The organism is Streptomyces parvulus, assembly GCF_014648855.1.
Lineage (GTDB): Bacteria > Actinomycetota > Actinomycetes > Streptomycetales > Streptomycetaceae > Streptomyces > Streptomyces parvulus.
In genome coordinates this window covers 173,015-229,870 of the sequence record NZ_BMRX01000006.1, presented here as the reverse complement: position 1 = coordinate 229,870, position 56,856 = coordinate 173,015, and the positions used below count along the sequence as shown (strand labels likewise).

At 73.3% G+C, this 56,856-nt stretch carries 53 protein-coding genes (2 of these 53 only partly in view); 28 read left to right on the top strand and 25 right to left on the bottom strand.

Translation table 11 applies throughout. From position 1 onward, the window contains the following. A protein-coding gene (locus IE108_RS13120) for a beta-ketoacyl-[acyl-carrier-protein] synthase family protein (protein WP_064727699.1) crosses the window boundary here: on the top strand, positions 1-353 show its 3' end. 940 nt of this gene lie to the left of the window's left edge; only the last 353 of its 1,293 coding nucleotides appear in the window; the start codon falls outside the window, past its left edge; the stop codon is at positions 351-353. Positions 354-490: 137 nt separating this feature from the next. Here IE108_RS13120 and IE108_RS13115 read toward each other — a convergent pair whose 3' ends face one another. Beyond that, positions 491-985: a DUF3145 domain-containing protein gene (locus IE108_RS13115; RefSeq protein WP_064727700.1), complete on the bottom strand. Its 495-nt coding sequence runs from the start codon at positions 983-985 to the stop codon at positions 491-493. Positions 986-1,242: 257 nt separating this feature from the next. Between IE108_RS13115 and IE108_RS13110 the strand changes: the two genes are divergently transcribed. Together IE108_RS13110 and IE108_RS13105 are read left to right on the top strand one after the other, a co-directional pair. Then, the gene (locus tag IE108_RS13110) at positions 1,243-2,166 is read left to right on the top strand and encodes an SGNH/GDSL hydrolase family protein (protein ID WP_064727701.1); all 924 of its coding nucleotides are present in this window, start codon (positions 1,243-1,245) and stop codon (positions 2,164-2,166) included. A 25-nt stretch (positions 2,167-2,191) separates the two neighbouring features. Then, a complete protein-coding gene (locus tag IE108_RS13105) occupies positions 2,192-3,172 on the top strand; it encodes an aldose epimerase family protein (RefSeq protein WP_064727702.1) in 981 nt (326 codons plus the stop codon). Between the two features lie 90 nt (positions 3,173-3,262). On the opposite strand, the gene IE108_RS13100 is transcribed toward IE108_RS13105, so the two are convergent. Further along, positions 3,263-5,713, bottom strand: coding sequence for a beta-glucosidase (locus tag IE108_RS13100; RefSeq protein ID WP_064727703.1), 2,451 nt, complete (start codon positions 5,711-5,713; stop codon positions 3,263-3,265). Positions 5,714-5,873: 160 nt separating this feature from the next. Here IE108_RS13100 and IE108_RS13095 point away from each other — a divergent pair, with 160 nt between their 5' ends. Beyond that, complete coding sequence (locus tag IE108_RS13095; protein WP_064727704.1) at positions 5,874-7,163, top strand: pyroglutamyl-peptidase I; 1,290 nt, start codon at positions 5,874-5,876, stop codon at positions 7,161-7,163. On the opposite strand, the gene IE108_RS13090 is transcribed toward IE108_RS13095, so the two are convergent. The 3 genes from IE108_RS13090 to IE108_RS13080 form a co-directional block, all read right to left on the bottom strand. Beyond that, positions 7,135-7,959 carry an EI24 domain-containing protein gene (locus tag IE108_RS13090; RefSeq protein WP_064727705.1) on the bottom strand — a complete coding sequence of 275 codons (825 nt, stop codon included), beginning with the start codon at positions 7,957-7,959 and terminating at the stop codon, positions 7,135-7,137. The two genes, IE108_RS13095 and IE108_RS13090, sit on opposite strands and share 29 nt — an antisense overlap. Before the next feature lie 94 nt (positions 7,960-8,053). Beyond that, a complete protein-coding gene (locus IE108_RS13085) occupies positions 8,054-8,473 on the bottom strand; it encodes an organic hydroperoxide resistance protein (protein ID WP_064727706.1) in 420 nt (139 codons plus the stop codon). Between the two features lie 91 nt (positions 8,474-8,564). Continuing rightward, a complete protein-coding gene (locus IE108_RS13080; protein ID WP_064727707.1) occupies positions 8,565-9,587 on the bottom strand; it encodes an NADP-dependent oxidoreductase in 1,023 nt (340 codons plus the stop codon). A gap of 105 nt (positions 9,588-9,692) precedes the next feature. On the opposite strand from IE108_RS13080, the gene IE108_RS13075 reads away from it, so the two are divergent. After that, entirely contained in the window at positions 9,693-10,133 is a 441-nt protein-coding gene (locus IE108_RS13075; protein WP_064731734.1) for a MarR family winged helix-turn-helix transcriptional regulator, read from the top strand. A gap of 21 nt (positions 10,134-10,154) precedes the next feature. Here the strand turns inward: IE108_RS13075 and IE108_RS13070 are convergent, their stop codons facing one another. Continuing rightward, positions 10,155-10,928, bottom strand: coding sequence for an SCO2400 family protein (locus IE108_RS13070; protein ID WP_064727708.1), 774 nt, complete (start codon positions 10,926-10,928; stop codon positions 10,155-10,157). 213 nt (positions 10,929-11,141) lie between these two features. Between IE108_RS13070 and IE108_RS13065 the strand changes: the two genes are divergently transcribed. The 8 genes from IE108_RS13065 (at position 11,142) to IE108_RS13030 (ending at position 21,433) form a co-directional block, all read left to right on the top strand. Next, on the top strand, positions 11,142-12,308 hold the full coding sequence (locus IE108_RS13065; RefSeq protein WP_064727709.1) for a mandelate racemase/muconate lactonizing enzyme family protein: 1,167 nt from the start codon (positions 11,142-11,144) through the stop codon (positions 12,306-12,308). Continuing rightward, positions 12,305-13,309: a zinc-dependent alcohol dehydrogenase gene (locus IE108_RS13060; RefSeq protein ID WP_064727710.1), complete on the top strand. Its 1,005-nt coding sequence runs from the start codon at positions 12,305-12,307 to the stop codon at positions 13,307-13,309. Before IE108_RS13065 ends, IE108_RS13060 begins: the two co-directional genes overlap by 4 nt. Before the next feature lie 134 nt (positions 13,310-13,443). Next, a complete protein-coding gene (locus tag IE108_RS13055) occupies positions 13,444-14,415 on the top strand; it encodes a glycosyltransferase family protein (RefSeq protein ID WP_064727711.1) in 972 nt (323 codons plus the stop codon). Positions 14,416-14,554: 139 nt separating this feature from the next. Next, positions 14,555-15,664, top strand: coding sequence for a multiple monosaccharide ABC transporter substrate-binding protein (gene chvE / locus IE108_RS13050; RefSeq protein WP_064727712.1), 1,110 nt, complete (start codon positions 14,555-14,557; stop codon positions 15,662-15,664). Between the two features lie 32 nt (positions 15,665-15,696). Next, a complete protein-coding gene (gene mmsA / locus IE108_RS13045) occupies positions 15,697-17,256 on the top strand; it encodes a multiple monosaccharide ABC transporter ATP-binding protein (protein WP_064727713.1) in 1,560 nt (519 codons plus the stop codon). Then, positions 17,253-18,497 (top strand): multiple monosaccharide ABC transporter permease, encoded by a 1,245-nt coding sequence (gene mmsB, locus IE108_RS13040; protein ID WP_064727714.1) that lies wholly within the window; start codon positions 17,253-17,255, stop codon positions 18,495-18,497. The genes mmsA and mmsB overlap by 4 nt, the downstream gene beginning before the upstream one ends. A 63-nt stretch (positions 18,498-18,560) precedes the next feature. Beyond that, a complete protein-coding gene (locus tag IE108_RS13035; protein ID WP_064727715.1) occupies positions 18,561-19,709 on the top strand; it encodes an aldose epimerase family protein in 1,149 nt (382 codons plus the stop codon). A gap of 101 nt (positions 19,710-19,810) precedes the next feature. After that, positions 19,811-21,433, top strand: coding sequence for a pyridoxal phosphate-dependent aminotransferase (locus IE108_RS13030; RefSeq protein WP_064727716.1), 1,623 nt, complete (start codon positions 19,811-19,813; stop codon positions 21,431-21,433). Positions 21,434-21,515: 82 nt separating this feature from the next. Here IE108_RS13030 and IE108_RS13025 read toward each other — a convergent pair whose 3' ends face one another. The 14 genes from IE108_RS13025 to IE108_RS12960 form a co-directional block, all read right to left on the bottom strand. Continuing rightward, on the bottom strand, positions 21,516-22,769 hold the full coding sequence (locus tag IE108_RS13025) for a lytic transglycosylase domain-containing protein (protein WP_064727717.1): 1,254 nt from the start codon (positions 22,767-22,769) through the stop codon (positions 21,516-21,518). A gap of 80 nt (positions 22,770-22,849) precedes the next feature. Next, on the bottom strand, positions 22,850-23,629 hold the full coding sequence (locus IE108_RS13020; RefSeq protein ID WP_064727718.1) for a hypothetical protein: 780 nt from the start codon (positions 23,627-23,629) through the stop codon (positions 22,850-22,852). A gap of 47 nt (positions 23,630-23,676) precedes the next feature. Further along, positions 23,677-24,225 (bottom strand): Rv1363c family protein, encoded by a 549-nt coding sequence (locus IE108_RS13015; RefSeq protein WP_064727719.1) that lies wholly within the window; start codon positions 24,223-24,225, stop codon positions 23,677-23,679. 23 nt (positions 24,226-24,248) lie between these two features. Next, on the bottom strand, positions 24,249-25,001 hold the full coding sequence (locus IE108_RS13010; protein ID WP_079163817.1) for a nuclear transport factor 2 family protein: 753 nt from the start codon (positions 24,999-25,001) through the stop codon (positions 24,249-24,251). Positions 25,002-25,114: 113 nt separating this feature from the next. Next, a complete protein-coding gene (locus IE108_RS13005; RefSeq protein WP_064727720.1) occupies positions 25,115-25,630 on the bottom strand; it encodes a hypothetical protein in 516 nt (171 codons plus the stop codon). Next, the gene (locus IE108_RS13000) at positions 25,627-26,907 is read right to left on the bottom strand and encodes an MCE family protein (protein WP_064727721.1); all 1,281 of its coding nucleotides are present in this window, start codon (positions 26,905-26,907) and stop codon (positions 25,627-25,629) included. The genes IE108_RS13005 and IE108_RS13000 overlap by 4 nt, the downstream gene beginning before the upstream one ends. After that, entirely contained in the window at positions 26,904-28,043 is a 1,140-nt protein-coding gene (locus IE108_RS12995; RefSeq protein WP_064727722.1) for an MCE family protein, read from the bottom strand. Before IE108_RS12995 ends, IE108_RS13000 begins: the two co-directional genes overlap by 4 nt. Beyond that, a complete protein-coding gene (locus IE108_RS12990; RefSeq protein ID WP_064727723.1) occupies positions 28,040-29,089 on the bottom strand; it encodes an MCE family protein in 1,050 nt (349 codons plus the stop codon). Before IE108_RS12990 ends, IE108_RS12995 begins: the two co-directional genes overlap by 4 nt. Then, complete coding sequence (locus tag IE108_RS12985; protein ID WP_064727724.1) at positions 29,089-30,129, bottom strand: MCE family protein; 1,041 nt, start codon at positions 30,127-30,129, stop codon at positions 29,089-29,091. The genes IE108_RS12990 and IE108_RS12985 overlap by 1 nt, the downstream gene beginning before the upstream one ends. Beyond that, the gene (locus IE108_RS12980; RefSeq protein WP_064727725.1) at positions 30,126-31,190 is read right to left on the bottom strand and encodes an MCE family protein; all 1,065 of its coding nucleotides are present in this window, start codon (positions 31,188-31,190) and stop codon (positions 30,126-30,128) included. Before IE108_RS12980 ends, IE108_RS12985 begins: the two co-directional genes overlap by 4 nt. Then, positions 31,187-32,443, bottom strand: coding sequence for an MCE family protein (locus tag IE108_RS12975; protein WP_064727726.1), 1,257 nt, complete (start codon positions 32,441-32,443; stop codon positions 31,187-31,189). The genes IE108_RS12980 and IE108_RS12975 overlap by 4 nt, the downstream gene beginning before the upstream one ends. A gap of 1 nt (position 32,444) precedes the next feature. Beyond that, entirely contained in the window at positions 32,445-33,251 is an 807-nt protein-coding gene (locus IE108_RS12970; protein ID WP_064727727.1) for an MlaE family ABC transporter permease, read from the bottom strand. Positions 33,252-33,256: 5 nt separating this feature from the next. Beyond that, complete coding sequence (locus tag IE108_RS12965) at positions 33,257-34,021, bottom strand: MlaE family ABC transporter permease (protein WP_064727728.1); 765 nt, start codon at positions 34,019-34,021, stop codon at positions 33,257-33,259. Continuing rightward, positions 34,018-35,028 (bottom strand): ABC transporter ATP-binding protein, encoded by a 1,011-nt coding sequence (locus tag IE108_RS12960; protein ID WP_064727729.1) that lies wholly within the window; start codon positions 35,026-35,028, stop codon positions 34,018-34,020. Before IE108_RS12960 ends, IE108_RS12965 begins: the two co-directional genes overlap by 4 nt. A gap of 652 nt (positions 35,029-35,680) precedes the next feature. On the opposite strand from IE108_RS12960, the gene IE108_RS12955 reads away from it, so the two are divergent. The 6 genes from IE108_RS12955 to IE108_RS12930 all read left to right on the top strand — a co-directional run bounded on the left by IE108_RS12955 (position 35,681) and on the right by IE108_RS12930 (position 42,951). Then, entirely contained in the window at positions 35,681-36,322 is a 642-nt protein-coding gene (locus IE108_RS12955; protein WP_064727730.1) for a zinc-binding metallopeptidase family protein, read from the top strand. A gap of 145 nt (positions 36,323-36,467) precedes the next feature. Then, positions 36,468-38,129, top strand: a complete 1,662-nt coding sequence (locus IE108_RS12950; RefSeq protein WP_064727731.1) for a DUF6801 domain-containing protein — start codon at positions 36,468-36,470, stop codon at positions 38,127-38,129. 61 nt (positions 38,130-38,190) lie between these two features. Beyond that, positions 38,191-39,132, top strand: a complete 942-nt coding sequence (locus IE108_RS12945; RefSeq protein ID WP_064727732.1) for a hypothetical protein — start codon at positions 38,191-38,193, stop codon at positions 39,130-39,132. 183 nt (positions 39,133-39,315) lie between these two features. Continuing rightward, positions 39,316-40,524, top strand: a complete 1,209-nt coding sequence (locus IE108_RS12940) for a helix-turn-helix domain-containing protein (RefSeq protein WP_064727733.1) — start codon at positions 39,316-39,318, stop codon at positions 40,522-40,524. A gap of 145 nt (positions 40,525-40,669) precedes the next feature. Further along, a complete protein-coding gene (locus tag IE108_RS12935) occupies positions 40,670-42,226 on the top strand; it encodes a substrate-binding domain-containing protein (protein ID WP_064727734.1) in 1,557 nt (518 codons plus the stop codon). 56 nt (positions 42,227-42,282) lie between these two features. Further along, positions 42,283-42,951, top strand: coding sequence for a histidine phosphatase family protein (locus IE108_RS12930; protein ID WP_064727735.1), 669 nt, complete (start codon positions 42,283-42,285; stop codon positions 42,949-42,951). Positions 42,952-42,978: 27 nt separating this feature from the next. Here IE108_RS12930 and IE108_RS12925 read toward each other — a convergent pair whose 3' ends face one another. Then, positions 42,979-43,632: a DUF4360 domain-containing protein gene (locus tag IE108_RS12925; protein WP_064727736.1), complete on the bottom strand. Its 654-nt coding sequence runs from the start codon at positions 43,630-43,632 to the stop codon at positions 42,979-42,981. A 140-nt stretch (positions 43,633-43,772) separates the two neighbouring features. Further along, the gene (locus IE108_RS12920) at positions 43,773-44,267 is read right to left on the bottom strand and encodes an RrF2 family transcriptional regulator (RefSeq protein WP_064731735.1); all 495 of its coding nucleotides are present in this window, start codon (positions 44,265-44,267) and stop codon (positions 43,773-43,775) included. Positions 44,268-44,364: 97 nt separating this feature from the next. Between IE108_RS12920 and IE108_RS12915 the strand changes: the two genes are divergently transcribed. The 6 genes from IE108_RS12915 (at position 44,365) to IE108_RS12890 (ending at position 52,997) form a co-directional block, all read left to right on the top strand. Continuing rightward, positions 44,365-47,124: a beta-galactosidase gene (locus IE108_RS12915; protein WP_064727737.1), complete on the top strand. Its 2,760-nt coding sequence runs from the start codon at positions 44,365-44,367 to the stop codon at positions 47,122-47,124. A gap of 180 nt (positions 47,125-47,304) precedes the next feature. Continuing rightward, positions 47,305-48,558, top strand: coding sequence for an MAB_1171c family putative transporter (locus IE108_RS12910; protein WP_064727738.1), 1,254 nt, complete (start codon positions 47,305-47,307; stop codon positions 48,556-48,558). Positions 48,559-48,667: 109 nt separating this feature from the next. Beyond that, the gene (locus IE108_RS12905) at positions 48,668-49,177 is read left to right on the top strand and encodes a toxin (protein WP_229851796.1); all 510 of its coding nucleotides are present in this window, start codon (positions 48,668-48,670) and stop codon (positions 49,175-49,177) included. Then, on the top strand, positions 49,174-50,361 hold the full coding sequence (locus IE108_RS12900) for an MAB_1171c family putative transporter (protein WP_064727740.1): 1,188 nt from the start codon (positions 49,174-49,176) through the stop codon (positions 50,359-50,361). Before IE108_RS12905 ends, IE108_RS12900 begins: the two co-directional genes overlap by 4 nt. A gap of 31 nt (positions 50,362-50,392) precedes the next feature. Then, entirely contained in the window at positions 50,393-51,604 is a 1,212-nt protein-coding gene (locus IE108_RS12895) for an MAB_1171c family putative transporter (protein ID WP_064727741.1), read from the top strand. Beyond that, positions 51,594-52,997 (top strand): NAD(P)/FAD-dependent oxidoreductase, encoded by a 1,404-nt coding sequence (locus IE108_RS12890; RefSeq protein WP_107420136.1) that lies wholly within the window; start codon positions 51,594-51,596, stop codon positions 52,995-52,997. Before IE108_RS12895 ends, IE108_RS12890 begins: the two co-directional genes overlap by 11 nt. Before the next feature lie 39 nt (positions 52,998-53,036). Here the strand turns inward: IE108_RS12890 and IE108_RS12885 are convergent, their stop codons facing one another. After that, positions 53,037-53,897, bottom strand: coding sequence for an SMP-30/gluconolactonase/LRE family protein (locus IE108_RS12885; protein WP_064727742.1), 861 nt, complete (start codon positions 53,895-53,897; stop codon positions 53,037-53,039). Beyond that, positions 53,894-54,667: an IclR family transcriptional regulator gene (locus tag IE108_RS12880; protein WP_064727743.1), complete on the bottom strand. Its 774-nt coding sequence runs from the start codon at positions 54,665-54,667 to the stop codon at positions 53,894-53,896. The genes IE108_RS12885 and IE108_RS12880 overlap by 4 nt, the downstream gene beginning before the upstream one ends. A 112-nt stretch (positions 54,668-54,779) precedes the next feature. On the opposite strand from IE108_RS12880, the gene IE108_RS12875 reads away from it, so the two are divergent. The 3 genes from IE108_RS12875 to IE108_RS12865 all read left to right on the top strand — a co-directional run bounded on the left by IE108_RS12875 (position 54,780) and on the right by IE108_RS12865 (position 56,773). Continuing rightward, positions 54,780-55,385 carry a hypothetical protein gene (locus tag IE108_RS12875; protein WP_064727744.1) on the top strand — a complete coding sequence of 202 codons (606 nt, stop codon included), beginning with the start codon at positions 54,780-54,782 and terminating at the stop codon, positions 55,383-55,385. Positions 55,386-55,690: 305 nt separating this feature from the next. After that, positions 55,691-56,011: an STAS domain-containing protein gene (locus IE108_RS12870; RefSeq protein WP_064727745.1), complete on the top strand. Its 321-nt coding sequence runs from the start codon at positions 55,691-55,693 to the stop codon at positions 56,009-56,011. 162 nt (positions 56,012-56,173) lie between these two features. After that, the gene (locus IE108_RS12865) at positions 56,174-56,773 is read left to right on the top strand and encodes a dihydrofolate reductase family protein (RefSeq protein WP_064727746.1); all 600 of its coding nucleotides are present in this window, start codon (positions 56,174-56,176) and stop codon (positions 56,771-56,773) included. Positions 56,774-56,824: 51 nt separating this feature from the next. On the opposite strand, the gene IE108_RS12860 is transcribed toward IE108_RS12865, so the two are convergent. Then, positions 56,825-56,856, bottom strand: the 3' end of a protein-coding gene (locus IE108_RS12860) for a FadR/GntR family transcriptional regulator (protein ID WP_064727747.1). It continues 676 nt past the right edge of the window; the window shows 32 of its 708 coding nt (coding positions 677-708); the start codon falls outside the window, past its right edge; it ends in the stop codon at positions 56,825-56,827.

The window sequence follows — 56,856 nt, the reverse complement described above, 5'->3', positions numbered from 1 at the left end:
TCAACGCGCACGCCACCTCGACGCCGGCCGGTGACATCGCCGAGCTGAAGGCGCTGCGCAAGGTCCTCGGCGACGACGTGGACCACATGGCGGTCTCCGGCACCAAGTCGATGACCGGTCACCTCCTCGGTGGCGCGGGCGGCGTGGAGTCCGTCGCGACGGTGCTCGCCCTGTACCACCGGGTGGCGCCGCCGACCATCAACGTCGAGAACCTCGACCCCGAGGCCGAGGCCAACGCGGACATCGTGCGCGGTGAGGCGCGGAAGCTGCCCGTCGAGGGGCGGATCGCCGCGCTGAACGACTCGTTCGGGTTCGGTGGGCACAACGTGGTTCTGGCGTTCCGTTCGGTCTGACCGGCCTCGCTGAACGTGTCGATGGCCCGAGCCCCTGTTGGGGGTTCGGGCCATCGGTGGTTTGTCCGGTGCGGGGGCGTCGTGGCTGGTCGCGCAGTTCCCCGCGCCCCTAAGGGGCGCGTATACGGGGCGTCTCCTTATACGACCTGGTGCAGCCAGCGGACCGGGGCGCCCTCGCCCGCGTGGCGGAAGGTCTCCAGTTCGTCGTCCCAGGGCTTGCCGAGGAGTCGCGCGATGTCGGACTCCAGGTCGGTCTCGCCGCGCTGGGAGCGGACCAGGGCGGCGCGCAGCCGGTCCTCCGGGATCAGGATGTCGCCGTGGATGCCGGTGACGGCGTGGAAGATGCCCAGGTCGGGGGTGCAGCTGTAGCGCTCGCCCTCGGCGCCCGGGGACGGCTCGGCGGTCACCTCGAAGCGCAGCAGCTGCCAGCCGCGCAGCGCGGAGGCGAGCTTGGAGGCGGTGCCGGCCTGGCCCTGCCAGGAGAACTCGGAGCGCCAGGTGCCGGGCGCGGCGGGCTGCCGGATCCAGTCCAGGCCGACGCGCGTGCCGAGCACCCCGGCGACGGCCCACTCGACGTGCGGGCAGAGCGCGCGCGGCGCGGAGTGCACGTACAGGACTCCACGTGTCGTCACCGGAACCTCCGGGCTGAGCGGGACATCTCGGAACGGGCGGACGGCCGTGACCGGGCGGGTCACGTTGATGGCGAGGCTACCGTGCGACGGGGCAAGGAGTGTGACGTACCGTCGGTCCCGGTGCCGACAAAGCCGCGCCATTCACCCGGCAGGACGCTTGTACGGGTGTGAGGCGTCGCATCACCGCTCCCGGGAACCCTCGGCGGGGTGTCATGGGTTGAGGACACTGGAGGCACGAGGCGAGGGGTGGGACGCGTATGGGCCGGGGGACGGACCTGGTGGAGGGCCGGGCGGCGCGCCGCGGCCGGCGCCGGGGGCGTGCCGCGCTCGCCGTCCTGACCGCCGCCGTCCTGGGCGTGACCGGCTGCGACGCCGTGGGCGGTGACTCCCCCGCCCCGTCCGGCAGCGCGTCGAAGCGGCCGAAGCCCGCCCCGGTCTGGGACCGCAGCCCCGGCTCGGTCGCCGCCGTGGGCGACTCCATCACGCGTGGCTTCGACGCCTGCTCGGTGCTGTCGGACTGCCCCGACGTGTCCTGGGCGACCGGCGGCAGCCCGAAGGTGGAAAGCCTCGCCGTGCGGCTGCTGGGGAGGGCGGGTGCCGCCGAGCGGAGCTGGAACTACGCGGTCACCGGGTCCCGGATGGCCGACCTCACCGGACAGGTCACCCGAGCGGCGGCGCGCAAACCGCAGTTGGTCGCGGTGATGGTGGGGGCCAACGACGCCTGCCGTTCGTCGACCTCGGCGATGACGCCGGTGGCCGACTTCCGGGACCAGTTCGAGCAGGCCATGCGCGCCCTGCGCCGCGAGCTGCCCAGGGCGCAGGTGTACGTGGCGAGCATCCCGGACCTGAAGCGGCTGTGGTCGCAGGGGCGGACCAACCCGCTGGGCAAGCAGGTGTGGAAGCTGGGGATCTGCCCGTCGATGCTGGGTGACGCGGACTCCCTGGACTCGGCGGCGACGCTGCGGCGGAACACCGTGCGGGACCGGGTGACGGACTACAACGAGGTGCTGCGGGAGGTCTGCGCGAAGGACCGGCGCTGCCGCACCGACGACGGCGCGGTGCACGCGTACCGCTTCGGCACCGACCAGCTGAGCCACTGGGACTGGTTCCACCCCAGCGTGAACGGCCAGGCCAGGCTGGCCGAGATCGCCTACCGGGCGGTCACCGCCGAGCGGCCCTGACCTGGGCGTGTCCTAGAGTTCGCACATGAACGAACTCTTCGGCACACTTCCCGACGGCACGCCGGTGCACCGCTGGACCCTGGAGCGGGCCGGAGTGCGGGTACGGGTCCTGTCGTACGGCGGGATCGTCCAGTCGCTGGAGGCCCCGGACCGGGACGGGAACACCGCGGGCGTGGTGCTGGGGTTCGCGGACCTGGACGGCTACCTGCGGCACCCGGAGCCGTACTTCGGCGCGCTCGTCGGGCGGTACGCCAACCGGATCGCGGGCGGCCGGTTCGCGCTGGACGGGCGCACCTACACCCTGGCGCGGAACAACGGGCCGAACTCGCTGCACGGCGGTGAGCGCGGTTTCGACAAGCGGGTGTGGGACGTGGAACCCGTCGGGGACGGCGGGCACGGCGTCCGGCTGAGCCTGATCAGCCCGGACGGCGAGGAGGGCTACCCGGGCCGGGTGGAGATCTCGGTGACGTACACCCTGGAGGAGCGCGGCGCGCTGCGGATCGACTACGAGGCGGTCACCGACGCGCCGACCGTGCTGAACCCGACCAACCACAGCTACTTCAACCTGGGCGGCTCCGGGCACGCGGGCGGCCACGAGCTGCGGGTGGCGGCCTCCCGGATCACACCGGTCGACGCGGGCCTGATCCCGGCGGGCGAGCCCGAGGACGTGACGGGCACGCGGTTCGACTTCCGCCGGGCGCGCAAGGTGGGCTCGGGGTACGACCACAACTTCTGCCTGGACAAGGGCGTGACGACGGCGGCCGAGGAGGTCGCGGAGCTGTACGACCCCGCGTCGGGGCGGGCGCTGACGGTGGCGACGACCGAGCCGGGGCTCCAGGTGTACACCGCCGACCAGCTGGGCGAGCCCTTCGCTCCCGGTGACGGCATCGCGCTGGAGACGCAGCACTTCCCGGACTCCCCCAACCGGCCGGACTTCCCGGGCACGGTGCTGCGTCCGGGCGAGGTGTTCCGCTCGCGGACGGTGTACGGGTTCTCGGCGCGGTAGCCGGGGGGACGGACCCGGCGAGCCCCGGCCCGGCCGTCAGGTTCCGGGCCGGGGCTGTTCGCGGGGGGATGCCCTCGCGGGTGTCCCGGTTCAGACGGTAATCGCCGCGGTGATCCGGCGGTCGGCGATCGAGCGTCCGATGCCGAGTTCGTACGAACCCTTCACAAACGCCCACGAGCCGGTCGACTCGTCCCAGACCTCGAAGGCGCGGCGCGGCAGCTCGACGGTGACCTCGACGTACTCGCCGGGCCCGGCCTCGGCGCCGGCGAATCCGGCGAGTGCGCGGGCGGGGCGGCCGGGGTCGGGTTCGGCGGGGGCGAGGTAGACCTGGACGACCTCGCGGCCGGGGCGGTCACCGGTGTTGCGCAGGCGGACGGTGACGGCGGTGCCGTCGACGCGGGCCGACTCGTAGGTCCAGTCGGTGTAGCCGAGGCCGTGCCCGAAGGCGTACGACGGGGTGCGGCCGGCCCGGTCCCAGGCGCGGTAGCCGATGAACAGGTCCTCCTCGTAGGGCAGCTCGCCGCCGGCCGGGGCGACCCGGGTGACCGGTGCGTCGGCCAGGTCGCCCCAGGTGGTGGGCAGCCGCCCGCCGGGCTCGTGGGTGCCGGTCAGGACGTCGGCGAGGGCCGCGCCGCCCTCCTGGCCGGGGAACCAGCCGAGCAGCACGGCGGCGACCTCCTCGCGCCAGGGCAGTTCGACCGGGGAGCCGGAGTTGACGACCACGACGGTGCGGGGGTTGGCGGCGGCGACCGCGCGGACCAGGTCGTCCTGGCGGCCCGGGAGGCGCAGGTCGGTGCGGTCGAAGCCCTCGGACTCGACGCGTTCGGTGGTGGCGACGACGACCACGGCGGTCTCGGCGGCGGCCGCGGCCCGGGCCGCCTCGGCGATCAGCTCGTCCGGGTCGTGCCGGGGCCCGGCGTGCGCGAGGGCGAAGGTGACGACCTTCATCCGGTCGCCGTCGGGGAGGTCGACGACGTGGGTGAGGGACACGTCGACGGGCTCGCCGGCGGTGAGCCGCACCTCGGCGCGCGGCTCGGGGGCGCCGAAGAAGGACAGGAACGGGTCGTCCTTGGCGGGGCGCTGGACGCCGTCGTAGTACGTGGTGCCGTCGACGGTGAGGGTGAAGGCGCCCAGGCCCTTGATGCCGAAGGTGTGCGGGCCGCTCTCCTCGGGGGTGAAGGTGCCGGTCAGCTCGACGGTGTGCAGCCGGTCGTGGGTGACGCCGTCGGGCAGGTCGGACCCCATCCACTGGATGTGCCCGCTCGGGGCCGAGCCGGTGCCGGTGATCGTGCCGTCCGCGTCGCGGCAGACGGCCCGCAGGACGAAGCCCCGTCCGGCGACGGCGAGTTCGGTGTTCGGGTCGGCGCCGACCCGGTAGCTCAGGGTGCCTTCGGGGAGGGCCGCGGTGAGGCCGTCGAGCGGGGAGACGACGCGGGCCGGGAAGACGGTGGCGGAGCCGCCGCCGAGGACGCGGGCGTCGCGGGCGGCCGCTCCACAGAGGGCGACGGTGCCGGGCCGCAGGGGCAGCGCGGGGCCCTCGCCGCCGACGGGTTCGTTGCGGACGAGGACGAAGGAGCGGCGGGCGATCTCACGGGCGAGGGCCGGGCCGTCGACGTCGGCGGGCGGTGCGGTGACGGCAGGTGGGGCGCCGCCGAGGACGCCGACGCGGGCGGCGAGCCGCAGCACGTTGCGCACGGCCGCGTCGACCTCGGCCTCCGTGACCTCGCCGGCGCGCACCGCCTCGGCGAGCGCCCGCCCGTACACGGTCCTGGGGCCGGGCATGGCGACGTCGAGGCCGCCCCTGAGGGCTCCGGTGGTGGACCGGGCGGCCTGCCAGTCGGAGACGTTGAAGCCGTCGAAGCCCCAGGCGCCGCGCAGCACCTCCTGGACCAGGTGGCGGTGCTCGGTCATGGTCGGCCCGTTGACCGAGTTGTAGGCGGTCATGACGCCCCAGGGCCGGGCGTCCGCCACGATCGCCTCGAAGGGGGCCAGGTACAGCTCGTGCAGCGCGCGTGCGGAGACCAGGTTGTTCACGGTGAAGCGGTCGGTCTCGGCGTCGTTGGCGACGAAGTGCTTGACGGTGGTGCCGACGCCGCCGGACTGGACGCCGCTCACGTAGCCGGTGCCGATCCGCCCGGTCAGGAAGGGGTCCTCGCTGTAGGCCTCGAAGTGGCGGCCGCCGAGCGGGGAGCGGTGCAGGTTGACCGTGGGGGCGAGGAGCACGTGGACGCCCTTGCGGCGGGCCTCCTGGGCGAGGAGCACGCCGGCCCGGTGGGCGAGGCCGGGGTCCCAGGTGGCGGCGAGCGCGGTGGGCGAGGGCAGCGCGACGGACGGGTCGTCGGCGGTCCAGCGGACGCCGCGCACGCCGACCGGGCCGTCGGACATCACCAGGGACCGCAGGCCGATCTCCGGCAGGGCCGGCAGGCTCCACATGTCCTGCCCGGACAGCAGGCGGGTCTTCGCGTCCAGGTCCAGCGCGGCGAGCGCCGTCCCCACCGCCGCCTCCCGGGCCGCGTCCCGGCCATCCCGTACGTCCGCCATCGCGGGGCCTCCTCGTCGAATGCGTGAACGTGTGCATCCTTCCTCGCCCACCCGCGTTCGAACCGGGACCGCCGCCGCGCCGTAGCGCGCGCCGCTTCCGTCACGCCATACTGCGGCCGTCCGCAGCGCACCCCACGGCGACGGAAGGACCTGGACTCCCTTGAGACCCATACGTGTTCGGATCGGCGTACTCGGACTGGCCCTGGCGGCGGGGCTCGCCGCCCCGGGAACGGCCGCGGCGGCGCCTCCGGGGGCCTCGGCCGCCGTGCCCGCCCCGACGGCCGAGGAGCTGCGGCTGGACGGGGACGTGCCCCGCGAGATCCTGCGGGGCTCCGGATTCGCCACCGCGGCACCGGCGTTCGCGCGGGGCCTCGGGCGGGCGGACTCCTACCGGGAGGCCCGGCGCGTGGTCGTACGGGAGGGCTCCGCGCTGTGGCGGCGGGCGGTGGACCGGGCCCAGGGGCGCGGGCCGGCACACGGCACCCTCAGCCGGGACGACGACCGGCCGCTGTACTGGGCGCGGCTCGCGATGACCCGGGAACTGCGCACCTGGGAGCCGCGGTTCGGGCTCGGACAGGCGCAGCGGGCCGCGCTGCTCGACGAGTTGGAGCGCACCTCGCGGGGGCAGACCGACATCCGCGTGCCGCGAGGGGGCGGTGACCGGGGCAAGGGCCTCAAGCGTGTGCTGCTGACCGGCTTCGACCCCTTCACCCTGGACCGCGACATCCGCATCTCCAACCCGTCAGGCGCCGCCGCGCTCGCCCTGGACGGCACGGTGATCGACACCGCGGACGGGCCCGCCCGGGTCGAGACGGCCGTGTTCCCGGTGCGCTGGCGGGACTTCGCGGAGGGGACGGTGGAGCGGGCGCTGCGGCCGTATCTGCCGGGCGTCGACCTGTTCACCACGGTGAGCCAGGGCCGGGTCGGGAGGTTCGACGTGGAGCGGACCAACGGGGCCTGGCGGGGCGGCTTCCCCGACAACGAGAACGTGTCCCGCACGGAGACCGTGCCGGTCGCCGACCCGGCCTCGCAGCCGCAGTGGACGACGACCACGCTGCCGTACGCGGCGATCACGGCGGCGGGGACCGGGCGCTTCCCGGTGTACGACAACACCAGCGTGACCGAGATCCCGGCGGGCTCCGCCCAGGCGGTCGTACGGCCGGACGGTCCCACGCCCGGTTCGACGGCCCGGGAGGGCGGCGGCGGGAACTACCTGTCCAACGAGATCGCCTACCGGGCGACGCTGCTGCGCGACCGCCTCGGACTGCGCGCCACGCTGCCGGGCGGGCACGTGCACACGCCGGTGCTGCAGTTCGGGGCCGGGAACACCGATCCGGCGACGGGGGCCGTCACGGACCCCGAGTTCGTGCGCAACCGGCTGGACATCGTGGCGCAGGTCCGGGCGATCGTGGCCGTGGCGGTCAGTGCGCCGGAGCCGGACCGGGGCTGACCGCCGGGTCGGCGGGGCCGCCGTCGGAGCGGTCGTCGCGGCCGTCGCGGGTCTCCTCGCCCAGCAGTTCGCGGGCGAGGAGCGTGGCGCCGGCGACCGCGCCCGGCATCAGGAACACGGCGACGAAGGGCACCAGGAAGGACACGGCCAGCGGGGTGCCGAAGCCCCACACCAGCGTCTTGCGGGAACGCAGCAGGGCGAGGCGCTCGCGCAGCTCGACGCCCCGGCGCTGGAGGGCGACGGAGGTCAGTTCCTCGGTGAGGAAGAAGCCGGTGACGAAGAAGCCGATCACCGGAACGACGGTCTGTCCGACGAACGGGATGAACCCGAGGGCGAAGAGCAGTACGCCCCACAGGGCGGCGCGCACCAGGATCCGCAGGCTGTCGCGGCCGGAGAGCCACAGCTCGCGCCAGAGCGGCAGGTCGGACTCGGGGGCCGTGCCGTCCGGGGAGACGTCGCGGTCGACGCGTTCGGACAGGGCCTCGTAGAAGGGCTGTCCGACCAGCAGCGTGACGGCGGTGAAGGTGAGGACGGCGAGCAGCAGGGCGAGGGCGAACAGGACCACGGTCAGGAAGCCGCGGAACAGTCCGGACCAGGGGCTCGACCAGTCGTCGGCGAACGGGGTCGCCCAGGAGACGAAGTCCGTGCCCCACATCGCGAGCGCGACCAGCGCGGCCGCGTAGAGGACCAGTGTGATCAGGCCCGGGACGAGTCCCAGGCCGTAGCTCTTGCCGTGCCGGGCCATCCAGCGCTGGCCCTTCAGGAGATGGCCGAATCCCGCCCCAAGATCGCGCATGGGCGGAACTCTACCGGTGGCCCGCCCCGCGCCGCGCTCCCCCGGCCGCCCGGGGGCGACGGGAGCGCGGCGCGGGCCGGCGTCGTGCCCCGGGTCAGACCAGCGTGACGGTGATGTTGCCGCGGGTCGCCTTCGAGTACGGGCACACCTGGTGGGCCTTCTCCACCAGGGACCGCGCGGTGGCGGCGTCCACGGCGGGGATCTCGGCGGAGATCTCGACGATGATGCCGAAGCCGTCGTCGTTCTTGCCGATGCCGACCTTGGCGGTGACGGTGGAGCCGGAGATGTCGGCGCCCTCCTGGCGGGCGACGACGCCGAGCGCGCCCTGGAAGCAGGCGCTGTACCCGGCGGCGAACAGCTGCTCGGGGTTGGTGCCGGCGCCGTTGCCGCCCATCTCCTTGGGCGGGTTCACGACCAGGTCGAGCTTGCCGTCATCGGTGGACACCCGTCCGTCGCGGCCGTTCTCGGCGGTGGCGACGGCGGTGTACAGGACCTCGGACTGCTGGATGGGCATGCGGTGTCTCCTCCTCGGTCCGCCGTGACTCGCGCCCACGACCACGACGGATTTCGGAATGACGCTACCGCATGCCGGAAGAGCCGGGAAGTCAGAGCTTGACGATCATCTTCCCGGTGTTGTCGCCGCGCAGAACGCCGAGGAAGGCCTCCAGGTTGTTCTCGATGCCCTCGACGACCGTCTCGCGGTACTTCAGCGCGCCCGAGGCGACCCAGGGGCCGACCTCCTCGACGAACTTCGGCTGGAGGTCGTAGTGGTCGCCCACGAGGAAGCCCTCGATGCGGCCGCGGGTCTGGATCAGGCGGGCGAGGTTCTTGGGACCGGGGGCGGGCTCGGTGTTGTTGTAGACGGAGATCGCGCCGCAGATGGCGATGCGGCCGTTCAGGTTGAGGGAGCCGATGGCCGCCTCCAGGTGGTCGCCGCCGACGTTGTCGAAGTAGACGTCGATGCCGTCGGGGGCGGCGGCGCGCAGCTGCTCGCTCACCGGGGCGTCCTTGTAGTTGAAGGCCGCGTCGAAGCCGTACTCGTCGACGAGCAGCCGGACCTTCTCGTCCGAGCCGGCCGAGCCGATCACCCGGGCGGCGCCCTTGAGCTTCGCGAGCTGCCCCACCTGGCTGCCGACGGCGCCGGCCGCGCCGGAGACGAAGACCGTGTCGCCCTCCTTGAAGGAGGCGGTGCGCAGCAGGCCGACGTACGCGGTGAGGCCGGTCATGCCGAGCACGCCGAGGTACGTCGACAGCGGCGCGGCGTCCGGGTCGACCTTGACGGCGCTCTTGGCGTTCACGGCGGCGTACTCGCGCCAGCCGAGGAAGTGCAGGACGTGGTCGCCGACGGCGAAGCCCTCGGCGTTGGAGGCGACGACCTCGCCGACCGCTCCGCCCTGCATGGCCTTGCCCAGCTCGTAGGGCTCGGCGTAGGACTTGGCGGCGCTCATGCGGCCGCGCATGTAGGGGTCGACGGAGACGTAGAGGTTGCGCACCAGGACCTGGCCCTCGCGCGGGGTGGGCACCTCGGCCTCGACGAGGGCGAAGTCCTCGGGCTTCGGCCAGCCGACCGGGCGGGTCACCAGGTGCCATTCGCGGTTGACGGCGGGGAGGGAGGGGGAGTCGGTCATGGGGCGCCTTTCGTCGTGGCCGCGATGGGCGAGATGCTTCAGGTTATGAAACAACCATGCGACTGAACATTTCACCTTGTCAAACAAATGGGTACCCTGGATCGCATGGCCACACCACGCGACACCACGCGCCGACCCGACGCACTCACCCTCGAAGTCGTCGAGCTGATCGGAGAGGTCGTGGCCCGCTTCCACGCCGACTACGAGGAGGCGGCGGCGGAGCGCGCCCTGACCGGGGCGCAGGCCAAGCTGCTGAGCCTGCTGTCGCTGGAGCCGCTGCCCATGCGCAAGCTCGCGCAGAAGCTGAAGTGCGAGCCGTCGAACGTCACGGGGATCGTGGACCGGCTGGAGGCGCGGGGCCTGGTCGAGCGGCGCCCCGACCCCGCCGACCGGCGGGTGAAGGTCGCGGCGGCGACGGAGGAGGGCCGGCGGGTGGCCCGGGGGCTGCGCGATTCCCTGCGGTTCGCGCGGGAGCCGCTGGCGGGGCTTTCGGAGGGGGAGCGGGTGGCGTTGCGGGACGCGTTGCGGAGGATGCTCCAGGACTGAGCCGGCGGCGCCGTCAGCGCCTCACGTGCACCACCACAGGAACCGGTCGCACGTCTCGGTCGGCGTCGGTTCCGGCTCGTCCGGTGGGGTGGGGGTGGTCGTCGGGGGCGGGTCGTCGGAGCCGGGGGTCGACGGTGCGGGATCCGGGTCCGGGTCGCGGGTCGGGGTGCCGGGCCGGGCCGGGGGGCGGGACGCGGCGGGGGTGCCGGACTCGGGGGACGAGTCGGAGGCGTCGGGGTCGGGGGACTCCGACGGGGACGCCGATGCCGACGCGGAGGCGTCCGGGGACGGGGTGCCCGAGGCGGTGGTCCTGTCGGAGGCCGCGTCGACCGGGACCGCCGAGCCCTCCCCCACCTCCTCCGTCGCCGCGCCGTCCGCGGTCTCACCCCCGGCGGCCGCCGGTTTGGGCGGCGAGTGCGGGGCGTCCATGCCGAGTTCGGCGAGGCTCAGGCCGCCGGCCGCCAGGACGAAGCCCGCGGCGACGAACAGGGCCCGGCGGCGGCGCCGGCGGTGCGCGGCGGCCTTGCGGTCGCGGCGGCTGGAGGGGGCGCCGGGCGGGGTGTCGTCGTCGGCCTCGTCGAGCGCGGGCTCGTCGAGCGCGGGCTCATTCATGGCGGGTCCGTCGACCGCGGGTCCGTCGGCCGGGGCCGTGTCGGCGGCGGCGTACGGCGGAGTGTCCGTGCGAGTCGCCGTCAGGGGCGGCTCGGCGGCGCGGAGTTGTTCGACGGGCGTACCGCACCCGGGGCAGGCGAGGGCGCCGTTGAGGTGCCGTCGGCACGGGTGGCAGTAGTCCATGACGCGGGAAGATTAAGTTCCGGGGCGGCCGGGTTCCTAGAGGCGGCTGTGAAGGTTGTGTGGGAAAGCGCCCCGACCGCGCCGCCGGACCTGTCGAAACTGCCGAAACCGTTGTGTGTCCGACCCATTGACACTCCGACCGCCCCGTCCTTACTGTCACGCCAGCATTTCGAACGAGTGACGAAATATCGAACACAGCGAGGGGCAGCGGCCGTGCGCATCACCGGAATCAGCACACACGTGGTCGGGACGCCGTGGCGCAATCTGACCTACGTCCAGGTGCACACCGACGAGGGCGTCACCGGAGTCGGCGAGACCCGGATGCTGGGGCACACGGACGCCCTCGTCGGCTATCTGCGGGAGGCGGAGGCCAACCACGTCCTCGGCTCCGACCCCTTCGCCGTCGAGGATCTGGTGCGCCGCATGAAGTACGGCGACTACGGCCGGGCCGGCGAGATCGTGATGTCCGGCATCGCCGTGATCGAGATGGCCTGCTGGGACATCAAGGGCAAGGCCCTCGGGGTCCCCGTGTGGCAGCTGCTCGGCGGCAGGGTCACCGACAGGGTCAAGGCGTACGCCAACGGGTGGTACACGACGGAGCGGACGCCGGAGGCGTACCACAAGGCCGCGCGCGGCGTGATGGAGCGCGGGTACCGGGCGCTGAAGATCGACCCGTTCGGCACCGGGCACTTCGAACTGGACCAGCGGGATACCAACTACGCCGTGTCGCTGATCGAGGCCGTGCGGGACGCCATCGGACCCGACGCCGAGCTGATGCTGGAGATGCACGGGCGCTTCTCCCCCTCCACCGCGGTCCGGCTCGCGCGCGAACTCGCGCCGTTCAAGCCGGCCTGGCTGGAGGAGCCGGTCCCGCCGGAGAACCTGAAGGCGCTGCGGAAGGTCGCCGAGAAGGTCGACATCCCGGTCGCCACCGGTGAGCGCATCCACGACCGGATCGAGTTCCGCGAGCTGTTCGAGGACCAGTCGGTGGACGTCATCCAGCCCGACGTCGGCCACATCGGCGGCATCTGGGAGACCCGGAAGCTGGCCGCGACGGCCGAGACGCACTACACGCTCGTCGCCCCCCACAACGTGGGCGGGCCCGTCCTCACCGCCGCCTCCCTCCAGGTCGGCTTCACCACGCCGAACTTCAAGATCCTGGAGCACTTCAACGACTTCGCGGACGCGGAGATCAAGAAGGTGGTGAAGGGCGCCCCGCAGGTGGACCCGGAGGACGGGTGCTTCCACCTGTCCGACGCGCCCGGACTCGGCGTCGAGCTGGACACCGACGCGGCGGCCGAGTTCCCGCAGCAGCAGGCCCGGTTCGACCTGTGGGCCGAGGGCTGGGAGCAGCGCAGGCCCAAGGGGACGCAGGGATGAGCGGCGCGGTCGTCGTCGAGGCCCCCGGGGCGCACCGGCTCGTGCCGCACGAGCCCGCCGAACCCGGTCCCGGCGAGGTGCTGGTGCGGGTGCACGCGGTCGGGATCTGCGGCAGCGACCGCGAGGTCTACCAGGGCAACCGGCCCGAGGGGTACGTGCGTTACCCGCTCGTCCCCGGCCACGAGTGGTCGGGGACCGTGGAGCGGACCGGCGCGGGGGTGCCCGGGTCGCTGGCCGGCCGGAAGGTCGTGGGCGAGGGCTTCCGCAACTGCCAGATGTGCGACCGCTGCCACGCGGGCGAGACGACGCTGTGCACGGCGGGGTACGAGGAGACGGGGTTCACCCGGCCGGGGGCCATGGCGCCCACGCTGACCCTGCCCGCGCGCCTGCTGCACGTGCTGCCCGACGACGCCGACCTCACCGCCGCCGCGTTGCTGGAGCCCGCGGCCTGCGTCGCCGCGGCCGCGCTGAAGGCGAGGGCGCGGCCGGGCGACCGCGTCGCCGTCGTCGGCACCGGCACGCTCGGCATGTTCGCCGTGCAGTTCTTCCATGCCGCGTCCCCGGCCGAGCTGCTGGTCGTCGGCACGCGCCGGGACCGGGAGGAGCTGTCGAGGCGGTTCGGGGCGAGCGACTTCCGCACCAAGGACGGCCCGCTCCCGGACGACTTCGACCTCGTGATCGAGACCGCCGGGTCCGCCGACGCCGCCCGCACGGCCGCAGGGCTGCTGCGCAGGGGCGGGCGGCTGGTGCTGACCGGCATCCCGGCGCCGGGCGCCGACGGTCTCGACCCGACCGACCTGGTGGTGCGGCAGCTGGAGGTGCGGACCGTCTTCGGAGCGCCGCCGGACGCGTGGGCGCACACGGTGCGGGGCTTCGCGGCCGGCCTGCTCGATCCGCGCCCGCTGGTGACCCACGAGCTGCCGCTCGACCGGTTCGCCGAGGCCCTGGAACTGGTGGGCTCCGGTGACCCGCGGGTGGGCAAGGTGCTGCTGCGCCCGTGACGCCCGCCCCCGCGATCCGTACGCCGGTACGGAGGTGACCCGACGGCCTCCGTACCGGCGTACGCCGCCGGACCGCGCCACCCACGCCCTGTTCCACGAACATCGTCCGACATACCGAACACGAAGGACAGCTTGTGACCGACGCACCCGCCACGGCCGCCGTACGCAGGCCGGGCGAACCGGCGCTCACCGCCCTCGGGCTGGCGCCGCCCGCCCCCGACCCCGCCGACGCCTCCCCGCACTCCTTCCCCGGCGGCGGCCGCTGGCGCACCGAGATCCCCTCCTGCGAGGGGCCGGAGGCGCTCGGGGTGGTGCTGAAGGAGTCCTCGCGGCTGGACGTGCCGATCCACCGGATCAGCCAGGGCAGCGGCGTGTGGATGCTGAGCGACGCCGAGATCACCGAGATGGTCGAGGCCACCGCCGAACGGGACATCGAACTCTGCCTGTTCACCGGCCCGCGCGGCACCTGGGACATCGGCGGCTCCACCCGCACCGACTCCGGCGGGGCCGGTCTCAGGGCCCGCGGCCACGACGCGGTCGCCGGCTGCGTCGAGGACGCCGTGCGCGCCACCGAGCTGGGCGTGAAGTGCCTGCTCGTCGCCGACGAGGGGGTGCTGTGGACGCTGCACCGGGCGCGGGCGGCCGGCCTCCTGCCGGCGGACACGACGCTCAAGGTCTCGGCGCTCGTCGGACCGGTCAACCCGGCCTCGTACGCGGTCTACGAGCGGCTCGGCGCGGACTCCGTGAACGTGCCCAGCGACCTGACGCCGGACCACCTGACCGAAATACGGCGGGTTTCGGCCGCGCCCATGGACCTGTACATCGAGGCCCCGGACGACCTCGGCGGCTACGTGCGCATGTACGAGGTCGCCGAGCTGATCCGGCGCGGCGCCCCGCTGTACCTGAAGTTCGGCCTCGCCAAGGCGCCCGGCATCTACCCGTACGGCCACCACCTGCGCGAACTCACGCTCGCCACCGCGAAGGAGCGGGTGCGGCGCGGGCGGCTCGCACTCGACCTGCTCGCCCGGCACGGGGCGGACGGCGAGATGGCCCCGCTGGGCTCCCGACTGCCCGGCCCGCTCAACCGGTTCGAGATCTCGTCATAACGTTCCGGAAACTCCCTTCTCAAAAGAAGACACAGCCGCGCACAATCCCACACACCTGCTCTCGGTCGATCCACCCGCAGCCTTCCTCCCGTGCTGGCACCACCGGACCGAGCCCTGACCCAGATCAAGGATGATGACCATGCGCAACCGCAGAGCCGCTCTCGCCGCCCTGGCCTCCGCCGCCTCCCTCGCCCTCACGCTGACCGCCTGCGGCCAGAACAGCGAGGGCGGCAGCGACGACGACAAGGGCGGGTCCGACGGCGCCACCATCGGCATCGCGATGCCCACCAAGTCCTCGGAGCGCTGGATCGCGGACGGCGCCAACGTCGTCAAGGAACTGAAGGCCAAGGGGTACAAGACCAAGCTCGTCTACGGCGAGGACGACCCGGACCAGCAGGTCTCCCAGATCGAGAACATGATCACGCAGGGCGTGGACGCGCTGATCGTGGCCGCGATCGACAACAAGTCCCTCAACAACGTGATGCAGCAGGCGAAGGACTCCGACATCCCGGTCATCTCCTACGACCGGCTGATCCTCGGCACCGAGAACGTCGACTACTACGCCTCGTTCGACAACGAGAAGGTCGGCGAGCTGCAGGGCGGCTACATCCTCGACAAGCTCGGTCTGAAGGCGGGCGAGAAGGGCCCCTTCAACATCGAGCTGTTCGCCGGCTCCAACGACGACAACAACACCAAGTACTTCTTCCAGGGCGCGATGAACGTCCTGAAGCCGTACATGGACAAGGGCCAGCTCGTCGTCCGCTCCAAGCAGACCGCCCTCAACCAGGTCACCACCCTGCGCTGGGACGGCGGCACCGCCCAGAAGCGCATGGACGACCTGCTGACGTCCAGCTACCGCAGCGCCAAGGTGGACGCGGTGCTCTCGCCGTACGACGGCATCTCCATCGGCATCCTGTCCTCGCTGAAGTCGGACGGCTACGGCTCCGCGAGCAAGCCCATGCCGGTCGTGACCGGTCAGGACGCCGAGGTCGCCTCGGTGAAGTCGATCATCGCGGGCGAGCAGACGCAGACCGTCTACAAGGACCTGCGCCAGCTGGCCAAGGTCGCCTCCAACATGGTCGACGCGGTCCTGAACGACAAGAAGCCCGAGGTCAACGACACCAAGTCCTACGACAACGGTGCCAAGGTCGTGCCCGCCTACCTGCTGCAGCCGGTGAGCGTCGACAAGGCGAACTACCAGAAGGTCCTCGTCGACGGCGGCTACTACACCGCGGACGACCTCAAGTAACCGGGCTCCCTCAAGGATTGGAAGGCACGACCATGGCGGGACCCGTCCTGGAAATGCGCTCGATCGTCAAGACCTTTCCCGGTGTCAAGGCGCTGTCGGACGTCACGCTGACCGTTCGCCAGGGCGAGGTCCACGCCATCTGCGGGGAGAACGGCGCCGGCAAGTCGACCCTGATGAAGGTGCTCTCCGGCGTCCATCCGCACGGCAGCTACGAGGGGGACGTCCTCTTCGAGGGCGAGGGCTGCCGGTTCAAGGACATCCGGGCGAGCGAGCAGCACGGCATCGTGATCATCCACCAGGAGCTGGCGCTGGTGCCGTACCTGTCCATCGCGGAGAACATCTTCCTCGGCAACGAGCACGCCAAGCGCGGGCTGATCGACTGGAACGAGACCCTCAGGCACGCCGCCGAACTGCTGCGCCGGGTGGGTCTGGACGAGCACCCGGAGACCCGGGTCGCCGACATCGGGGTGGGCAAGCAGCAGCTCGTGGAGATCGCCAAGGCGCTCTCCAAGAAGGTGAAGCTGCTCATTCTCGACGAGCCGACGGCGGCGCTCAACGACGAGGACAGCGGCAAACTCCTCGACCTGATCCTCCAGTTGAAGGACCAGGGCATCACCTCGATCATCATCTCGCACAAGCTGAACGAGATCCGCCGGGTGGCCGACTCGGTCACGATCCTGCGCGACGGGCGCTCCATCGAGACGCTCGACGTGAAGGCGGCGGAGACGACCGAGGACCGGATCATCTCGGGAATGGTCGGCCGCGACCTGGAGAACCGCTTCCCGGACCGGACGCCGCACCACCCCGAGGAGGGGGCGGCGCCCGCGCTTGAGATCCGCAACTGGACCGTGCACCACCCCATCGACCAGCAGCGCAAGGTGGTCGACGACGTCTCCATCGAGGTCAGGCGCGGCGAGATCGTCGGCATCGCCGGGCTGATGGGCGCGGGCCGCACCGAGCTGGCGATGAGCGTCTTCGGCCGCACCTACGGCCGGCACGCGGCCGGCACCGTGCTCAGGGACGGTACCGAGATCCGCACGAAGACCGTCCCCGAGGCGGTCCGGCACGGCATCGCGTACGTCACCGAGGACCGCAAGCATTACGGCCTCAACCTCATCGACACCATCAACCGGAACATCTCGCTGACCGCGCTGGGCAAGGTCGCCCGGCGGGGTGTGGTCGACGAGCACGGTGAGCGGCAGGTGGCCGAGGGCTACCGCAAGTCCATGAACATCAAGGCGCCGACCGTCTTCGAGCCGGTGGGCAAGCTGTCCGGCGGCAACCAGCAGAAGGTCGTCCTCAGCAAGTGGATCTTCGCGGGTCCCGAGGTGCTGATCCTGGACGAGCCCACGCGCGGGATCGACGTGGGCGCCAAGTACGAGATCTACACGGTCATCGACCGGCTGGCCGCCGAGGGCAAGGCGGTCGTCTTCATCTCCTCCGAGCTGCCGGAGCTGCTCGGCATGTGCGACCGCATCTACACGATGGCCGCGGGGCGGCTGACGGGTGAGTTCTCGCGGGCCGAGGCATCGCAGGAAGCGCTGATGCGTCGGATGACGAAGGACAAGACGGACAAAGAGGTAACGCGATGAGCACGGACGTGACCGCCAAGACCCCGGCCCCCGCGCCGCCCGGCAGAGGGGGGTCCGCCGCCGGCGACGGGCTGCTGCGGCTGATGCTCGACGGCATGCGCCGCAACATGCGCCAGTACGGCATGCTGATGGCCCTCGGCCTGATCGTGGTGCTGTTCGCCGTGTGGTCCGACGGCGACCTGCTGCTGCCGCGCAACGTGTCCAACCTGGTGCTGCAGAACAGCTACATCCTGATCCTCGCGATCGGCATGATGCTCGTCATCATCGCGGGCCACATCGACCTGTCGGTCGGCTCGCTGACCGCGTTCATCGGCGCGATCGCCGCCGTGCTCATGGTCGACAACGACCTCGCCTGGCCGCTCGCGGTGGTGCTCTGCCTCGCCATCGGCGCGGCCGCGGGGGCGGTGCAGGGGTTCTTCATCGCGTACCTCGGCATACCGTCGTTCATCGTGACCCTCGCGGGCATGCTGCTGTTCCGCGGTCTGACCGAGATCTTCCTGAAGGGCCAGACGCTCGGCCCGTTCCCCAAGGACCTCCAGAAGGTCGCCAACGGCTTCCTCCCCGAGGTCGGGCCGAACACGAACTACCACAACCTGACGCTGCTGCTGGGCTTCGCCCTGATCGCCTTCGTGGTCTACCAGGAGGTCCGCGACCGCAAGCGGCAGCAGGAGTTCTCCCTCGACGTGCTGCCGGCCAAGCTGTTCTGGCTCAAGGTGGTCGCACTGGTCGCCGCGGTGCTCGTCGTCACCCTGCTGCTCGCCAGCTACAAGGGCGCGCCGGTGGTGCTGCTCATCCTGGGCGTGCTGGTCGTCGGCTTCGGCTACCTGATGCGCAACGCGATCCTCGGCCGCCACATCTACGCCATCGGCGGCAACCTGCCCGCGGCCAAGCTGTCCGGCGTGAAGGACAAGAAGGTCACCTTCCTGGTCTTCCTGAACATGGGCATGCTCGCGGCGCTGGCCGGCCTGGTCTTCGCCGCCCGCTTCAACGCGGCCTCCCCCAAGGCGGGCCTCAACTTCGAACTGGAGGCCATCGCCGCCTCGTTCATCGGCGGCGCCTCGATGAGCGGCGGCGTCGGCACCGTCCTCGGCGCGATCATCGGCGGTCTGGTCCTGGGCGTGCTCAACAACGGCATGAACCTCGTCGGCATCGGCACCGACTGGCAGCAGGTCATCAAGGGCGCGGTGCTGCTGGCGGCGGTCGGGTTCGACGTGTGGAACAAGCGCAGGGTCGGTTCATAGGCCCCCGGGCCCCGCCGACGGACGCGGGGCCCGCTTCTTTCCCGGAAGTACAGGAGCCCGCACATGGAACTGAGCAGACGCACGGTCATCGCATCAGCAGCAGCCGCCGGCCTCGCCGCCTCCGCGGTCGGCGGCACGGCACACGCCACGGGAGGCAGGAAGCCGGTGAAGGAGCTCTTCGGCAGACTCACCGACGGCACGAAGGTGTACCGCTGGTCGCTGGTGAACGGCGGCACGCGGATGAAGGTGCTGTCCTACGGCGGAGTCGTCCAGTCCCTGGAGATCCCCGACCGCCGGGGCCGGTACGCGAACGTCTCCGCGGGCTTCTCCGCCCTCGACGACTACGTGGCGTCCAGCCCGTACTTCGGCGCCCTCATCGGCCGCTACGGAAACCGTATCGGCCGGGGCCGCTTTACCCTGGACGGCAAGGCGTACCAGCTCTCCGTCAACGACGGCGAGCAGAGCCTGCACGGCGGTGCCCAGGGCTTCGACAAGCGGGTCTGGGACGTGGAGCCGTTCACCGCGGGCTCCGACGTCGGCCTGGTCCTGTACTACACCAGCGTCGACGGGGAGATGGGCTACCCGGGCACGCTCCGCGCGAAGGTGACGTACACCCTCACCCGGCGCGGCGAGTGGCGCGTCGACTACGAGGCGACCACCGACAAGGCCACCGTCGTCAACCTCACCAGCCACGTCTACTGGAACCTGGCCGGTGAGGGCAGCGGCACGGTGGAGGACCACGAGCTGTCGATCGCCGCCTCCCGCTACACGCCCACCGACGCGGGCCTGATCCCGACCGGCGAACTGGCGGGGGTGGCGGGGACGCCCTTCGACTTCCGGCGGGTGAAGCCGGTCGGCCGGGACATCCGGGACGACCATCCGCAGCTGGTCACCGCCAAGGGCTTCGACCACAACTGGGTGCTGGACAAGGGCGTCACCGAGCGCCCCGAGCACGTCGCCACCCTGCGCGACCCGGCCTCGGGCCGGACCCTGCGCATCGCCACCGACCAGCCGGGCCTGCAGTTCTACTCGGGCAACTTCCTCGACGGCACCCTGACCGGGACCGGCGGCACGCTCTACCGCCAGGGCGACGCCCTGTGCCTGGAGACGCAGCACTTCCCGGACTCGCCGAACCAGCCGTCGTTCCCGTCGACGGTGCTGCGGCCGGGAGAGACGTACCGGACCTCGACGGTGCACTCGTTCGACGCGTGAGTCCACACTTTCTTCACACGCGTTGAACGGTGCCCCGTCCGCCTCCGTATGTAACGGCGGCCCGCGCCTCCCCAGCGGGCCGCCCACCTACGGAGGTCCGCTTGTCCGGCAACGTCACCTCGCTGTTCCGCAGCACCGCGGCGCACAGCCCGTCGATGGCGGCGCTGACGCGGGAGGGCGGGGACCCGGCGGGCGCCGGTCCGGTGGACTTCTGCATCCCCTGCAACCCGTACTTCCCCACCCCGGCGATGTTCGACGACATGGCGGTACGGCTGCGCGACATCATCACGTACTACCCGAGCAGCGCCGACACCATCACCGCCGAGCTGTGCAGCCTGCTCCAACTGCCGCCGCAGTGCGTGGCGATGGGCAACGGCTCCACCGAGCTGATCACCTGGATCGACCACCTGCTGGTGCGGGAGTCCCTGGCCGTCCCCGTCCCCACCTTCGGCCGCTGGACCGACCAGCCCATGGAAACCGGCAAGCGGGTCGACATGTTCCCGCTCCAGGAGTCCGGCGGCTTCGCCCTCGACCTCGCGCGGTACGCCGAGTTCATCCGGGCCCGCGGCACCCGGGTCGCCGTGCTCTGCAACCCCAACAACCCCGACGGCGGCTATCTGCACAAGCAGGCGCTGGTGCAGTTCATGGACGCGATGGCGGACCTGGACCTGGTCGTCGTCGACGAGTCGTTCCTGGAGTTCGCCGACGCGGAGGCGGAGCCCAGCGTGGTCCAGGAGGCGATGCTGCGCCCCAACGTCGTCGTCCTGCGCAGCCTCGGCAAGAACTTCGGGCTGCACGGCATCCGCTTCGGCTACCTGGTCGCCAACCCGGCGCTGGCGGGCAAGGTGCGCGCCATGCTCCCCAAGTGGAACCTCAACTCCTTCGCGGAGCACGTGGTGTTCATGCTGCGCGACCACGGTCCCGAGTACGCGCAGAGCCTGCACCAGGTCCGCCGCGACCGCCTGGAGATGGCCGGGCAGCTCTCCGCGCTGCCCGGACTGACCGTCTACCCCTCGCAGGGCAACTTCCTCTTCGTGCGCCTCCCGGTGGGCGCCGAGGGCACCGTCGTCCGGGACCGCATGCTGACCGAGCACCGGGTCCTGGTCCGCGAGTGCGGCAACAAGATCGGTTCGTCCAGCCGCTTCCTGCGTCTCGTGGTGCGCCCCCAGACCGACGTACGCCGCCTGGTGTCCGGTCTGGAACAGGTGCTCTACGGGACCGGGAGGGGAGCCGCCGTGCCCGGGCCGGCCACCGGGACCGGCTACAGCTCGGGCACGGCGGCGATCGACCGCCTGATGAGCCAGACCAACGGCGCCGGTATGCGGGCGCTCGCCGCACAGACCGCCGGTGCCGGCGCCCCGGGGTTCGCCGACGCTCCGGCCGCCGGCACCGGCATGCCGCTCCCCGCCGCGGTGCCGCCGCCCGCTCCGCCGCTCCCCCAGGCACCGCAACCGGTGCCGGTCCCCCAGCCGGCGCCGTACCCCGGGCCGGTGCCGGTCCCCCAGCCGGCACCGGTCCCCCAGCCGATGCCGGCACCGGCACCGGCACCCATGCCGATGCCCGCGCCCGCGGCGGCCGCCGGCTACCCGCCCGTGGGTATCACCCCGCCCGGCGTGCCTGCCCACGGTGGCCTCACGGCCGCCCAGGTCAGGGGGACCAACGGGCTGGAGTCGGTCCCGGCGACGGGCTGGCCGAACGCCGCCGGGATGGGCCGGGCGGGCTGACGCCGGTCCGCGTCCTGGGACCGGGCCGGGCCCGACCCCCTCCTTCGCTCCTCCTCCGCCCCCGCTTCGCCCTCCTCCGTCGCTACTCCGTCGCGGTCGGCGAAGGGCTCGGGCAGGCCACGCCGTCCGAGGACGCGGTGGGGTCGGGCGAGGGGGTTCCCGGTTCCGGGGAGCAGTCGTCCGTCGGGCTGGGCGACGGGCCCGGGTCGGTCGGGTCCGGCGACGGCGACCCGGTGGGGCTCTCGGTGGGCGGATCCGTGGGCGGCTGCGTGGGCGGTTCGGAGGGCTCCTGGCTCGTCGGGGGCGCCGTCGGGGTGGACGGGCCCGGGCTCCTCGTCGGTACCGGGCGCGAGGGCGAGGGAGCCGAGCCCGAGGGTGTCGTCGTCGGGTCCGGGCCGATGTCCACGCCGTCCTCCCGGCCCGCGGGGTCCTTGCCTCCGCCGTCGACGGGCTCGGTCGCGGGGGTGTCGCCTCCCGCGCCGGGGCTCTTCGGGACGACGCCCTTGCCGTCCGGCACGGTGTGGACGCCCCGGCGGTAGAACTCCAGCCAGTACCGGACCAGTTCGACGTAGGCGCGGGAGTTGTTGTAGCTCAGGACCGCCCGGTCCAGGTCCGCCGCCCGGCCCAGGTCGCGGTCGCCGGCGCACAGGTAGTGGCCCGCTGCCAGGGCCGCGTCGAAGACGTTGTTCGGGTCGGCGCGGCCGTCCCGGTTGCCGTCCGCGCCCCAGCGGGCCCAGGTCGACGGCAGGAACTGCATGGGGCCCACCGCCCGGTCGTAGACCGTGTCGCCGTCGTGGACGCCCCTGTCCGAGTCCCGGATCAGGGCGAAACCCCGGCCGTTGAGCGGGGGCCCGGTGATGCGGCCCAGCGTCGTGCCGGCCCGGTCGACGGCTCCGCCGCGCGCCTGGCCCGACTCGACCTTGCCGATCGCCGCGAGCAGTTCCCAGGGCAGCCGGCAGCCGGGGTCCGTCCTGCCGACGGCGGCCTCGGCGGCGCGGTAGGCGCGCAGCACCGTGGCGGGGATGCCGGACTGGGCGCGGACCTCCGACCCGAGGACGGGCGAGAGGGCGGGGGTGCCGTTCCGCGCCGCCAGGGGCGGGAGTTCGGTGTGGTAGGAGCCGTCGCCCGGTGGCGCGAGTGCGGCGAACGGGCCGCCCGGGGGCGCCGGGTCCAGGTCGTCGGCGGCCGGTCCGGCGTGGATGTCCTGGTCGTCCCCCGTGAGGCCGGGGGCCTGGGAGGCGGTGAGGGCCGCCATGGCCGCCACGGCGAGGGCGGTGGTGCGCAGCCCTCTGCGGGCCCGGCGGGTGTACGGACGTCGGGCGCGGCGTACGGACATGGTCGTCACTCCTGTCGGATCCGTCGGAGGTGCGGGCGGTGCCCGGTGCTGTTCGGTGCGGTGCGGCGGGATCGGCGGTGTCAGCGGCCGAAGGTGTCGAGGGCGGAGACGAGCCAGCGTCCGTCGCGGTGCACGACCTCGACGGCGAGCATGGCCGCCGCGTAGACGCCCTCGTCCCCGGCGGCGGCCTTGCCCTCGCCCGCCTTGCCGCCGGTGGTGGCGACGCTGCTCTGGTCGGCGTAGACCAGGACCCGGGCCCGGTCGCCGTCGATGCGCTCGACCGCGCTCTCGGTGACGGTCGTGGTGATCACCGCCTTCTGCCGGTCGGCGCGTGCGCGGACGTCGGCGAGGAGGTCCCGGTGCTGCGCCTCGGCCTTGCCCGTCAGGAGGTCCCGGGCCGCCTTGTCGAGGGCGCCGGGATCGGCGTGGTCGTAGGAGAAGAGCCGGTCGACGGCCTTGGCGGCCTGGCCCTTGATCTCGCTGGTGCGGGCGAGGTCGGTCAGCGCGGTGTTGCTCCGCGCGGGCTCGTCCCGCAGCGCCCCGGCCTTCGCGTGCGCCCAGCCCGCGAAGGCGCCGAGGAGCAGCGTCAGCGCGCAGAGCACCGCGAGGGCCGGCGGCCGGCGCCTGCGGGCCCTGGCGGCCTTCGCCTCCTCGGCCTCGGCCGGGGGCGGGGTGGGCTTCGGCCTCGGCCCGCGTGCGGAGGACGGGGGTGCGTCGGCGTCCGCCGGGGACGTCAGGACGGCGGTACCGCCGGTGCGGTCGTCCCGGCCGTCGTCCGGGCGCTCCGCGGGGGCGCCGGGCCGGGTCTCGCGGGCCTGGCGGCGCCGCTGGCGGTTGATGTGGTGCCGGGTCGTCGACATGTGCGGTGTCCTCCTCGCTGCGGCCGGCCGGTGGGTACGGGGCGGGGTCAGCCGGCCGGGTTTCCGCCCACGGGCGCCTGGCCCAGGGCGCTCAGCTTCCAGGTGCCGTCGGTCCTGGTGAGTTCGCCGAGCATGCGGCTGTCCTTGTCGGACGTCGCTCCGTCGGCCGCCTTGACCGTGACGCGCAGGGCGACCAGCACCCGGGCGCGGCCCGCGCGGTCGTCGAGTTCGGTGACGGCGCCCGAGAGCACGCGGGCCGTGCTGACCGTCCTGGCCTCCTTCACCTGGTCGGAGAACTCCTGCCGTCCGGCGGCCAGTTGCTCGTGCAGGTCACCGGTCGTCGACGACTCCCAGAGGTCCAGGCCCGTCTTCAGCTCGCGGTGGTCGAGGGTGTTGAGGTTCTGCACGGCCTGCTCGCCGGCGGTGAGCGCCGCGTCCCGCTGCGCGGCGTAGCCGGCCTCCTCGTCGTGGGCCGCCCCGTACCAGTCCTGCCCCGCCCAGGCCGCGAAGCCGCCCGCGACCAGGGTGACGGCCAGGGCCAGGGCCGGCAGCGGCCGGAGGCGGAGTGCGGTGCGGACGCGGGCCGCGCGTTTCATGGGTACTCCCGTCTGCCGCATGTTCAGCGGGCATTGAGGTCGGTGATCCGCCAGTGGTCGCCCTGGAGCCGTGCGGTGACGGTGAGCTGGGCGGCCGCGGTGGTGGTCCCGCCCTTGCCGTCGCCGCGGCGGGACGTCTGGTCGAGGAAGACCAGCAGGCGTGCCTCGTCGCCGTCGAGTTCGATCACGCCGGTGCGGACCGCGCGGGTGCTGAGGGTGACGCGCTGCTCGGTGAGGTCGTCCCGGACCCGGGCGAAGAGGGTCTCGTACTGGCGGGCGGCGCGGCCGTCGAGGACGGTCCGGGCGGAGCGCTCGGCGGCGGCGGTGCCGTCCGGGGTGTAGGAGAAGATCCGGGCGAGGGCGTTGCCCACGTCGCCGGCGACGCGGGAGGTGGCCTCGGTGTCGGTGAGCGCGTGGTTGCGGGCGGGCGCGGCCGACGTCACCCGGTGGGCGGCGTAGAAGAGGCCGCAGCCGCCGAGGACGAGGGCGGCGACGACCACGACCAGGAGCGCCTGCCGCAGACGCCCACGGTGTGGACGGTGGTCGGGGACGGGGTCCTCCGCGGGGTCCGCGAGCGGCGCGGGGGCGGTCTCGGGGGCCGCGTCCCGCGGGGGCGTCTTCCCTTCGCCTGCCGGGTCCGCCTCGGACGCCGGGTCCCCTGCGCGTGCGGGGTCCGGCCCGGGCGCGGGGGGCGCGTCGGCTGCCGGATCCGCCCCGCGCGCCGAATCCGCCTCCGGCGCCGGAGCCGCGTCGGCCGCCGGGCCCGCCCCGGACACCGGGCGCCCTTCACCCGCCGGGTCCGGCCCGGGCGCCGGAGTCGGGTCGGGTGCCGGGGCCGGCTTCTGGGTGTGGGCCTGGGGATCGCCCCTGCGCTGCAGCCACGTCGGGGTCATCGGGTCCCGCCCTCCTTCTCGGCCTCGACCGGTACGGCGCTCAGCGCCCGCACCTTCCACTCCCCCTCGCCCGTGCGGGCCAGGACCGCCTCCAGGCGCTTGCGGTCGGTGGCCGCCCGCTTCCCCCCGGCCGGGGTGACCTCGACGCGGACCGTGGCGATGAGCTTGGCCGTCCCGGACCGGGTGTCGAGCGCGGTGACGGCGGCCTCGGTGACCGTGGCGCGCGCCGAGGTCCCCACGGCGGCCTCGGTGGCGCCCAGTTCCTCGCGCAGCGGCCCGGTGGAGACGGCACGCCAGTCCCGGATGCCGCGCTCCGCCCGCTGCCGGGTGGAGGCATCGAGCGTGGTGAGTACGGCGACGCCCGCGCGGCCGTCGGCGAGCGCCTCGTCCCGTTCGCGGCCGTAGGCGAGCGAGTCGTCGGTGCGGGCCTCGGCGTAGGCCCAGGCGCCGGTGCCGCAGACGCCGAGGGCCAGGGCGAGCGCCGCCGCGCCGAGGATCCGCGCCCGCCTCACCGGGCGCCGCCCGGGGCCGGGGCGAGGAGCGAGGTCAGGTCGGAGGGGGCCTCGCCGCTCTGGCCGGGCAGCGCGAGGGCGCCGGGGAGCGCCGCCGCTGCGCCGCTGCTCGGGGTGCCGGCGCCGCCCGAGGGCAGGGAGCCGGGCCGGGCCGGGTCGGGGACCGCGCCACCCTTCGGGGCGTTCGCCGAGCCGCGCACGTTCGACCCGCTGGAGGCTGGGGCGGTGCAGGACGCCTCGGTGTTGAGGGCGGGCGCGGTGCCGAGGTCGAGACCGTTGCGGTAGCGCGTACCGCCGTATCCGTCGGTGCAGGGCAGGGGGGCGAAGAAGGTGACGGCCATGCCGAGGTTCAGCTTCCCTCCGTCGACGGCGGTGGCACCGGCGGAGACGGCCGCCGGGTACTTCACGAGCAGTTCCTCGATGCCGCGCTGCCGCGTGACGGCGACCTCGGAGGTGGTGAGGAGGTTGGCGAGGACGACGCCGAGGCTCGGGTCGAGGTCCCGGAGCAGCCCGCTGACCTGGGTGGCTGCCTCGGGGGTGACCGCGAGGAGGCGGCGCAGGTCGGCGTCCGAGCCCTTGAGGGCGCGGGCCAGTTCCTCCGCGCCGACGGCGAAGCCGCGGATGGCCTCCGCCTCCTCGGCCTGGGTGCGCAGGACGGTCTCGCCGTCGTTGATGAGCAGCGTCGTGGACGGCAGGGCCCGGTCCGCGGCCTCGACGAAGCCGGTGCCGCTGTCGAGGAGCACCTGGAGGTCGTCGCCGTGCCCCTCGAAGGCCTTGCCGAACTCGTCGACGACCGTGCGCAGATCCTCCAGCGGCACGGACGACACCAGGTCGTCGACGCTGGTCAGCACGTCGGTGACCGGCGCGGGCACCCGCGTGTCGGCCTGCTCGACGCGGGAGCCGTCGGCGAGGTAGGGCGAGCCGTCGCTCTCGGGCCGCAGGTCGATGTACTGCTCGCCCACGGCGGAGAGCCCGGCGACCACGGCCTTGGTGTCGGCGGGGATGCGCGGGGCCGACTTCTTGATGCGCAGTTCGGCGACGACGCCCTCGGCGGTGAGGTCGATCGGGCCCACCCGGCCCACCGAGACGCCCCGGTAGGTGACGTCGGAGTGGGTGAACAGGCCGCCGGTGCGCGGGAGTTGCACGTCGACCGTGTAGTAGTCGGCGACGCCCACGTAGCGGCCGAGGTCGGCGTAGCGGATGCCGAGGAAGGAGAGGGCGAGGACGGCGACGAGCAGGAAGGCGAGGTTCTTCAGCCGTACGGCGAGGGTGATCACCCGCGCTCACCTCCTCCGGGCCCCGTGACGGAGGGCAGCGGCAGGGGGGAGGAGGAGCGCTTCCGTGCCGGCGTGCCCTCGGGCACGATCGGCGGGATCACCTCGGTGCCGGGGACGGCGGTCATGCTCAGGTACGTGTTGAGGTAGTCGCCCTTCACCCCGCGCAGCACCTCGTCGGTGAACGGGTAGGTCAGCAGCACCTGGAGCGAGTCGGGCAGGTCGGTGCCCGCGTCGGCGAGCGCCTTCAGCGTCGGTGCGACGGCCTTGAGGTCGGCGATCATGTCGTCCTTGCTCGCGTCGATCGTGGAGACGGCGACGCCGGAGAGCGTGTCGAGGGAGCGCAGCATGGTCAGCAGCGAGCCGCGCTGCTTCTCCAGCGTCTTGAGGCCCGGCGAGAGGTCGGTGAGGACGGTGCCGACGTCCTCCTTGCGGGTGGCGAGGGTGGAGGAGAGCCGGTTGACGGCGTCGAGGGCGTCGGTGATGTCGCCCCGGTGGTCGTCGAGGTCGCTCACCAGGGTGTTGACCCGCTTGAGCATGGACCGCACCTCCGGTTCGCGGCCTCCCAGCGCCGAGTTGAGTTCCCCGGTGATGGTCTTGAGCTGGTTGACGCCGCCGCCGTTGAGGAGCAGCGAGAGCGCGCCGAAGACCTCCTCGACCTCGGTGTTGCGGCTGGTGCGGGAGAGCGGGATGACGCTTCCGTCCGCCAGGGGGCCGGCTCCGGTCTCCTTGGCGGGCGCGACGAGCTGGATGTACTTCTCGCCCAGCAGGCTGGACTGTTCGAGCCGCGCGGTGGTGTCGGCGGGCAGCCGCACGTCGCCGTTGATCTCCATGGTGACGCGGGCCGACCAGTCGTCCTCGCCCAGTTCGATGCCGGTGACCCGGCCGACCGCGACGTCGTTGACGCGCACCGCGGAGTGCGGGACCAGGCTGAGCACGTCCTGGAGTTCCGCGGTGACGGTGCGGGGGTGGTCGCCGAGGTCGGCCCCGCCGGGCAGCGGCAGGTCGTCGAGGCCGCCGAAGCCGCGCGGCACGACCGTGATCCCGCCGACCGCCAGGGCGAAGCCGAGGCCGAGGGCGATCAGTCCGCCCGCGGTGAGACCGGCGGCCCGGCCCGCGGTGAGCGTGCGGCGCCTCATCGGCCCTCCCCCTTCGTCCCGTCGCTCTCCGCGCCGTTGCCGCTCCCCCCGGCCGCGCCCGTCACGGGCAGCGGCAGCAGAGGGCCGCCCATGCTGATCTCGTTGAGGTTGGCGCGGCCGTCGAGGGTGCGGGTGTCGGGGTTGTAGGCGCCCACCACGTTGCCCGCGGCCAGGGGCGCCACGTCCAGTGCCTCGGCCAGCGAGGCGCGTTGTTCGACCAGGGTGCGGGTGAGGGGGACGAGCCGGTCGACGTTCTTCTTCAGTGCGCCCCGGTTGTCCTCGATGAAGGTCTTGACCTGGCCGAGGGCCTTCCCCAGTTCCTCCAGCGCCCCGGTGAGGTCGTCCTTGTTGTCGGCGAAGAATCCGACGACCTCGTCCAGGCGTTCCTGGGCGGTGCGCACGTCGGTGTCCTTGTTCTTCAGCATGGTGGTGAAGGTCTGGAGGCTGCTCAGCGTCTTGAACAGGTCGCCGCTGCTGCCGTCCAGGGTCTTGGCCGCCTTGCCGAACTCCTCGATGCCGGTGCCGATGGCCTCGCCGTTGCCGTCGAGGTTGGCGGCGCCGGTGCGCAGCAGGTCGGACAGGGCGCCGTCGGCGTTGGCGCCGTCCGGGCCGAGGGCGTCGCCGAGGTCGGTGATCGAGTCGTAGATCTGGTCGATCTCGACGGGGACGGCGGTGCGGGAGGCGGGCAGGACGGCGCCGTCGGCGAGGGCGGGGCCGGTGCGGTAGGCGGGGGTGAGCTGGACGTAGCGGTCGGAGACGACGCTCGGCGCGACGACGACGGCCCGCGCGTCCTCGGGGACCCGCACCCCCTCGTCCAGGCGCAGGCCGACGCGGACCTTGGTGCCCTGCGGGTGGACCGACTCCACCTCGCCGACGCGGACGCCGAGGACGCGCAGGTCGGATCCGGCGTAGACGCCGACGGCGCGGTCGAAGTAGGCGGTGACGCGGGTGCCGTCGGGCTCCAGGGCACGGGCGGTGACCAGGCCGGCGGCGGCGAGGACCGCGAGGGCGAGCAGGCCGGTGAGGATCTTTCGGCGTCGGTTCATCACTCACCGCTCCCCTGGGCCGCGGCCGGCTGTTTCGGCGGCAGGCATCCGGTCTCGGGCTGGGAGCCCTCGGGCAGGTAGTCGCGGGGCACGACCCCGCACAGGTAGCTGTCGAACCAGCGGCCGTTGCCGAGGGTGTTGCCGACCAGGCGGTAGTAGGGGCCGACCAGCGCGAGGGTCTTGCCGAGCTGGGTGTTGTTCTTCTCCAGGACGCCGGTGACCCGGTCGAGCGCCTTGAGGGTCGGGCCGAGCTGCTTCTCGTTGTCCTTGACGAGGCCGCCGAGTTCGACGCCGAGGTCCTGGCTGCCCTTGAGCAGGGCGCTGATGGCGGTGCGCCGGTCGCGCAGTTCGCCGAGGAGGGGGCCGCCGTCCTCGATGAGGGTCTCGAAGCTGGACTTCCTGTTCTCGAGCGTCTTGGTGAACCTGGCGCTGCCCTTGAGGAGTTCGGAGAGTTCCGAGTCGCGCTTGGAGACGGAGCGGGACAGGTCGGACAGGCCGGTGGCGGCCTTGCGGACGTGCGGCGGGGAGTCGGCGAAGGTGTCGGAGATGGTCTCGAAGCTCTCCGCGAGCTTCCGGGTGTCGATGTCGTCGACGGTGCCGCTGAGGTCCTGGAAGGCCTGGGTCACGTCGTACGGGGAGGTGGTGCGGGTGAGCGGGATGCGGCTGCCGGGGTCCTGCTCGCCGGCGCCGAGCGGGTCGAGTGCCAGGTACTTGTCGCCGAGGACGGTCTTGATGGCGATGGCGGCGGTCGTGCGGTCGCCGATCCAGGCGTCCTGGACCTCGAAGACGACCTTCACCTTGGGTCCGTCGAGGGAGACGCCGGTGACCCTGCCGACCTTGACGCCGGCGATGCGCACCTCGTCGCCCTCGTCGAGGCCCGCCGCCTCGGAGAAGTCGGCGCTGTAGGAGGTGCCGCCCCCGAGCGGCAGCCGGTCCACGTTGTAGACGAGCAGGGCGAGCACGGCGAGGACGAGCAGCCCGGTGAGGCCGAGGGCCACGGGGTTGCGTTCCTTGACGGGCTTGACGAGCGGGCGCCTCATCCGCGGCACCTCGATTCGGTGATCGCGATGCCGGTGGGCGGTTCGGAGCCGTCGGAGGTGGTCACTCCGCTCACGCGGGCCTCGCAGAGGTAGAGGTTGAACCACGAGCCGTAGGAGGACAGGCGGGTGAGGGCGGTCATCTTGGCGGGGGTCTTCGCCAGGAAGTCCTCGATCTGCGGGGTGCGGTCGCCGAGGTTGTCCGAGAGGCGGCCCAGTTCGCGGATGTCCTTCTTGAGGGGCTCCCGCCCGTCCTCCAGGAGATCGGCGCTGACGGTGGTCAGGTCGCCCATGGCGGCGACGGCCCGGCCGAGGGGTTTGCGGTCCGCGTTGAAGCCGCTGACCAGTTCCTGGAGGGTGACGACGAGGTCGTCGAAGCTGTCCTCGCGGTCGTTGAGGGTGTCCAGGACGGTGGTGAGGTTCTGGACGACCTGGCCGATCACCTTGTCCTTGGCGGCGACGGTGGTGCCGAGCGAGCCGATGTGGCGCAGCAGGCTGTCGACGGTGGCGCCCTCGCCCTGGAGCACCTGCACGATCGATCCGGCGAGTTCGTTGACGTCCTTCGGGGAGAGGCCTTCGAAGAGCGGCTTGAAGCCGTTGAAGAGCAGGGTCAGGTCGAGCGCGGGCGTGGTGCGGTCGAGCGGGACGGTGCCGCCCTCCGGGAGGGTGCCGGTGAGGTCGCCGCTGCCGCGGCCGAGGGCGACGTAGCGCTGGCCGACCATGTTGAGGTACTTCACGGCGGCGGTGGTCGACCGGGGCAGCGCGCGGTCCTCGCGGACGGTGAAGGTGACCTGCGCGGTGCGGCGGTGTACGACGCGTACGTCGGTCACCTCGCCGACCGTCACCCCGGAGATCCGCACGCTGTCGCCGTCCATGAGTCCGGTGACGTCGGTGAACAGGGCCTTGTAGGTGCGGTCGCCGGCGTCCCGGCCGCCGCCGCTGCCGGCGACGCCGAGGCCGAGCACGGTCGTGGCGAGGGCGGTGACCACCACGAAGACGAGCGACTTGAGCAGCGGCCCGGTCAGCGGCCGGCGCCGGGTGTGCGCGGTGTCGGCCCCGGTCATCCGAGCGTCACCTCCGTACCGCGGTAGACGGGGCCGACCAGGAGGCTGCTCCAGTCGGGCAGGTCCTCGGGGCCCTTCCCGGCGGCGGGGGCGAGGAGTTCGTTGACCAGGTCGTTCTCGGACGGGGAGTTGGCCGGTCCGAGGTCCTGGCCGGCCGTCGTGGAGGCGGCCGGCGCGGCGGGCCGGGGCAGCGTGCCGACGTAGGGCACGGCGGGGCAGCGGGGACCGCCGCCGGAGTCGTACGCCGGGGTGTCGCGGCCGGGGCGGTAGGCGCCGCGCGAGGGGACGGTGGTGACGTCGACGTGGATGCCGGGCCGGTCGGTGCCCTTGCCGAGCGCCTTGTCCATGGCGGGCACGAACTCGGCGAGGGTGCGCAGGGTGCAGGGGAAGGCGGGCGCGTACTCGGCGAGCAGTTCCAGGGTGGGCCGGCCGGTGGCGCTGAGCCGGATGATGTTGTCCCGGTTCTCCCGCAGGAAGGCGGTCACGTCCTCGGAGGTGCGGGTGGTGGCGCCGAGGGTGGCGGCGAGTTCGGCCTCCTGCTCGGCGAGGGTGCCGCTGGTGGTGGTGAAGTCGGTGAGCGCCGTGATGATGTCGGGCGCGGCGTCCGCGTAGACGTGGCTGACCTTCACGAGTTCCCTGAGGTCGCGGTTGAGGGCGGGCAGGTTGGGGTTGAACTCCTCCAGGTGGTCGTCCAGCAGGCTGAGCGTCTCGCCGAGCCGCTGTCCGCGCCCCTCCAGGGCCTGCGAGACGGCCGACAGGGTCGCGGCGAGCTTCTGCGGCTGGACGGCGGTGAGCATCGGCAGGACGTTGTCGAGCACCTGCTGGAGCTCGATGGCGTTCGCCGAGCGGTCCTGCGGGACGACGGCTCCGGCGGCCAGCGGTTCGGGCGAGGGGTCCGCGGGCGGTACGAGGGCGACGAACCGCTCGCCGAACAGGGTGGTCGGGAGCATCTGCGCGCGCACGTCGGACGGTACGTGGTCCAGCGCGCCGGGCTCCATGGCGAGGGTGAGCCGGGCGCCGTCGCCGGTGGCGTCGATGGCGCGGACCTCGCCGACGACGACGCCGCGCAGCTTCACCTCGGCGCCCGGGTGCATCTGGTTGCCGGCGCTGCCGGTCTCGACGACCACCGGGTCGGAGTCGGTGAACTCCTTGTCGTAGACGGCCACGGCCAGCCAGATCAGCAGGGCCGGCACCAGCAGGAACACCACACCGGCGAACCGGTGGCCCAGGCCGCTTCCCGTCGGTCCGCTCACTTCACCCCGCCACCTTCACGGTCGTGGTCGCGCCCCACAGGGCCAGCGACAGGAAGAAGTCGGTGACGCTGATCAGCACGATGGCGTTGCGCACGGAGCGGCCGACGGCGACGCCGACGCCGGCCGGGCCGCCCGAGGCGCGGTAGCCGTAGTAGCAGTGGGCGACGATCACCATCACGCTGAAGATCAGCACCTTCAGTACGGAGAGCAGTACGTCCGTCGGCGAGAGGAAGAGGTTGAAGTAGTGGTCGTACGTGCCGCGCGACTGCCCGTTGAACAGGACGGTCACATAGCGGGAGGCGAGGTAGGAGGAGAGCAGCCCGATCGCGTAGAGCGGGACGATGGCGACCACGCCGGCGATGATGCGGGTGGTGACCAGGTAGGGCATCGAGCGGATGCCCATGCCCTCCAGGGCGTCGACCTCCTCGTTGATGCGCATGGCGCCCAGCTGGGCGGTGAACCCGGCCCCGACGGTGGCGGAGAGGGCGAGCCCGGCGACGAGGGGGGCGATCTCGCGGGTGTTGAAGTACGCGGAGACGAACCCGGTGAAGGCGGCGGTGCCGATCTGGTCGAGGGCCGCGTAGCCCTGGAGGCCGACGACGGTCCCGGTGAAGAGCGTCATCGCGATCATCACGCCGATGGTGCCGCCGATGACGCCGAGGCCGCCGGAGCCGAAGGCCACCTCGGCGAGGAGGCGCTGCACCTCCTTGAGGTAGCGGCGCAGGGTCCGGGGTATCCACAGCAGGGCCCGTGCGTAGAAGAGCAGTTGGTCGCCGGACCGGTCGAGCCAGACGAGCGGGGAGGCCATCGGTCTCAGCCTCCCTTCGGCGGGACGATCTGGAGGTAGACGGCCGTCATCACCATGTTGACGAAGAAGAGCAGGAGGAAGGTGATGACGACGGACTGGTTGACCGCGTCGCCGACGCCCTTGGGACCGCCGCGCGGGTTGAGGCCGCGGTAGGCGGCGACGATGCCGGCGATGAACCCGAAGACCAGCGCCTTGAGTTCGCTGACGTACAGGTCGGGCAGCTGGGCGAGGGCGGAGAAGCTGGAGAGGTAGGCGCCGGGGGTGCCGCCCTGCATGACGACGTTGAAGAAGTAGCCGCCGAGGATGCCGACGACCGAGACCAGGCCGTTGAGCAGGACCGCCACGCCCATCGCGGCCAGGACCCGGGGCACGACGAGCCGTTGCACCGGCGAGACGCCCATGACCTCCATGGCGTCGAGTTCCTCGCGGATCTTGCGGGAGCCGAGGTCGGCGCAGATGGCCGAGCCGCCGGCGCCGGCGATCAGCAGCGCCACGATGAGCGGGCTCGCCTGCTGGACGACGGCCAGGACGCTGGCGCCGCCGGTGAACGACTGGGCGCCCAGCTGCTCGGTCAGCGAGCCGACCTGGAGGGCGATGACGGCGCCGAAGGGGATCGAGACGAGGGCGGCGGGCAGGATGGTCACGCTGGCGACGAACCAGAACTGCTCGACGAACTCGCGGAACTGGAACGGTCTGCGGAAGACGGCGCGGACGACCTCGGCGGCGAGCGCGAAGAGCCGGCCGGTCTGCCGCAGCGCACCGGTGATCACGCGCCGCTCCCGGCGGCGGGCATCGGCAGGGTCGCCGCCCGGGAGTCCCTCGCGTAGGTCTCGCGGATGGCGGTGCGCGCGGCGGGCGGCAGCGTGTCGATCATGCCCAGGACGCGCTCGCGCCGGCGGGCGACGGCCTTGCGCGGCGGCAGGCCGGGGGACGGCTCCAGCTGCGGGACGATCACCCGGGGCGCGGCGGGGACGGCGGGGGCGGCGCCCGCCTCGGCGGCGAGCGTGGCCGCGTCCTTCTCCTCGGACATGCCGATGGGGCCCTCGCGCCGGCCGCCGAGGAACTGGGAGACGACCGGCTCGTCGCTGGTGAGCAGCACCTCGCGCGGACCGAAGGTGACCAGCTCGCGCAGGAAGAGCATCCCCATGTTGTCGGGGACGGTGGCGGCGATGTCGAGGTTGTGGGTGACGATCAGCATCGTCGCGTCGAGCTGCGCGTTCAGGTCGATGAGCAGTTGGGAGACGTAGGCGGTACGGACCGGGTCGAGCCCGGAGTCCGGTTCGTCGCACAGGATGATCTGCGGGTCGAGGACGAGCGCGCGGGCCAGTCCGGCCCGCTTGCGCATGCCGCCGCTGATCTCCCCGGGGAGCTTTCCCTCCGCGCCCAGCAGTCCGACGACCTCGATCCGCTCCATGACGATGCGGCGGATCTCGGACTCCTTCTTGCGGGTGTGTTCGCGCAGCGGGAAGGCGATGTTGTCGAAAAGCGACATGGAACCGAAGAGGGCTCCGTCCTGGAACATGAGGCCGAAGAGTTTCCGGGTCTCGTAGATGTCCCTTTCCGGGCTGTTCACCATGTCCACTCCGTTGATGAGGACACGGCCCTGCTCCGGTTTGAGCAGCCCGATGAGCGATTTCAGGAAAACGGTCTTACCGGTTCCGGACGGGCCCAGCATCACGCTGACCTCTCCGGCCGGAAGGGTGAGTGAAACGTCCCGCCAGATGCTCTGCTTACCGAAGGACTTGGTCAGACCCTCGACCACTACTTCGATTCCCATATCACCTCCAGCGGACGTCAATCGGATACGCGCCGCGGGCGCACGTTAATTCGGCGCCGAGCGCACTGACAACGGGTCGGCACCGGATCTCCGGCGGCCCCGGCGAACTTGTCACCGCGCAGACAACACGGTGGCCCCGGACTTGTCTCCGGGGAGACAGGGCAGGGTCGCGCGGTTCCGGGGGGTGTGGCCCCGCGGGACCCTGCCGGCGGACACCCGGGCCCGATGGAGGGAGGGCCGAAAAGTGTCCGTCGTGGCTCCGGCCGACGGGGGCCACCGACCTGGAACCGAGCACCGCACCGGCACGTTACGGCCGAGTAACCTCGGCGGGCAACACCGGAATCGGAGTTTTCCGTGATGCCGACTTCGGCCATCCCGAACCTGTCATCCAGGGAACAAAAACCGCTCCGGAACTTGTCGGCCGGTGAGTGTACGGACCCGTTACGGGCGCCCTCGCTGTGAACAGCACCGACGCCGTTCACTCGGCGCCGACTTGGCGCCACGTGAGCAACGGGAAGCACGGACCACTCACCCCGGAAACAGCTGGTCCGACTTTTAAAAGAATCATGGACTACCGCATTGTTCGGCTAAGTTTCCCGCGAGTAACGTCAGGCCCGTCTTCGCCGGTCAACCCTCAAGGAGAGTCCCGAGCATGAAGAAGAACACGAGAAGGTCGGCCATCGTGGTCTGCGCGGCCGCGTCGGCGCTGGGCCTCGCCGTCGGTCCGTCCTCGGCGGTGCCCTCCACGGTGTGGACCGTCACCCCCTCGCCGGCCGCGTTCAAGGCCACCAACGTCGGCAACATCGTGCTGACCGCCACCATCCCGATGACCTGCACGGTCTCGGGAGCGGAGGGCACGATGAACAGCGCCACCGGCAACCCCGGTGACGTCGCCGACATCACCACCATGACCTTCGGCTCGTCCGCCTCGCCGTGTACCAGTGTCCTGGGCAACGTCACCACGACCTCGGTCGTCCCGTGGGACGTCATCGCGGTGGACTACAACGCCTCCACGGGCGTCACCAAGGGCCACATCGGGAACGTCAAGGCGCAGGTCACCGCCGGCGCCTGCAAGTTCACGGTGGTGGGCAAGGCCTCGGCCACCTACACCAACTCCACCGGCGTCCTGGCGGTCAGCAGCGTCGTGGGCGACCTGTCGGTGAGCAGCAGCCCGGCTCCGGTCAACTGCGGCTCCGTCGTCACGACGGCCACCAAGCCCACCTTCAAGGGCAACTACGCCGTCAAGGTGAAGAGCACCAACGCCATACCGACGATCGTCGGCTCCAACCCGTAGGCCACGGCCGCTCACGTGCGCCCGGCCGGCACCCCGGCCGGGCGTTCGCGAGCCGGGTGCCGCACCCCGGCACCGGCCTCCGGGTCCGAGCCGCCCGGTACCGCCCGACCGCCCACGCTGCCCGAGCCTTCCGAGCGGAGTCGCCTTGAAAGCCCAACGAGCCGTGGCACACCGGCCGCCCAGGGTTCGCGCCCGGACCACGTCGATCGCCGCGTTCGTCGTGCTCGCCGCCCTGATCCCGACCACGGCCTCCTCGGCCCCGGGCACCCGGGAGACCGACGTCGAACTCCCCTACGTCTGCACCCTCCCGTCGGGGCCCCTGGCCGCGACGGCGCGGATCACGGCCGAGTTCCCGGAACGCGCCGCGGCGGGCGAGGCGTTCGCGCCGTCCGGCGTCACCACCTCCGTGCAATTGCCGGCGGAGGCCGTCGCGGACCTCGCCGCGCGCGGCGCGGGCGAGGTGCGGGCGGCGACCCGGCTGGAGGTGGCCGTCGCCCAGGGCACGGCCGGCGCGAAGGCCACCTGGCGGGGCGGCGCGGAGCCGGTGGCGCTGCCCGAGTCGGGACCGCTGACGCTGGTCTCGAAGGGCGACGTCCCCTCGGTGGTCGGCCGGGGCGACGGCGACCTGACCTTCACCGCGGGCGCCCTCTCCATCGACCTGGCCCTCGACGCGGCCAACCCGCCCGCCGCGGACCCGGCGGCCACCGCAACCGCCGCCCACGCCGACGCCGCGGGCCCCGGCTCCGGTTCGCTCACCGTCGACTGCACGCTCGCCGAGGACGCCCCCGGGCAGGGGCTGCTGGCCACCGTGCCGGTCGGCGAGGGCGGTTCGCCGGGCCCGAGCGGATCGCCGTCCCCGTCCCGGGGGACCGGGGAGTCCGGCGAGTCCGGCGAGTCCGGGGCTCCGGACCCCGAGGCGCGGGGCGACCGGGAGGACGGGCGGTCGGACGGGTCGCCCGAGGTGCTGGAGACCGCGCCCGGCGCCGCCCCGGACCGCGACGACGTACCGCCGTGCCGCTACGACGAGCAGACCCCGCCCACCGACGTGTCGCTCAACGCCTACGTCACCGGCTACGCCAACGTGAACAAGATGGACGGCGCCGCCTACCTCCCGCCGTCCTGCCTGCTGATCGAGCAGGGGCTCCCGGTGGACGGCCCGCCCGACCCGGAGCACATCATCTTCGACACCGTGTCGTGGGCGAACTTCCACTATCAGGGGCGCAAGCAGACACCGCCGTTCCCGAGCACCTTCCTGTCCTTCGACTTCGCGCCGGTGAAGGCCACGATGGTGCTGGAGCAGACCGGGCCCATCCGGATCGACTCGCGGATCAAGCTGCGCCTGTCCGACTTCACCACGGTCACCGACACCTACGTCCGGGCACCGCTGGTCGCGCACGTGACCGAGCTGGAGGTCAACGGGACGCCCCTGGACGTCGGCCCCGACTGCCGGACCGAGACGTCCCTCACCTCCGTGGACCCGGATCCGGCCCATCACCCCGGCGACCATCTGGTGCTCTACGGCCGGGGCGAGCAGCTCATCGGCCAGGAGGCCACCGGCTACCTGCTGCTCAGCGGCGGCACGCTGTCCGGCGAGACGAGCATCCCCGCCTTCACGGGCTGCGGCACGGCGGACGGCGAGGACCTCGACCGGCTGCTGACCGCCTCCGTCTCCGGCCCCGGCAACCACATCAAGCAGGTCCAGGGCCAGACGTGCGCGATCGCCGCCCCGGTGTTCCCCACCCCCGAGACCCCGGGCCAGTGCACCGAGGACCTCCAGCCCTACGAGATCCCCGTCGCCGAGCGCTGACCCCCCGCGCGCCCCCGCGCCGAGCCCTCGCACCCCTCCCACCTCACGGAAGGCCACCACCATGCGTCCGAGCTCCGCCCGCACCCGCCTCGCCACCGTGTCCGCGCTGACCGCCCTCGGCGCCTTCGCCTCGCTGGGCACGGCGACCGCCGCCGACCCCTCGCTGAACGGCGAGTGGGCCCCCTTCACCCGCTGTCCCGTCGACGCCCCGGCGATGCTGGCCGCCGACGGCGTGGAGAAGACCCCGCAGTGCGTGGTGTCCACCTCCGCGAGCGGCTCCATCAAGCTGGGCAACACCACCGTGGTCACCGGCCGGACCAACCTGCAGATCGGCGTCGTGCAGAACGCGGACGGCACCAGCGCGGTCGTCGCCCCGTCCTCCGGCGCGCTGGTCGCCGAACCGGCCTCCGTGCCCGGCGGGCTGCTCGGCCTGATGTGCCCGAGCGACATATTCGTGATCACGGGCATCTGCCAGTCCCTGGAGAACTCCAGCCTCAACAAGATCACCGCGACCATGGAGTCCGTCGGCGCGCCCTACGCCTTCGACCAGACCGCGGGCGTCCTCACCGACATGCCGATCGTCGCCCTGCCGGTCCGCATCCACCTGGAGAACCCGCTGCTGGGCGACAAGTGCTACATCGGTTCCGCCGCCAAGCCGATCGTCCTGCGGCCGGAGAACCGCACCTTCCCGGAGTTCGGGATGTCCTTCTTCCGGGGTGACGGCACCCCGGACGAGGCCGGCGAGATGAGCCGGATCAACCTCACCGGCGCCACCCAGAACGACAGCACCTTCGCGGTGCCCGGCGCCACCGGCTGCGGCCTGAACGTGGGCCTCATCAACGCCGCGGTCAACGCCAAGACCGGACTGCCCTCCGCGGCCGGCAACAACAGCCTGACCCTCGCCAACACGCAGACCCACCTCACCGGTCTCAACGCGCCCGGCACCGTCGTCCCCGACGCCGGCCGGATCGTGGCGCGGAACTGGCACTCCGCCGTCAAGTAACGGCCGGGGGCCCACACAACAATGGCACGATTACTCCCCAAGAGATGTACATCACACCGAAGTTGATTTACCGTCGGCTAGCCAAGCCGGTGAACGCCTGGTGGACCGGCCAGGTTCCGCCCCACGCGACGCGGGACCCGGCCGGCCGCCCCACCGGACATGTCGCAGAGCAAGGGAATCCTCATGCCCTCCATCGCGCGTCCTTCGGTGCTCGGTGAACCGCTCGACCCCCTCCCCAAGAAGTTCGCGGCCTTCATGCGCCCCCTGCTCCCCGGGCTGCTGAACGAGATCCGCATCGAGGTCACCCGCAGCTACCCGGTCTACGGCAGGCTGCTCAACGGCCCGGACGGGGACGCGATCCGCCAGGGGGTCGAGCAGGCCCTGACCGCCTTCGTGGACCGGGTCGACAACCCGGGCAGCAGCTCGGAGCTACGGGACGAACTGCTGCGCCGGTTCGGCCGGGTGGAGGCCTACGAGGGCCGCGACCTGGAGGTCCTCCAGGGCGCCTACCGGCTCGGCGCCCGCATCGCCCTGCGCCGGGCGAAGACCCTGGGACGCCAGTACAGCCTCTCCCCCGCGCTGATCCTCGCCTTCGCCGACGCCCTCTTCGCCTACGTGGAGGAGCTGGAGGCGATCACCCGCGAGGGCTACGCCGAGGTGCGGGAGCGGGCGGCCTCCGAGGAGTCCGCGTTACGAAGACAATTACTCCACTTCCTGCTGACCGCCTCGCCGCTGCCCCGTACGACCATCTCCGAACTGTGCAAGGCCGCCGCCTGGGAGCTGCCCCGCTCGTGCTTCCTCGTCGCCCTGCACCATCCGGCGCCCGAGCACCTCCAGACGGCGCTCGACCGGGACGTCCTCACCGACCTGGACATCCCGCAGCCGCACCTGCTCGTCCCGGGGGACCCCACCCCCGCCCGCCTCGACATGCTCCGCACCGCCCTGGCAGGGACCCGCGCCGCGCTGGGCCTGACCGTGCCGATCGCGCAGGCCGCCGACTCCGTGCGCTGGGCCCGCCGTGTGCTGCAGCTCGTCGACGACGATGTCATTCCCGACGAGCCGCTGGTCCGCTGCGAGGACCATCTGACGACCCTGTGGCTGCTGTCCGACGCGGCCCTGGTCGACCACATCGCGGCGCGCGAACTGGCCCCGCTCGACGAACTGCCGGCCAGACGGCGGGACCGGCTCGTCGAGACCCTCCGCGTCCACGTCTCCACCCGGGCGCCGGCCGAGCAGGTCGGCGAGGTGCTGGGCGTGCACGCGCAGACCGTCCGCTACCGCCTGCGGACCCTCGACGCCTACCTGGGCGACCGGCTCGCCGACCCCGACCACCGCTTCGCCATCGAGGTGGCCCTGCGCTCGCTGCATCTGCGCGGTCACGACGACGCGTAGTGCGCGAGCGCCGTACGGAGAACGCCGGGTGTCGCAGATGACCGCCGCGTGAATTCGAACGGCGGACTCGGCGAACCCGCGGGCCCGTCCGCCCCTCCCCCGCCACCATGGCCTCCCGTGTCACCGTCCCGAGGGGGAGCCGGACGTGAACGTGTCGTGGGAGTCCGTGGCCGCCGTCCTGGGTCTGACGGTGCCCGTCGTCGCCGCGCTGTGGGAGTTCGTGCTCGCGGGGCGCAAACGGCTGGGCTACCGCGTCCAGTTGGACACCACCATCCGGGACTCGGCCGCCTCGGGTCCCGAGACGACGGTGCTCCAGCGGATGCAGTGGGACGGGACGAACCTGCGCGACCCCTCGGTGGTCCTGCTGCGGATCGAGAACGCCGGCTGGAGCCCGCTCGTGGCCGGTGACTACGTCGCCCCCGCCAACGACCCCGTGGGCATCACCATCGCCTTCCCCGGCCGCCGGGTGGTCGGCATGACGGTGACGGAGCGCAGCCCCCAGGTGCCGCCCACCTTCTTCGTGCCGGGCGCCGAGGGGTTCGAGACCACGGGCCGGGTCGTCAAGCTGCCCAAGGTGATACTGAACCGCCGGGCGCACTACAAGGTCCTCGCGGTCCTGGAGCGCGAGGAGGGCTTCACCGAACCCGAGTTCCCCGAGCCGGAGGTCACCGCGGGCGTCGTCGGCGGCGTGCGCGGCGGGAACATCAAGAAGACCGCGTACTACCCCTTCGCCTCCCGGCAGGTCCGGTGGCTGCTCGCCGCGCTCATCGTCGTCAGCGCCACCCAGTCCGCGCTCACCTTCGCGGGCGGCGACGACACCGCCGCGCCGCTGGACTGCGCCGCCGGCACCCTGCACCTGTCCGGCTCCACGGCCTTCGCGCCGGTGCTGCGGGAGGCCGCGCGGCAGTACGAGCGGACCTGCCCGGACGCCCGTATCCCGCTGACCGCCAACTCCTTCAAGGGCAGCGTCGACGGTCTCGACACCCTGGCCGCCACCGGCGCCGACGCGCACCTCACGGGCGGCCGGGGCCTCGGGAACCGGCTGTCGTTCAGCGACGGCCCGAAGTCCGACGGCCGGCCGCAGCTGCTGCCCAGACCCGTCGCGCTGTCCCTGTTCACACTGGTCGTGCACGAGGACGCCGGCGTGCGGGACCTGTCCCTGAGGCAGGTCCGGGACATCTACGCCGGCCGGGTCACCAACTGGAGCCAGGTCAAGGGCAACGACGTCCCCGTCCGCCTGGTCAGCCGCAACCCCGGCTCGGGCACCCGGACCACCCTGGAGCGGCAGGTCCTGGCCGGCCGCGCCCTCCCGGCGGTCACCACCGCCGACTGCGCGGGGCTGGCCCCGGACCGGCCCGGCCGCTGCGAGGTGGGCGGCACCGCGACGCTGCTCGACACGGTGGCGTCGACGCCGGGCGCCCTCGGCCACAGCGAGGTCAGGGCCGCCTCGGCCCACACCGGGGTCCGGCAGGTCCGCATCGACGGCTACCCGGCCACCCTGGAGGGCGCCGACGAGGGGGCGTACCCGTACTGGCAGACGGAGATCGCCTACACCTACGGCGAGCCGCCGGCCGACTCGATCGCCGCGGGCTTCCTGCGCTACCTCGCCGACGAGGTCGGCAAGGACGTGATCCGGTCCAAGGGCCACCGCCCCTGCTCCGAGCTGGACAAGCCGCTGCTCTGCCGCCCGGACGGCGCGTGAGGCGGGGATGGCACAGTGGAGGTCCCCGTCCCGGCCCGAAGGAGACTGATCCGTCCATGCGTCTGCTGCTCATCCGGCACGGCCAGACCCCGTCCAACCTCAAGCACCTGCTGGACACGGCCGCACCCGGTCCCGCGCTGACCCCGCTGGGCGAGGAGCAGGCGGCGGCGCTCCCGGAGGCGCTGGCGGACGAGCGGATCGAGGCCCTGTACGCGTCGACACTGCTGCGCACCCGGCTCACCGCGGCGCCGCTGGCGGCCCGGACGGGGCTGGAGATCGTGGTGAGGGACGGCCTGCGGGAGCTGTCCGCCGGGGACCTGGAGATGCGCGGCGACCGTGAGGCCGTGGAGACGTACCTGACGACGGCGCTCGCGTGGTCCGACGGGGACACCGGCCGCCGGGTGCCGGGCGGCGAGAACGGCGTGGAGGCTCTGGCGCGGTTCGACTCCGTGGTGGCGGAGGCCGCGGCCACCGGGGCGGAGACCGTGGCCATGGTCAGTCACGGCGCGGTGATCCGTACCTGGACGGCGGCCCGGGCGGAGAACGTGGACACCGCCTTCGCCGCCGCCCACGGCCTGGGCAACACCGGTGTCGTGCTCCTGTCCGGCGCCCCGGACTCCGGGTGGCGCGTCCTGCACTGGGAGGGCCGGCCCGTCGGCCCCGAGGAAGGCGGCCCGCGCGAGGGCGGTCCCGCCGGGGAGAGCGTCGGGGACGCCGCCGGCTGACCGCCGGGGCCGCGGGCCGGCCGCCGGTCAGGACTCCGGGCACTCCTTCCACGCCAGGTGGTAGACGGTGCTGATGTCGCCGTCGGTCGAGTCCATCGTCATGAAGCTCACCTTGCCCGGGTCGGAGGTCCCGGCGCTCACCCGCAGCTCGGTGTTGATGTTGAAGTTGCGCTGGACGCCGCAGGGCGCCCAGACCAGCTGGGCCCAGTCGGTGGTGTCGGTGGCCTGCCAGTTGTCGTTGAGCGGACCGCTGAAGGGGTGGGTGCGGAACTCGGTGTTCGGGGAGCCCTGGAAGTAGTAGGAGGCCCGCTGGGTGCCCTTGGCGCCGGGCTGGAGGGCGGCGAAGCCGCGGTAGTCCGCGCTCGCGACCGCGTACGTGAAGCCGCCCGGGACGTGGACCAGCAGGTTGAGCTGGCAGTTCTTGCGGAAGTCGGTGGGCGCGGAGCCGCCGCCCGCCTGGGCGAGGTAGTCGCTGTAGGTGACGGTGAACGCCGTGTTGTCCTCGGAGACCGCGACGGCCGCCGTGCCCTGCGGGCAGCCGGAGCCGTTCACCGTGGCGACCTTGATGACGATCTTGTCCGGCGGCGGGTCCTCGAACCCGCCGGAGGGCTGGTGCTGCGCGGGCAGTACGGAGGTGAGGAGCGCGGCGAGGGTGCCGCTCAGGAGCAGGCCCGTGGCCATGGGTCTCCCTTTCCGGGACGGTGGGGGGTGGATGCGGTGGCACGCGTTCGCCATCTACACATGTTCTGCACATGACATTCACGCGATGTCCGCATCGTAGGGAGCCCCCGGCGCACGCGCACAGACACGTCCCCGGCCATTCACACCGGCCGGTTCCCACCCCCCGGGCGCGTCGCCCGCGGGTTCTCCCAGGCGGCCGGCTCCGCCGCCAGTTCCCGCACCGGGTCCGGCAGCGTGCCCGCGGCCAGGTCGGCGATCGTCACGCCCTCCAGGATCCTGCGCACGTTGGCGCGCAGCGCCACCCACAGCGGCAGCAGGGGTCCCGCCGTGCCGGTGTACACCAGCCCCGTGGGCCGCTCCCCGCGCACCGAGACGATGGGCCCGTCCACCGCCCGGATCACGTCCGCGACCGTGATGGCCGACGCCTCGCGCGCCAGCCGGTACCCGCCGCCCCCGCCGCGCCGGCTCTCGACGATGCCGCCGCGCCGGAGGTCCCCGAGGATCCCCTCCAGAAATTTGTGCGGAATGTCCTGGACGGTGGCCACGTCCTCCGCCTTGACCGGCCGGTCCTCCTGCTGGACGGCCAGTTCCAGTACCGCCCGCACCGCGTAGTCCGCACGCGCCGAGATCCTCATACCGACCATTGTGGCGTCCGCTGGAACAATGGCCGGGCACGGACGGTCCCGCCCCGGCGGCGGCAGCACCACAGGCACGGCTACAGGAGAGGCTCCCTTGGAGCTCAGCGGTATCGGCAGACGAGCGTTCAGCGCCCTCGCGGGCACCACCGTCCTCGGGCTCGCGCTCGGCGGCAGCGGGAGCGGCGCGGCCCTGCCCCCGGCGGGCGCCTCCGGCCCCGTGCCCACCGGCCCGCCGCCCGGCCCGCCCGCCGCCGACGGCCGGCGCCACCGGGTCGCGCTGGACCGGCACTCCCTGCTGGTGGACGGCAGACGGCTGGCGCTGTGGTCCGGCGAGATGCACCCCTTCCGGCTGCCCAGCCCGTCGCTGTGGCGGGACGTGCTGCAGAAGATGCGGGCGTACGGGCACAACGCGGTCAGCATCCGACTCGCCTGGAACCAGCACTCCCCCGCACCGGGCGCGTACGACTTCACCGGCGTCCGCGACCTCGACCTGTTCCTGCGCACGGCCGCGGAGTGCCACCTGTACGTCGTGGTCCACCCCGGGCCGTTCATCGGCGCCGACGTGGACGCGGGCGGCCTGCCCGGCTGGCTGGCGGCCACCGGGGCCCGGCCCGGGACCACCGAACCCGCCCATCTGCGCCACGCCGACGAGTGGCTGCGCCGGGTCAACGCCGTCGTCGCCCGGCACCAGTTCACCCGGGGCACCGGCACCGTCCTGCTCTACCGGGCCGACGCGCCCGACCGGGCCGGCCTGACCCACCTGCACGAGCGGGTCCGCGCCGACGGCATCGACGTACCCCTGCTGCACGCCGGCACCACCCTCGCCTGGGACCGGGCGGAGCGGACCCGGGACGCCGCCGAGGCGCGCCGCGCCCACCTGGCCGACCTGGCGCGCGGCAGCACGCTGCACAACGTGCACACGGCGTTCGGCGGCACCTCGTGGGGCTGGCTGCCCGCCCCGACCGCGCCCTCCCCGACCTACGACCCGGCCGCCGCCCTCGACGAGGCCCGCCGGCCGACCCCCGAACTCGCCCCGCTCCACCAGCTCGGCCATCTGCTGCGCCACGTACCGGACTTCACCCGGCTCGACGAGGCGGCCGAGGTGCGGGCCGCCGACGCGCGCCTCCGGGTGCGGCACCTCGCCAACCCGGACACCGGCGCCCACGCCTACGTGCTGCGCAACGACTCGGCGTCCGCCGTCACCTCCACCGTCCCGATGGACGGCACCGACGTGGAGGTCACCGTCCCCGCCCGCGACGCCAAGCTGCTCGCCACCGGCCTCCGCCTGGGCGAGGGACGCAGGCTGGCGCACGCCACCGTCCAGCCCATGCTGTCCCTGAGCGTCGGCGGGGTGGACGTCGCCGCCTTCGTGGGGCGGGCCGGGGAGATGGCGCACCTGGTGATCGACTGCCCCTCGGAGCCCTGGCCGACCCGGCTGGACGAGGAGGCCGCCTGGGCGTACGGCCACGGGAAGCTGCACGTGACCGTACGCCTGAAGGAGGACCGGCTGACCCGGCTGCGGGTGCGCGGCGCGGATTCCGACCGCACGCTGCTGCTGCTCCTCGCCGACGACGCCGCCTCACTGCGGCTGTGGCCCTACGAGACACCCTCGGGCCGGGTCCTGGTGCGCGGCCCGGAGCTGCTGCGCGAGGCCGTGCTGGACGGGGACACGATCCGGCTGACCGGCGACACCGTCGGCGAGCGCGAACTGGAGGTGTGGGCGCCGCGCGGCATCACCCGCCTCACCTGGAACGGCAGGGCGGTGCAGGGCTCCCTCGGCCGCGCCCGGAGCCTGATGGCGGTGTGGCCGCTGCCCGGCGTGCCCGAGGTCCCGCTGCCCGAACTCGACGGCTGGCGGCGGCGCGCCGAGAACCCCGAGTCGGCGCCCGACTACGGCGACTCGGGGTGGACCGTCGCCGACCGGCGCACCTCGCACAGCACCACGCCGGTGCCCGCGGGACGGCCCGTGCTCTTCGCCGACGACTACGGCCACCACTACGGCGACGTCTGGTACCGGGCGCGTCTGACCGGGGCGGCGGGCCTGGAGTCGGTGTCCCTGTCCTACGCCACCGGCGCGCGCGGCCTGCTGCTGGCCTGGCTGGACGGCGAGCCACTGGGCGGCCACCGCCCGGCCGGCGGCGACGACGGCACGGGCACCTGGACCGCCACGGCCCAACTGGATCTGCCCGCGGGGCTGCGCGCGACGCGGCGGGCCCGCGCGGACGGCGGCGACTCGGCCGTCCTCGCCGTGCTGGTCCGGCGCACCCAGCACGCCCAGGACGACCCCGGGGCGGCGCGCGGACTGGTCTCGGCCGACTTCGAGGGGGCCGCGCCCGAGGTGCGCTGGCGGATCCGCGGCTCGGTCGCCCCCGACCCGGTGCGCGGGCCGCTCAACCACGGCGGGCTCTACGGGGAACGGCACGGCTGGCACCTGCCGGGGCACGACGACGGCGGCTGGGAGCCGGTGTCCCGGGCGGACCTGCCGCGCGCGGACCCGCGCCAGGGCGTGACCTGGTACCGGACCACCTTCCGGCTGGACGTCCCGCCCGAGGTGGACGCCTCGGTGGGGCTCGTCGTCGAGGGCGCCCCGGCGGGCGACCACCGGGTCCAGGTCTTCCTGAACGGCTGGAACATGGGCGAGCACGCGCCCGGCCGCACCGGCGCCGCGCACACCTTTGTCCTGCCGAACGGCATCCTGCGCACCCGTGCCGCCGCCAACACCCTGGCCCTCGCGGTGCTGTCCGACGGCGAGTCGGCGTCGGGACCCGGCGCGGTGCGCCTGGTACCGCTGGGCCGCGCGGCCGGCGGAGTGCCGGTCGAGCCGGTCCCCTCGCCCGGCCGGCGGCGCGGCTGACGGGGACCGCGGCCGACGCGGACAGCGGTACGGCGGCCGGCGTGCCGTCCCCGTCGCCTCCGGGGGCGGCGCCGCCGGAATCCGGTCCTCCGGACCATGCCACTCGCCTGACGCGGACACGTCCGGCCGCGTAGGCTCGTACGGCCCGGATGCGGCGGCGAGCGAGAGCGGGGGGACGCGATGGAGTCCGCGGACGCCACGGGTCCCGCCTCGTTCCTCAGCGCCTTCTACACGTCGTACTGGTGGATCCCCGCCGTGGTCCTGGCCACCGCGCTGGCGATCAAACTGCCGACGATCATCCGGCTCTGGAAGGACCCGCTGCTGCGCGCGGTCGGCGGCCTGCTGCTGCTCGCCTGCGCGGTGTTCGTGTTCGTGGCGCCCTCGACCATCGTCCGCGTCAACCGGGTCACGGGCGTGCCCAACATCTCGGCGCCCTGGGTGTATTCGCTGCTCACCGCCTTCTGCGGCGCCTGCCTGGTGCTGATCATCGCCTGGCGGGACGGGCTGTCCGAGCGCTCGGCCCGCACGCGCCGGGCCACCCGCTGGGTGGTCAGCGTCTACGGCGGGGTGATCGTCGCGCTCTGGGTGCTGTTCGCCCTCGCCGACGTGCCCGTGGAGCGCACCCGGGACCTGGACACGTACTACGCCAACACGCCCTTCATGCGCGAGGAGATCCTGCTCTACCTCCTCGCGCACACCGCCGCCGTCCTCATCACCTCGCGGCTGATCTGGAACTGGATCCGCACCGGCGGCTTCGACGTCTGGCTGCGCCGCGGACTGCGGTTCCTGGGCGTCGGCTACGCGCTCAACCTGGCCTTCGACGCCGCCAAGCTCACCGCCGTCGCGGCCCGCTGGACCGGCAACGACCTGGACTGGCTCAGCCTGGACGTGGCCCCGGCCCTCGCGTGCCTGTCGGCCGTCTCGATCGCGGTCGGCTTCATCCTGCCGCACGCCGGCCAGTACCTGCGCGAGCGGCGGCGGATCCGGCTGGCCCACCGCGAACTGCGGCCGCTTTACCGGCTGATGCGGTCCGTGCACGGCTCCGGGGTGCCGTTCGTCCTGCGCGCCGGCCCCGAACTGCGCCTGACCCACCGCGAGACCTTCATCCGCGACGTCCTGCTGCCGCTGGCCCGGCGCACGGACGAACGGCTGGGCGCGCGTGCCCACCGGGCCGCCCTCGCCCTGGGGTACCCGCCGGAGCGGGCCAAGGCGCTCGCCGCGGCCGTGGTGGTGCTCGAAGCGGTCGACGCCGGACCGGACCCGGAGGGCGTCGACGGGGCCGGCGACCCCGGCGGCGGGTGCCCCGAGCCCGACACCACGGATCTGCTGAGCGGGATCGCGGCCGTCTCCCGCGCCCTCGGCCGGCCCGACGCGGTCCGCGAGGTCCGGGCGCGCGCCCTGGCACCCGGGGACACCGTGGCGGTCACCGAGTGACCGAGACGCACCTGGAACTGGCCCGGACGGCACACGTCTTGGCATATTGCACTGGTGACCGAGCAGCGGCCGGGAAGACGGGGAGACAGCGGTGCGTACCAGGAAGGAGATGCGTCGGCTCGCTGACGCCCTCATCGATCCCATCCGGGTCCCCGTGCCGGCCGACCCCGAAGTGCTGTTCGAGGCGCTCGTCGCGTCCGTGAGCGCGTGGCGCGGCCGCGAGGTGGTCGTGCACCGGGCGGCGTTCCCGCCGCACACCGCGAGCGGACTGTGGCTGGAGCGCGAGCACCACGACGACGTCGTGGTGGACGAACGCGCCGCGATGTGGCACCAGATCGTCATCCTCTGCCACGAGGTCTGGCACATGAGCCGCCGGCGGGCGGAGGCGGACGGCGCCCCCGACGGGGCGGCCCGGCCGGTCGCCGCGCGCACCGACTTCTCCCTGGCCGAGGAGCAGGAGGCGGACCGCTTCGGCATGCTGATGGGCGGCCGGCTGCGCACCTGGCTGGAGGCCTCCGCCGACTCGGTCTTCGCGGCCGAGGGCGACGGACCGGAGGACCCGCCCGACCTCGCCGGACGCATCGGGGCCGCGCTCAACTACCGCGGGACGACGAGATGAACGGCCTGATCAACTACGTCAGCTGCGCGGTGCTCTGGCTCTGCCTGGTGGTCAAGGCCCCCGACCTGCTGCGCCACCGGCGCGATCCGTACCTGGGCGCCATCTGCGCGGTGCTGGGGCTCGCCGGGCTCTGCTTCCTGCTCGGCGCCCCGCCCACCGTCGGCGCGGTCAACCGGCTCAGCGGGGTCCCCAACCTCGCGGCACCGCTCACCTACGCGGCCATCACCGGGTACTGCGCCGCCTCGCAGGTCCTCATCGTGCGCTGGCGGGGCGGGCCCCGGGTGGACCGGACGGTGCGCCGGTGGACGCTCGCCTACGCAGTCGTGGTGCTCGGCATCGGGGTGCTGTTCGCGCTGGGCGACGCGCCCGTGGAGCGCCGCACCGACCTGGACACCTACTACGCGAAGACCCCCTTCCTCGCCCAGATGATCGTGCTCTACCTGGTCGCGCACCTCACCGCGGTCACCGTCACGACGTGCTCGGCGCTGCGCTGGGCGCGGCAGGTGCGCGGCCATCTGCGCGCGGGGCTGACGCTCCTCGGCGCCGGTGCGCTGTGCGGCGCCGGCTACAGCGCCGCCAAGCTGGTCGCGGTGGTGGCGCGCTGGTCCGGGCGGGACTGGTCGGCACTCGGCACCGCCGTCTCCCCGGCGGCGGCCGGGCTCGGCGCCCTGCTGACGGTCGTCGGCGTGCTCGTTCCGCTGGTGGTGCCCCGGGTGACCGACTGGCGGCACGCGGGCCGGACGTACGCCCGGCTGGGGCCCCTGGAGCGGGTGCTCGACGACCTGCTGACGCGGCGGGCGCTGCGGCTGCCCCGGCCCCGGTTCGCCTCGCCCGGCACCCGCCTGATGTGGCGGCAGACCAGCATCCACAACGCGCTGGGCCACCTGGACGCCTATCTCGACCGGGACCTGTACGACCGCACCCGCGCGAGTGTGCTGGCGGGGACGGACGACCAGGAGCGGGCCGAGGCCGCCGCCTGGGCCGCGGTGATCACCGACGCGGTACGGCGCGAGGCGCACCCCGCGCCCGCCGTCGCGCACGCCGGCCCGCCGGGCCCGCCCGTCGGCCCGGCGCCCGGCCCGGCCGCGCTCGGCCGGATCGCCGACGTACTGGCCACCGCACCGCCCGTCCCGGCGGCCCCCGCCGCGGTGCCGAGCGGTACGAGCACGGTGGGTACCGGGTGAACGGGGCCCCGCGCGAGAGGAGTCGCCCGGTATGAGTCTCGTCGTGTACCTGGCGGCGCTGGTGTTCGGCACGACCTCCGTGCTGCTGTTCAGGCGGCCGCGCGCGGCCATGCGCAACCCGCTGACGCTGTCCACCTGCGTGGCGATCGTCCTGGGTGCCCTGGTCTTCGTGTGCGCCGCGCCGGCCACCCTCGCCACCGTCAACGATCTCACCGGCGTCCCCAACTTCGGGGCCCCGCTGACCTACGGGATGCTCTCCGCGTACAGCTGCGCCGTGCTGGTGCTGCTGATCAACTGGCGGGGCGGGCCCCGGGCGCGGGTGCGGCGCATGGTGCTGCGGACCATGGCCGCCTACGGGCTGCTGGTGCTCGCCATCGTCGTGCTGTTCCTGCTCGCCGACGCGGACACCGAGCGGCTGACCGACCTCGACACCTACTACGCGGGCACGCCCTTCATGCGGGAGATGATCCTGCTGTACCTGCTGGGGCACACCGCGGCGATGCTGGTGATGTGCGCCGTCTGCGTCAAGTGGGGCCGCGAGGTGCGCGGACTGCTGCGGGCCGGGCTGCGGCTGATCCTGCTGGGCGCCGCGCTGGACGTGGTGGGGTTCCAGCTGGCCAAGTACACGGCGGTGGTGGCCCGCTGGACGGGGCACGACCTGGACTTCCTGTCCACCTCGGTGGCCCCGCCGATGGCCTCGCTGGCCGCGCTGCTGTGCTCGGCGGGGTTCGTACTGCCCCGGCTGCTGCCTCCCGTGGTCGCGCACTGGCGGGGGCTGGACGACTACCGGCGGCTGGATCCGCTGTGGTGCCTGGTGCGGTCGGTGTCCACCGCCCCCAAGCCGCCGTCGTCCTGGTGGCAGTCGCCGCGGGCCCGGCTCCAGTGGCGCGAGGTGTCCATCCACGACGCCCTGCTCACGCTGGCGCCGTACTTCGACCACGGGGTCCGGGTGCGGGTGCGGGACGGCGCCCTGCGCGCGGGCCGCACCCCCCACCAGGCCCGGCTGGCGGCGGAGGCCGCCATGCTCACCGACGCGGCGCGCCGGGCCGCCGCGCGCGAGGAACCGCCCGAGGCGGCCGCCACCTACCGGCTGCACGCCACCGAAGTGCCCGGCCCGAGCGGGCTGGTGGAGCTGGCGCAGGCCCTGCGCCACCCGCCCGGGCGGACGGCCGCGTCCGGCGGCACGGAACCGTCCGCCATGACCGGAACCCTGACCGAACCCGAGGAGCCCCATGTCGCGTAGAGCTGTCGTCGTCGGTGCCGGGCTGGCCGGCATGCTGGCCGCGGCCGTGCTGTCCAGGGCCGGTGTGGACGAGGTGGTGGTGCTGGACCGCGACGAGCTGCCCGAGGGGCCGCGGCAGCGCCGGGGGCTGCCCCAGGGGCGGCACGCGCACCTGCTGATGGCCGGCGGCCTCGCGGCCATGGAGGAGATCGTGCCGGGGGTCAGCCTGCGCAAGCGGCTGCTGGCCGCCGGGGCCCACGAGATATCCCTCAGCTCCGGCATGCTGGCCCTCACCCCCGAGGGGTGGCTGCGCCGGTGGCGCCGGGAGGGACCGGTGATGCTCACCTGCACCCGGGCGCTGGTGGACTGGACGGTGCGGGCCGCCGTGCAGGAGCAGGCGCCGGTCGAGATCCGCCGGGCCGCCGTGGTGGGCCTGACCGGGTCCGCGGGGCGGGTACGGGGGGTGCGGATCGCGGCGCCCGGCGGGGACACGGACCTCGACGCCGACCTGGTCGTCGACGCGAGCGGACGCGGCACGCGGGTCCTGGGCTGGCTGGACGGCCTCGGGGTGTCCGGCGTCCGGACGCGGACCGTCGACTCGGGGCTCGTCAACGCCTCGCGCGTGTACCGGGTGCCGGCCGGGGCGGAGCGGTTTCCGCTGACGATCGTGCAGGCCAACCCGTACGTGGGCCGGCCGGCCCGGAGCGCGATGGTGATGCCGGTGGAGGGCGACCGCTGGCTGGTGAGCTGCGGCGGTTCGCGCGGCGGTGAGCCGCCGGCCGACCCGGAGGGGTTCCTGCGGTACACGCTCGGCCTGCCGGACCCGATCGTGGGGCGGCTGATCTCCGGCGCGGAGCCGCTCACCGACATCCATCTGAGCCGGTCCACCAGCAACGTGCGCCGCTACCTGGAGAAGGCGCCGGTCTGGCCGGAGGGCTTCGTGGTCCTCGGCGACGCGCTGGGCACCTTCAACCCGGCCTACGGGCAGGGCATGTCGGTGGCCGCGTTCGGGGCGCGGGTCCTCGGCCGCGAGCTGGAGCGGGCCGGCTCCGTCGCCGCGCCCGGTCTGGCCCGGCGCGTGCTGCGGGGCGCGGCGCGCTCGGTGGACGCGGCGTGGTCGATGGCCGTCGGCCAGGACGTCCTCTATCCCGAGGTGCGCGGCGGGCGTCCCGGCGTCGGGGACCGGGTGGTGACGGCGTACACGCGGCGCATGACGCGGGCGGCGGCGGGCTCCTTCGCGGCGGCCTCGGCCATCTGGGACGTCACGAGCATGCGCACGCCCCCGACCCGCATGTTCCGCCCCGACGCGGCCCTGTCCGCCCTGACCGGCTCCCCGCTCCCCCCGCTGTCCGGCCCGCCCCTGACCCCGGCGGAACGCGCGGTACTCGACGGGCTGGACCGGACGGGCGTCTGAGACGGCCCGGACGGCGTGCGCGACGACCGCGGTCGCCCCTCAGCCCGCGAACGCCGGCTGGACCGAGCCCCGGCCCGTGTCCGGCAGTACCAGGAGGGAGCCCGCCAGGGGCGGTGGCGGGTGCGGGCCCACGCGGGCCGTGGTGACGTACAGGTCGGTGAGGCCGGGTCCGCCGAAGGCGCACGCGGTGACGCGCGGGACGGGCAGCGTCAGGACGCGGTCGAGGTCGCCGGACGGGGTGTAGCGGCGGACCGCGGCGCCGTCCCACAGGGCGACCCAGACGCAGCCGTCGGCGTCCACGCACAGTCCGTCGGGAAAGCCCGCGCCCTCCTCCACCACGGCCAGCGGGCGCCGCCCGGTGACCGTGCCGGAGTCCGTGACGTCGAAGACGTCGATGCGCCGGGTCGGGCTGTCGACGTAGTACATCAGCCGGCCGTCGGGGCTCCAGCCGGTGCCGTTGCTCACCGTCACGTCGCCGAGGACGACCTCGGCGGTGCCGTCGGCGGCGTACCGGGTCAGCGTGCCGCCGCCCGGCGCCTCGTCGTAGCGCATGGTGCCCGCCCAGAGGCTGCCGTCGGGGGCGACCGCGGCGTCGTTGGCGCGGCGGCCCGGGACGGGCTCGCGGTGCAGCCAGCGGAGGCCGCCGTCGGGGTCGAGCAGCGCGATCCCGTCGCGCAGGTTGAGGACGAGCCCGCCGCCCGCGCGGGGTTTGACGGCGCCCACGTGCTGCTCGGTGCGGCGGACCGTGCGCCGTCCGGAGGCCGGGTCGTAGGTGTGGACCCGGGAGCCCAGGACGTCGATCCACAACAGGCGGCCGGTCACCGGGTCCCAGGTGGGTCCCTCGCCGAGCGCCGCCTCCGCCCGGACAGCCACCTCGTAGGCCGGGCGCCCCGCCCTCACGCCGCCCCCCGGTGGCCAAGCCGCTCGGAGAGTTCGGCGGCGCCCTTGACGGCCAGCTCCTCCAGCTCGGCGAGCCGCTCCTCGCTCCAGCGGATCATGGGCACGGAGATCGACAGCGCGGCGACGACCTGTCCCGTGCGGTCGCGCACCGGGGCGGCGACGCAGGAGACGTCCGGGTTCGACTCGCGGCTCTCCCTCGCCGTACCGCGCGCGCGGACCGCGGCGAGGGCCTCGCGCAGGACGGCCGGGTCGGTGATGCTGTTCGGCGTCATCGCGGCCAGCGCGGTGCCGTCGGGGAAGCGGGCGGCGACCTCCGGCTCGGGCAGCGCGGCCAGCAGCATCTTGCCGACCGAGGTGCAGTGGGCGGGCAGCCGGCGCCCGGCAGCGGAGACCATGCGCACCGCGTGCGTGGAGTCGACCTTGGCGATGTAGATGACGTCCGTGTCCTCCAGGATCGCCACGTGCACCGTCTCGTCGCAGGTCTCGGCGACGCTCCGGGCCACCTGCTGGCCCTCGGCGGCGAGGTCGAGGTGCTCGGCGTAGCGGGCGCCGAGCTGGTACGGCCGCACGCCCAGCCGGTACCGTCCGGGCTGACCGGCGACCGGGACGATGTACTTGCGGGCGGCGAGCGTGGTGACCAGCTCGTGCACGGTGGTGCGGGGCAGCTGGAGCCTGCGCACGATGTCGGGGGCGGAGAGCGTGCCGTCCCCGTCGAGGAAGAGCTCCAGAATGTCGAGAGCCCGGGTCACGGCGGGTACGAGGCGTCCCATCTCCGGCCCTCCCTAGGTATGTTCGATATTTCAACAAGCGGTCGGAATCGCGAACACAGGCTACTCACACCGCGTTTGCCGGGGCAATGGGCGGGCGTTCACGATGGTTCCCATGCCCACCGGACAGCGCCCCGCCGGCCCCTTCACCCCGCGCGACTTCCAGCTGGTGCTGCTGCGCCGCATGGCCGACCACAATCCCGGCCCCGTGGAGGACGCCCGGCGGGAGCTGGGCGCCTCGATCACCGAGATGCGGGAGGCCAACAAGCGCTGGCAGGCGATGCTCCGCTCCCCGCGCTCGCGCTCCGCCGCCGCACGCTACCGCTCGGTCCTCGGCGAGCCGGAGTCGTCGGCGCCCCGCCGGATCGGCGACCTGGAGTGCGAGGCCCGGCAGTGGGCGCTGCCTCTCTGGCCGGACCTGCGCTTCGAGGTGCTCGTCGCGGACGGGGGCGCGGTCTGGAACGAGTGGCTGGTGCGCGCCCCCGGCGCCGCGCCACCGGACCTGCGCACCCTGGAGGACCTGGCCCCTTGGTCCTGCACGGTCGACGAGGCGGCCCGCGCCTTCGCCCCCGCCCGCCCGCTCCAGGGCTCGGCGCCGACCCGCTGGGGCCTGGCCTTCACCGCCCCCGACCGGGACGGCGTACGGCACGAGGTGGTCGCGGAGTTCACGTGGGGGCTGCTTCAGCGTACGGCGCCCGGCGCCCGGGGGCTCCTCGGTTAGCCCGCGTCTCTTCGGACTCCCGCGGCGACGGGCCGCCGTCCGCCGACGCCGGGCCGGCCCGCTTATTCCGGGCCGCCGTATCTGCAAGGTCACGTCCGGCCGCCTGGCAGGCGGTGCCGGTCCCGTGACACGATCGACGCGATCACGAGCCTGCCGTCGCCCTTCGGAACCAGGGGTCCCCCGGCACGGGCACCGTCTGTCGTTCCGGCCCGGAACGGACGGGAACCCGCCGTCGCCGACCAGCCTCCGAACGCGGTGCGCTGTGACGTCTTCGGGCTCCCGACCCCCGGAAGGGGGACACGCCCATGAACATCAGCACCTTCGTCGTGGGGTACACGGCAGCGATCTTCCCGCACGGCGACATCGACCACGAGGCCCTACCCGCCCTGCGCGCCGCCTCCGACGCCCTGCCGCCCGACGTGCGCACCGTCACCTGGGCCATGGACCAGGTGCCCTTCATGGACACCACCGCCCTGCACCTGCTGCACGAGCAGCGCACCGCGGCGCGCCACCGCGGCCGGACCCTGTTCGTCCGCGGCCTGCGCCCCCAGCACCACCGCCTCCTGACGGTGGCCGCCTCGGTGTCCCCGACGATGGACTTCCTGGCCCTGAACAGATGCCGCTGACCGCCTGCCGGGCATCCGCCCGCCGCCGGCTTCACGGCCGCTCCGGCCGGGCGCCATCACCGTGCTCCTGCTCGTAGGCGGCACGAGGACCTGGCCGATGAGTTTCGCGTGCGCGACCGGTCCGTACACCCAAAGGGAGGCCCCATTACCCCGGGAGATCCGATGAGCACCGTAGTCATGCACAACGTCGTGTCCCTCGACGGCTTCATCGCCGACGCGGACGACCAGGTCGGGCCGCTCTTCGACTGGTACTCCAACGGCGACCAGGAGATCGACACCGTCGTCACCAGCACGGTGTCGAAGGAGTCGGCCGACTACGTCTCGTCGATGATGGCGGGCGTCGGCGCGCTGGTGGTCGGACGGCACGTCTTCGACATGACCAACGGCTGGGAGGGCAAGCCGCCGACCGGTGACCACGTCGTCGTCGTGTCGCACCGGCCGAAGCCCGTCGGCTGGCACCCGGAGGCGCCGTTCCATTTCGTCGACGACGTGGCCGACGCCGTCCGCAGGGCCGGGGAGCTGGCCGGGGAGCGCAACGTGGCGATCGCGGCGGGCGACGTGGGCGGTCAGGCCTTCGCCCTGGGTCTGGTGGACGAGGTGGCGATGGACGTCGTGCCGGTGGTCTTCGGCAGCGGCAAGCGGTACTTCGGCTCGGTCGACGCCCAGCACCTGCTGGAGGACCCGCACACGGTGATCCAGGGCCGCCGGGTCCTGCACCTGCGCTACCGCGTCCGCCGACAGCCGGCGGCGGACGGCCGCTGACCGGCCCCCGTCCTCACGGCCGACCCGGGATCCGCACCGCGCCGCCAGGCGTCAGCGCGTCTCCTCCGGGTCCCAGTCCAGCA

Bases quoted from the DNA above. Each gene is read 5' to 3' on its own strand.
- IE108_RS13110 (WP_064727701.1), top strand. From the start codon at position 1,243: ATGGGCCGGGGGACGGACCTGGTGGAGGGCCGGGCGGCGCGCCGCGGC.
- IE108_RS13105 (WP_064727702.1), top strand. From the start codon at position 2,192: ATGAACGAACTCTTCGGCACACTTCCCGACGGCACGCCGGTGCACCGC.
- IE108_RS13100 (WP_064727703.1), bottom strand. From the start codon at position 5,713: ATGGCGGACGTACGGGATGGCCGGGACGCGGCCCGGGAGGCGGCGGTG.
- IE108_RS13090 (WP_064727705.1), bottom strand. From the start codon at position 7,959: ATGCGCGATCTTGGGGCGGGATTCGGCCATCTCCTGAAGGGCCAGCGC.
- IE108_RS13085 (WP_064727706.1), bottom strand. From the start codon at position 8,473: ATGCCCATCCAGCAGTCCGAGGTCCTGTACACCGCCGTCGCCACCGCC.
- IE108_RS13080 (WP_064727707.1), bottom strand. From the start codon at position 9,587: ATGACCGACTCCCCCTCCCTCCCCGCCGTCAACCGCGAATGGCACCTG.
- IE108_RS13075 (WP_064731734.1), top strand. From the start codon at position 9,693: ATGGCCACACCACGCGACACCACGCGCCGACCCGACGCACTCACCCTC.
- IE108_RS13070 (WP_064727708.1), bottom strand. From the start codon at position 10,928: ATGGACTACTGCCACCCGTGCCGACGGCACCTCAACGGCGCCCTCGCC.
- IE108_RS13060 (WP_064727710.1), top strand. From the start codon at position 12,305: ATGAGCGGCGCGGTCGTCGTCGAGGCCCCCGGGGCGCACCGGCTCGTG.
- chvE (WP_064727712.1), top strand. From the start codon at position 14,555: ATGCGCAACCGCAGAGCCGCTCTCGCCGCCCTGGCCTCCGCCGCCTCC.
- mmsA (WP_064727713.1), top strand. From the start codon at position 15,697: ATGGCGGGACCCGTCCTGGAAATGCGCTCGATCGTCAAGACCTTTCCC.
- mmsB (WP_064727714.1), top strand. From the start codon at position 17,253: ATGAGCACGGACGTGACCGCCAAGACCCCGGCCCCCGCGCCGCCCGGC.
- IE108_RS13035 (WP_064727715.1), top strand. From the start codon at position 18,561: ATGGAACTGAGCAGACGCACGGTCATCGCATCAGCAGCAGCCGCCGGC.
- IE108_RS13025 (WP_064727717.1), bottom strand. From the start codon at position 22,769: ATGTCCGTACGCCGCGCCCGACGTCCGTACACCCGCCGGGCCCGCAGA.
- IE108_RS13020 (WP_064727718.1), bottom strand. From the start codon at position 23,629: ATGTCGACGACCCGGCACCACATCAACCGCCAGCGGCGCCGCCAGGCC.
- IE108_RS13015 (WP_064727719.1), bottom strand. From the start codon at position 24,225: ATGAAACGCGCGGCCCGCGTCCGCACCGCACTCCGCCTCCGGCCGCTG.
- IE108_RS12995 (WP_064727722.1), bottom strand. From the start codon at position 28,043: ATGAGGCGCCGCACGCTCACCGCGGGCCGGGCCGCCGGTCTCACCGCG.
- IE108_RS12990 (WP_064727723.1), bottom strand. From the start codon at position 29,089: ATGAACCGACGCCGAAAGATCCTCACCGGCCTGCTCGCCCTCGCGGTC.
- IE108_RS12985 (WP_064727724.1), bottom strand. From the start codon at position 30,129: ATGAGGCGCCCGCTCGTCAAGCCCGTCAAGGAACGCAACCCCGTGGCC.
- IE108_RS12980 (WP_064727725.1), bottom strand. From the start codon at position 31,190: ATGACCGGGGCCGACACCGCGCACACCCGGCGCCGGCCGCTGACCGGG.
- IE108_RS12970 (WP_064727727.1), bottom strand. From the start codon at position 33,251: ATGGCCTCCCCGCTCGTCTGGCTCGACCGGTCCGGCGACCAACTGCTC.
- IE108_RS12960 (WP_064727729.1), bottom strand. From the start codon at position 35,028: ATGGGAATCGAAGTAGTGGTCGAGGGTCTGACCAAGTCCTTCGGTAAG.
- IE108_RS12955 (WP_064727730.1), top strand. From the start codon at position 35,681: ATGAAGAAGAACACGAGAAGGTCGGCCATCGTGGTCTGCGCGGCCGCG.
- IE108_RS12945 (WP_064727732.1), top strand. From the start codon at position 38,191: ATGCGTCCGAGCTCCGCCCGCACCCGCCTCGCCACCGTGTCCGCGCTG.
- IE108_RS12940 (WP_064727733.1), top strand. From the start codon at position 39,316: ATGCCCTCCATCGCGCGTCCTTCGGTGCTCGGTGAACCGCTCGACCCC.
- IE108_RS12930 (WP_064727735.1), top strand. From the start codon at position 42,283: ATGCGTCTGCTGCTCATCCGGCACGGCCAGACCCCGTCCAACCTCAAG.
- IE108_RS12925 (WP_064727736.1), bottom strand. From the start codon at position 43,632: ATGGCCACGGGCCTGCTCCTGAGCGGCACCCTCGCCGCGCTCCTCACC.
- IE108_RS12920 (WP_064731735.1), bottom strand. From the start codon at position 44,267: ATGAGGATCTCGGCGCGTGCGGACTACGCGGTGCGGGCGGTACTGGAA.
- IE108_RS12910 (WP_064727738.1), top strand. From the start codon at position 47,305: ATGGAGTCCGCGGACGCCACGGGTCCCGCCTCGTTCCTCAGCGCCTTC.
- IE108_RS12905 (WP_229851796.1), top strand. From the start codon at position 48,668: ATGCGTCGGCTCGCTGACGCCCTCATCGATCCCATCCGGGTCCCCGTG.
- IE108_RS12900 (WP_064727740.1), top strand. From the start codon at position 49,174: ATGAACGGCCTGATCAACTACGTCAGCTGCGCGGTGCTCTGGCTCTGC.
- IE108_RS12895 (WP_064727741.1), top strand. From the start codon at position 50,393: ATGAGTCTCGTCGTGTACCTGGCGGCGCTGGTGTTCGGCACGACCTCC.
- IE108_RS12890 (WP_107420136.1), top strand. From the start codon at position 51,594: ATGTCGCGTAGAGCTGTCGTCGTCGGTGCCGGGCTGGCCGGCATGCTG.
- IE108_RS12880 (WP_064727743.1), bottom strand. From the start codon at position 54,667: ATGGGACGCCTCGTACCCGCCGTGACCCGGGCTCTCGACATTCTGGAG.
- IE108_RS12875 (WP_064727744.1), top strand. From the start codon at position 54,780: ATGCCCACCGGACAGCGCCCCGCCGGCCCCTTCACCCCGCGCGACTTC.
- IE108_RS12870 (WP_064727745.1), top strand. From the start codon at position 55,691: ATGAACATCAGCACCTTCGTCGTGGGGTACACGGCAGCGATCTTCCCG.
- IE108_RS12865 (WP_064727746.1), top strand. From the start codon at position 56,174: ATGAGCACCGTAGTCATGCACAACGTCGTGTCCCTCGACGGCTTCATC.